Here is a 57,487-nt window from a genome sequence, read left to right as displayed (position 1 = left end):
CGGTGAGCCGGACATTTTCTGAAGGGGGCGAGGATGACACATGATCTGAAAAAGGCGCTGACCGGAATCTCGGGTATCCTCGTGACACCCTATGATGCGGAAGGGGAAATCGCCCCGGGCAAGCTTGCGCCGGTCATCGACCGGGCGCTCGAGGCCGGGGTGCATATCCCGGTCGTGAACGGCAATACCGGCGAATATTACGCGCTGACCAACGAAGAGGCCTGCACCATGGTGCGCGAAGTGGCCGGAATGGTCGACGGGCGCGCGCCGCTGCTGGCCGGGGTCGGTCGCGGCATACGCGATGCTTGTGCATTGGCGCGGGCCAGCGCCGATGCGGGCGCGGATGCGCTGATGATCCACCAGCCGCCGGACCCGTTCGTCTCGCCCCGTGGCACGGTGGATTACGTGCGTGCCGTGCGCGATGCTTCGGGCGGGCTGCCGATCATGCTGTATCTGCGCAATGACGCGATGGGGCCGGAGGGCATCGCGCGCCTCTGCGAGATTGAGGGAGTCATGGGCGTCAAATGGGCCACGCCCCACCCGCTGAACCTTGCCCGCGCCATCAGCGCCGCCCCTGATCATATCGTCTGGGTCGGCGGCTTGGCCGAGGTCTGGGCGCCGCCGCTTTATGCGGTGGGGGCGCGCGGCTTTACCTCGGGGTTGATCAATGTCTGGCCAGAGCGGTCGGTCGCGATTCACGCCGCCCTAGATGCGGGTGACTATGCACAGGCGAACCGGCTGATTGCTGGAATGCGTCTGTTCGAGGACATCCGCGCGGAAGAACACAACGGCACCAATGTCACCGGTGTCAAGGCCGCGCTGATGGCGATCGGGCAGGACTGCGGCGCGACACGGCCGCCCTCTGCCTGGCCTTTGACTGAACGGCAGCAGGCGGCGCTTGATCAATTCATAGCTGAAAACCGATTGGATCAGCTGAGCGAAGAGCCGGCATAAACCCAGCCGGGCGGGAGAAACCGGCCGCTGATTTCACAAGCGCAGCTTGCGCAATCAGGGGGCCTTGGGGCGAGCCATTGGCAGGCAAGGCGCGCAATTCGGGTCGGCCCGCCATCACCCTGGGCGACATTCCCACGCGTGAAGATTGAAACCAGGCGGGCACGTTTCGCGTCGCCGAAACTCCGCCGCGGGTGACCTTCGAGACCGGACCCAGAGGGCAAGCGCGGCGTCAGGGTTTTTCCGGCGTGAAGTACTCCGGAAAAGCCGCCTGCTTTTCCGACATCCGGTCAACCGTGCGCTGCAGGTGTTGGCGCAAGGCATCCATCGCGCGCGCCGCATCGCCTGCTTCGATGCCGTCGAGGATCTGGCTATGGCCCTGGATGACTTCCCTGTTGTTCAGAAGGCGCCCTGCGTCGTCGCTGTCTTCCAGGTTCAGGCGGCGCAGGCGTTCCAGATGGCCTGCATGGCTGCGCATGATGCGCTGGCTCTGAACATGACCCGCCGCGACAAACAGGGTCTGGTGAAACACTTCGTCGAGTTCCTGAAAGGTCAGCACGTCGCCGGGCTGATCCATGATGCTGCTTTGCAGGGCAACGATGCTGCGCAGACGAGTCAGCGCCTCGGCTGCGATTTCCTCGGCAAGGCGGCGCACCACCTCGGTTTCCAGCGCGATGCGCATGAACTGCGCCTCGCGGATGGCCGACATGTCGATGGGGGTGACCAATGTGCGGGACTGGGGGTAGATTTTGACCAGCCCCTCTTTGGCCAGCTGCTGCAGCGCGTCGCGCAAGGGGGTGAGGCTGACGCCATGGATTTCCGCGAGCTCGGCCCGCAAAAGTGGCGTGCCCGGCGGCAGGTCGAGCTTGACGATTTGATCGCGCAGCGTGTCATAGACCCCACGCCCGGTTGGGCCGCCTTCAAACAAGCCCAAACCTGCTCCGCCGCCGAGGATGCTTTTGGCAAAAGCCTGTGCACTCTGCGCTGCAGGCTTGTTCAATGAAGTCATGCGGGCTCTTCCATAGCTGTTAAATCTAATATATCAGTTGATCGCATCTGACCGAAGCGATTTTTTTGGCCCCCGAAAGAAAGCATCCGATGGGCAGCCAGACCATGCCAGAAGACAGGGAGGCAAGGGTGATGCTGCTGTCACCCACGGAGAGTGGCGTTGTCGCGACCCGTTCGGCGCAGCATCTCGGCGGTACGGCGCGCACATCGCGGAAGGCAAGGAGGCTGTGCGACGATAGGGACACCGCCGGCGGCCCGGTGTCGGCGGCGAACAGAGCCTCGAAGAACTGGGGCCAGCACGCATCGAACCTATCCTGGCCAATGCCTCGGGTGAGCAAAGCAATACCCGAGGCGTTTCGTCCCGGCGAAGAGAAATGGCACCCTGGCCCATCGGGGTCATGGGCTGAACTGGGTAAACGTCTGGAAGGACAGCGCAGATGAAACCGAACTATGTGAAACTGGTCGAAAACACGCCGCTGCCGCGCATTGCGCTGTGCCGCCAGGAATTCGCAGCCACCCAGATCGAGGTGCCGCAGGCCGCCGTGGCCGAGGCGATGAAAGCCGCCTGCGTGGACAAGGTGCGCCCCGGTATGTCCATCGCCATCACCGCCGGAAGCCGCGGGCTGGCCAACCTGCCGGAACTGCTGGCCGCGATTGTCCACGAGGTTCGCGAGCGCGGCGCGCATCCCTTCGTCGTTCCCGCCATGGGCAGCCACGGCGGTGCCACCGCCGAGGGGCAGACCGCATTGCTGGCCAAGCTGGGCGTGACTGAAGAAAGCCTCGGCTGCGAGATCCGTTCGTCGATGGATACGGACGAGATCGGCGTGCTCGACAATGGTCTGTCGGTGCGGATGGACCGTCATGCCAATTCCGCCGACGGCATCATCCTGTTCAACCGGATCAAACCGCATACGTCGTTCCGCGCACCCAATGAGAGCGGGCTGGCCAAGATGCTCTCAATTGGCCTGGGCAAGCAGTCGGGGGCCGAGACCTGCCATTCGCGGGGCATCGACAATGTCGGTACCTTCGTGGCCGAAATGGCGCGGATGAAGCTGGCGCGTTGCAAGGTGCTGTTCGGGATCGGCACGATCGAGAACGCCTATGACGGGCTGGCGCGGGTCGTGGCACTGGACAGCGAGGGCATGCTGGAGGCCGAAGCGCCGCTGTTGCAGGAGGCGATGCGCAACATGCCGCGCCTGCCGCTGGGGCCACTCGAGGCGCCGACCGCCTCGGGAGATCTCGACGTGTTGGTGGTCGATGAGATCGGCAAGGAATTTTCGGGTACCGGGATGGATCCGAACATCACCCATCGCTTCACCAGCGACAAGATGCAGGTGCACCTGCATATCGCGCGGCTGGTGGCGCTTGGCCTGTCGCCGCGCAGCAACGGCAATGGCAACGGCGCCGCGCGGGCGGATGTCATCACCCGGCGGTTGGAGGCGGATTTCGATCGCGAGGCGGTCTATGCCAATGCGATCACCTCGCAGGTGGTGAAACAGGCCAAGATCCCGATGGTCATGCCGTGTGACCGCACTGCGATTCAGACGGCGATCAAGACATGCGGAGCCGAGGATATCGCCAAGGTGCGTCTGCTGCGGATCCCGAACACGCTGAAGCTGGAATATATCTATGCCTCGGAGGCCATGCTGCCGGAACTGCGCGAGCGGCCGGGGCTGGAGGTGATTGGCGCGCTGCAAGAGATGCAGTTCAGCGCTGGACTTCTGCACAATCCATGGCCGGAGGTACATTGATGGGAGGGCAGGGACTGCACCTGCATCTCGACCCGGTCGGGGGCGCTGCGGGAGACATGTTCATCGCGGCGATGCTCGATGCCTTCCCCGATCTCGTCGAGCGCGCGCTGGCCGATGTGGCCGCGGTGCTGCCGGCAGAGGTGGGGCGGGCAGAACTGTCCGAACATATCGCCTCGGGCATCACCGCCCGACGGTTTGAACTGGTGCTGGCAGCCGAAGGCGCGGGATCGCGCCACGGGGCCGAGACCACCTACCGCGCGATGCGCGACCTTCTGGAGCGGGCGCCGCTGTTGGAGGGCACCGCCGCGGCGGCCTGTGCCATCCTGCACCGGATCGCCGAGGCCGAGGCACAAGTGCACGGCATTCCCATCGACCGGGTACATTTTCACGAGATTGCCGATTGGGACGCGCTGATGGATGTCACCGCCGCCGGGAGCATCTGCGCCGCGCTCAGCGGGGCAACATTCTCGCTCGCCCCCCTTCCGCTCGGGGGCGGGCTGGTCGATACGGCACATGGCAAAATGCCGGTGCCCGCACCCGCCACAGCGCTTATCCTGCAGGGCTTTGACTGGCATGACGACGGTGTGCCGGGCGAGCGCGTTACCCCCACCGGGGCCGCGATCCTCGCCCATGTCACCGGCGGTTGCCCGACGGTGAGCCGCCCGCCGGGGCGGCTGCGCGGCACCGGATCGGGGGCCGGGACTCGGGTGATGAAAGGGCTGCCCAATATCCTGCGCGTCAGCGTCTTCGACACCGATGAGGCGGGGTTTCATCAGGACAGCCTGGTCCAGCTGGCCTGCGACATCGACGATATGACGGGCGAGGAGCTTGGTGCGGCGGTTGACAGGCTGCGCGATCTGCCGGGGGTGGTCGATCTGCTGCTGCTGTCCGGGCAGGGGAAGAAATCCCGCCCGGTCACTCGGATGGAATTGCTGGTGCGGCCCGCGTCCGCAGACGCCATCGCCACGCGGCTGTTCGAGCTGACCTCGACGCTCGGGCTGAGGCGTGCGGTCGTGGACCGCCTGATCCTGCCGCGCGAAAGTGACATGGCTGGCGCGGTGCGGCGCAAGCGGGCGCAGCGGCCCGGCGGGCAGGAAACCATCAAGGCCGAAAGCGACGATCTGGCCGATGCCGAAACGCTGCACGAGCGGCGGATGCGGGCCCGTGCGGCAGAGACCTGACGCGTGGGCACTTTGGATATTCCTGCTTGCCCGCCACCCAGCCGCGTATGCCAACGGTTAAGTCCGTCGCGCCCACGAAGGCGAGCTTTGTGACCGTTTAGGCAATGTCGATGCCCGATACCGCACGGGGATTCAGAGCACCTTGCCCGGGTTCATCAGATCATCGGGGTCCAGGGTGGCCTTGATCTGGGCCATGAGTTCAAGCGCCACCGGATCCTTGTAGCGGCGCAGCTCGGCCCGCTTGAAGGTGCCGATCCCGTGTTCGGCCGAGAAGGACCCGCCCATCTCGTGTACGATGTCATGCACGATGCGATTAAATGCGCCGTACTCGGCGAGGAAGTCGGCATCCGCCATGTCCACCGGGCGCGTCAGGTTGAAATGCAGATTGCCGTCGCCGAAATGCCCGAAGGGACAGGGGCGCAGGCCGGGCATGTGATCCATACAGGCCTGGGTTGCGACCTTGATAAAATCTGCAACGCGGGACACCGGGACCGACACATCGTGCTTGATCGAGGCGCCCTCATGTTTCTGCGCTTCCGACAGGTTTTCGCGCAATGCCCAAAGCGCGTCTTTCTGCGCCTCGGATGCGCCGATCACGGCGTCGACAATCTGGTCGGCTTCAAAGGCCACTTCGAGTGCGCCTTCGAGCCGTGTGTCGAGGTCGGCCTGCGCGCCATTGCCGGTAAGTTCAATCAGGCAATAGGCCGGATGCGCTTCGCTCATCGGATCGCTGCAGCCCGGGGTGTGGTCGATCACCATTTCCAGGCCAAGCCGTTCGACATATTCGAAGGTCGAGAGCGTATCGGCGGTCTGGCTGCGCATCCTCGCGTAAAGCGCAAGCGCCGGGTCCGGGCCGGTACAGGCCACCAGCGCCGTGGCACGGGCGCTGGGTTTTGGAAAGAGTTTCAGAACCGCGGTGGTGATGATCCCCAGGGTGCCTTCGGCGCCGATGAAGAGGTTCTTGAGGTCAAATCCCGTGTTGTTCTTGCGCAGCCCGTTGAGGTCGTTCAGCACCCGGCCATCGGGCAGCACCGCTTCGATGCCGAGCACCAGATCACGGGCATTGCCATAGCGCAGCACCGCGGTGCCGCCTGCGTTTGTCGAGAGGTTGCCGCCGATCTGGCAAGAGCCCTCAGAGGCCAGTGACAGCGGGAAAAGGGCGTCAACCGCATCGGCGGCGGCTTGGATATTGGCAAGGATGCAGCCCGCTTCGACCGTGATCGTGGCATTGGTCGGATCGACCTGGCGGATGCGGTTCAGCCGGTCGGTGGTCAGGATGATCCCACCATCCGGCACACCGCCGCCCGCAAGGCCCGTGTTGCCGCCCTGCGGGGTGACCGGCATCTTGGCCGCCTTGCACAGGCGCAGGCAGGTGGCGACCTCTTCGGTGCTGCCGGGCCGCAGCAAGGCCAGCGCCGTGCCCTGCCGCAAGCCGCGATCCTCGACGAGCCGGGCGGCCATGTCCTGGGCCTCGGTCACGACATGGGCGGCACCGATGGCTTCGCGCAGGCTTGCCAGCAGGGCGGTGTGGTCCCGACCGTCCGCTTCGGGCGCGGTCGGCGGCGCGCTCAGAGTGGTCATCTCTTCAATCCTTCAACGCTGGCCGGCTTCGGCCTTTTTCCGAGCTGCCTCGCGCAGCTTGCTGATGGTGGTGCGAGTCGAGATTTGTTCGGGATCGGTCACCAGTTCGATCAAGGCCGGGCGGCCACTGTCGCGGGCGCGGGCAAAAGCATCGGCGAAATCGGCGGTCCTGGTGACCCGCTCGGCATGGGCACCAAGCCCCTCGGCCATCTTGACGAAATCCTGGTTCTGCAGCGTGGTGCCTGAAACCCGCTCGGGGTGGTCGCGTTCCTGATGCATGCGGATCGTGCCGTAGATGCCGTTGTTGAACAGCAGCACGATGGGACGTCCGCCATATTGTGCGGCGGTGGCCAGTTCGTTGCCGCTCATCATGAAACCGCCGTCGCCGACGAAAGACAGGGTCAGGCGGTCCGGCCGGGCAATCGATGCGGCAACGGCCGCCGGCACGGAATAGCCCATTGCGCCGCAGGTCGAGCCGATGATGCGGCCGGGCCGGCCAAACCGCAAAAACCGCTGCGCCCAGCCGGTGTGATTGCCGGCGTCCAGCGTCACCACGACATCATCGGGCAGTAGATCACGCAGCTGGGCAAGGGCCACGCCCATGTCGAGATCCCATTCGCCGCCATTGGGTGCTTCGGTATCGGCCAGGTAATCGGCGTGCAAAGTTTCGCACCAGCCGCCCCAGGCCTGCGCTCGGCCCAGATCGACGCCGTCCAACGCGGCGGCCACCGAGACAGGGGCCGCGGCGATGCCAAGATCCGGCGAATAGACGCGGCCGATCTCATCCGGGTCGGGATAGAGATGCACCAGACGTGTTGCCGGGTTGGGCGATTGGATGGTGGTATAGGTCTTGGTCGTCATTTCGCCCAAACGTGCGCCGATGACGAGCAGAAGGTCGGCCTCGCGTTGATGCGCATAGAGGCTGGGTGCGGTGGAGGTGCCGAAATCCCCGGCAAAGACCGGCGAGAGATTGTCGACGATGTCCTGACGGCGGAAGGAGGTCGCAACCGGGATCTGGTTCGTCTCGGCAAAGCGGGTGATGGCTGCGGCGCTTTCATCCGACCAGCCGGACCCGCCAAGCAGCATCAGGGGGCGCTCGGCCTGCACAAGCTGGGTTTTCAGCATGGCGAGATTTTCGGCCGAAAGCGCCGCATGGGTGGCACTGTAGGGCCGCGCGTCCGGGACCGAGACAACCTCGGTCAACATGTCCTCGGGCAGGCCGATCACCACCGGGCCGGGGCGGCCCGAAGTGGCCACGCGAAAGGCGCGGGCCATATATTCGGGCACGCGGGCCGGATCGTCGATCTGGGTGGCCCATTTGGCAATGGGGCCGAACATCGCGCGGTAATCGATTTCCTGAAAGGCTTCGCGATCGGTGGTTTCACGGGCGATCTGACCGACCAGCAGGATCATCGGCGTGCTGTCTTGTTGCGCGATATGCACGCCGATGGCCGCGTGGCAGGCGCCGGGGCCACGCGTGACCATGCAAATCCCCGGCTTGCCCGTCAGCTTGCCATAGGTCTCGGCCATATTGGCCGCCCCTGCCTCGTGCCGCGCGTTGACCAGCTTGAACCTGTCCTGCACGTCATGGAGCGCATCGAGCACCTCAAGATAGCTTTCACCAGGCACGCAATAGGCGGTGTCGGCACCGTGGATCAGCAGTTGATCCACGAGGATCTGTCCGCCCGTCCGCGCCTTGAGGGATACTTTTTGCAGCATGTTGAAAGTGCTCCGTTCCGATCGTTCAGATTATCAGAAATGTGTGGCAGGCTGGCTGTTCACATTGCGGTTCCTGGCCACCTGGAAGGCCAGGATGATCGCCGCGATGACCAGGCCCGAGGCGGTAAGCCGCAGATCGGGATAGATCAGCAGCAGCGAGGCGCCGAAGAGGACGACCGACAATGCGCTGGATAGCCTGCCAAAGTAGTAACGCTGGAGGGCGGCGGCCAGCAAAATCACCCCGATGGTGGCCTGCAGCAGCACAAGCGTCACTTGCATGGCCGAGCCCTGCATTAGGATCGCCGGTTCATAGACGAACATGAAAGGCACGATGAAGCCGGTGGCCCCGAGTTTCACGGCAGCCCAGCTTGCCGCGACGATCTTGGCTTGCGACAGGGTGTTGGCCGCATAGACCGCCATGGCCACGGGCGGGGTGATGGCCGAGAGGATCGCGAAGTAGAAGACGAAGAGATGCGCCGCTTCGACCTGCACGCCCAGTTTCACCAGCGCCGGCACCAGAAGGGCAACCTGCACGATATAAGCCGGTGTCGTCGGCATCCCCATGCCAAGGATGATGCCGGCGATCATCGACAGGAAGAGCGCGATAACCAGCGTGTCCTGCGCCGCTTCGATGACGAAGTTGGAGAAGGTCAGGCCGAGGCCGGTGATGTCGATCACGCCAACGACGATGCCCGCACAGGCACAGGCCGCGGCAATCGACAGCACATTGCGCGCGCCGCTTTCAAGCGCGTCGAGGATGTTGTCGATATTGACGTAGTGCCGCGTGGTCTTGCGCAAGGCGGCAACCGGCACGATCGAGATGATCCCGCAGAGCGCGGCGTAGGGCGCGGAATAGCCCATCATCAGCACACCGACAATGATCGCCAGCGGCAGGAACAGATGCCCGCGTTCCGTCAGCACCTGCTTGAGCGGCACCTGGTCTTCTTTCGGGACCGAGCCGATGCCCTTGCGCTTGGCTTCGAAATGCACCGCGGCAAAGAGGGCGACATAGAACAGAATGGCCGGGGCAAGCGCGTATTTCGCCACCGTCAGGTAGCCGACACCGAGGTATTCGGCCATGACAAAGGCCGCCGCACCCATGACCGGAGGCATGATCTGGCCACCGGTGGAGGCCACGGCTTCGACCGCGCCAGAGAAGGCGGGCTTGAAGCCCATGCGCTTCATCAGCGGGATGGAAAAGGTGCCGGTGGTCATCACATTGGCCACCGCCGAGCCGGACACAGAGCCGAAGAGGCCCGAGGTCACGCAGGCCACCTTGGCCGGGCCGCCGACCTGACGTCCGGTAAGCGCCACGGCGAAATCCATGAACAGCTGGCCGACGCCCATACGTTCGACGAGCGAGCCGAAGAGGATGAAGAGCACCATATAGGTGGCCGAGACCGCGATCGGGATGCCGAAGATGCCTTCGGGCGTCATGAACAGTTGTTCGAGGATCACCGAAGGGAGTGTGGAGGTGAAGGTCAGCCCGTAGGCCATGAAGAGAATCGCGGTGATGGGCAGCATCGGCCCGAGCATCCTGCGCGTCGCTTCGAGCAGCAGGACGACAAGGATGATCCCCACCACGATGTCGATCGGCAGCAGCGGGTCGACATAGAGAAACCGCTGCGTGATGTAGTCGAGATTGAGTGAAGGATAGAGCGCCGCACCCATGGCCACCAGACCGAGCACCACGTCGTACCAGCGCGGGACTTCATGGCGCAGGCCTTTGCGGTTTACGGTGATGAAGATCAGCAGCAGCGCCAGGGCGACGTGAACGCCGCGCATGATATAGGGGTTGGGCGGGCCGACGAAGGCGACGTAGAGATGCCAGACCGCCATGCCAATCAGGATCAGCCTTGCGATGCGGGTAATCAGGGGCATCTTGTCAAAAAAGATCGACAGTTGCATGGGGGTTCTCGCGTCTAGAGTGGGGGCAGCCATGCGCGCCGGATTGCAGCCGTCCGCGCCATGGAACTGGTGACTGTGGGCCGGGCGGAGCACATTCCCCGGCCGGCCCTTTGTTTGTCAGCGGTGGATTACATCCCCGAAACGCCGCGCTCGGCGTAGAACTCCTTTGCGGCAGGGTGGAACGGCACGCCGATGTCGGTGGCCATTTCCTCGACGGTCAGGTTCGCCATGGATTTGCTGATGGCGGCAAAGCTGTCGTTGTTGTCGGCAATCGCGGCGAGCGCGGATTTGACGATCTCGCCGTCAAAGTCGCAGGGTGCGACCAGATGCGTGTCATAGCTGATGGCATGGACGGTTTCGTCGAAGCCCGGATAGGCACCGGCCTTGACTTCACGACGCTGGAAGGCCGCATTCTTGTCCTTGAAGTATTTAAAGGTTTCCTCATCCACATCGATCAGGCGAATTTTGCGTGAGGAGGCCAGATCCATCACCGAACCCGTCGGCAGCGACGAGCCCAGCGTGAAGAAATCGGCCTGGCCGTCCTTCATCTGCGAGGCGGAGTCGGAATAGGAGGTGTTGGCCACGCTCGACAGGTCGTCGAATGTCATGCCGGCGGTGGAGAGCAGTTCACGGGTCAGGAATTCGCCCGTGTTGCCCAGCTGCTGCGTGGTCAGGCGCTTGCCCTTCATGTCGGCGACCGTCTCGATGCCGGAATCGGCCAGCGCGACGATCTGGAAATATTGCGGGTAGAGGATGCCAAGGTTGCACACATTTGTGGTGGCCTTGCGGAAGGGCTCCTTGCCGGACATGCTGTCCACGGTGGAGATCGAATTGGCAAAGGCGATGCCAAAGCGGCCCGCATCCACGCCCACCACGTTGGAGACGCCGGCGCCCGGCATCACGGTGATGTCCATGTCGGGGTTTTCACGCTCCATGATCGCCTTGATGGCCCCGCCCACCGGATACCAGGAGCCGCCCTGCTGGCCGGTGGCCATGACTATGTCTTGCGCCTGTGCGGCCATGCCGGTGGCGGTGAAAAGGATGGTGGCCGCCGCTGTCTGGCGAATCGTCTTGAAGATAAGTGACATTGAAACTCCTCCCGAGTTTTGACTGTGTGTCGGCAGAATCTGGATGGGTTCCGGGCCCTCCCTGACACCCGCTTGCCGTGATTTTGCAGACTGCGGTGGTTTCAATAGCCTGTCAATAATAAATACAAATTTGTGGAAAAATCGCGGTCCCTGTCATGTTGTATGCGGCTGAAAGCGGGGATTTTAGCGGAAAAGCGTCAGTATTGACAACTTGTCATACAGGAGTACCATTCGGCAAAAGGAAGTTGATACCATGACAGGAAATCTTCAGGCGCCAGCGCCGCTTGTCGACGGGGCGACGCTCAGCGACCAGGTGACCGAGGTCCTGCGGCAGAACGTTGTAAACGGTGTCTGGAGCGTCGGAGAGGTGCTGCCTTCCGAAAGCACGCTGGCGGGTTATTTCGATGTCAGCCGCACCGTGATCCGCGAAGCCGTAGCGCGGCTGAAGGCCGAAGGCATGTTGTCCAGCCGACAGGGGCGCGGGGCCTTCGTGGAAAGCAACCGGCCCCGTCAAGGCTTTGCGATTTCCGAACGCGATATGGAGAGCCAGCGCAAGCTGGAACAGATTCTCGAATTGCGCATGGGGCTGGAGATCGAGGCCGCGGCGATTGCCGCCGCCCGCGCCACGCCCGAGGCGCGGGAAGGCATCCAGCGCGCCGCGGACGCCTATGGCCGCGCCATCCGTGGCGCCGGCCCCGCTGTGGATACGGGGGTGAACGCCGATCTGGCTTTTCACCGTGCGGTCTGCGAGGCGACCGGGAACAGCTATTACCTGAGCCTGTTCAACTACCTAGGCGCCAGCCTGCGCGAGACCATGCTGGCCGGGCGGCTGCAGGCCATCAAGGTCGGCGGCGAAAGCCGGGATGCCGTGCAGGAACACCACGCCGTCGCCGCCGCCATCGCCAAGGGCGACGCCGAGAGCGCGCGGCAGCGGATGCGGGACCATTTGCAGATGTCGAGCGCGCGGCTGCTGGCGCGGTTCAAGATGAAAGATGGCCTGAGCGGATGAGCGTACCGGCGGCCCTCTACGCTGCGCTCGAGGCACCCGCGTCCTTGACCATTGCCCTGAGCGGTGGGATCGACAGCCTGACCCTGTCCGCCGCCGCGGCCGATGTGCGTGGCGCCGATAGGGTAACGCTTTGCCATGCTGTCTCTGCCGCTGTGCCCGCCGCCGCCACGGCGCGGGTCAAGGCGTTTTCGGCAGACCGGGGGCTGCATCTCGAACTGGTCGATGCGGGAGAATTCGCCGATCCGGCCTATCGCGCCAATCCGGTGAACCGCTGCTATTTCTGCAAGTCGAACCTCTATGGCACGCTTGCCCGCATGGGGCCGCTGGTGGCGGCGGGAACAAATACCGATGACCTGTCCGATTACCGACCCGGATTGCAGGCGGCAGCGGAACATGGGGTGCTGCATCCTTTCGTCGATGCGGAAATGTCCAAGGCGGATGTGCGGGTGCTGGCGCGTATGCTCGGGCTTGGCGATCTGGCGGAATTGCCCGCGGCGCCCTGTCTGGCCAGCCGGATCGAAACCGGTCTGCGGGTGGAACCTGCGGATCTGCAGGTGATCGACCGGGTCGAGATGATGCTCAGAGGGCTTTTGGGCAACGTGACCCTGCGCTGCCGCCTGCTGCGCGGCGGCTGGGCTGTTGAACTCGATCGGCTTGCGCTGGCCAGCCTTTCCGCGCAGAAGCGCGCGGAAATCGTGGCGCAGGTGCAGCGGTTCACCGCCGATGACCGGCCGATACGCCTGCGCGCCTATTCGAGAGGAAGTGCATTTGTCCATCAATGAGGCAGGCCCGGACAGGCATCCTGACGTGACCTTCGACCGGGGCCGAGGCCACCGGATCGGGATCGAGGAGGCGGTGCTCTGCGGGCAAAAGTCGGTCAGCCAGATCGCCGGTATTCTGGCGGATGCGCGGGACGAGGACCGCCGGCTTCTGCTGACGCGGCTGACGGCTGACCAATTTGCCGCATTGCCGGACGACCTGCGCCGATCGGTCGACTATTGCGCGGCATCCCGCACCGCCATTCTGGGCAAAATCGGACCTTTGTCCAAGAATCCGCGCATCGCCTTGGTCAGTGCCGGTACCTCTGATTATGTCCCGCTGGCCGAAGCGAAACGCACGCTGGCCTATGGCGGGATGGACGCAAGTGAAGTCTCGGATGTAGGCGTCGCAGGCCTCTGGCGCCTGCTCGCGCGCGAGCAATTGCTGCGCGAGATGGATGTGGTGATCGTCTTCGCGGGGATGGATGCGGCGCTGCCGTCGGTTGTTGCCGGGCTGGTTCCGGGGGTGGTTATTGGTGTGCCAACCTCGGTCGGTTATGGTGTTGCCCGCGGCGGGAGGGTCGCGCTCGATTCGATATTGGCCAGCTGTGCACCGGGTGTGACGGTGGTGAACATCGACAATGGCTATGGCGCGGCGACTTCGGCGTTGAGACTGGCCAATATGATGCGCCGCGCGAAATCGGGGGAGTAACCGGTGGATGCGCCAAAACTGAAGATCAAGAAGCGCCAGACGCTGGCCGATCAGCTCTACGGGCAGATCCTCGAGCAGATCGTCTCAAACAAGCTCGCCCAGAGCGAGAAGCTGCCCTCAGAAAACCAGATCGCCACCGCCTTCGGCGTGTCGCGGCCGGTTGTGCGCGAGGCCTTGCGCAAGCTGCAGGAAGACGGGCTGGTCGAGGCGCGTCGCGGGGTCGGGACCTTCGTGCGACGCCGCCCGTCGGAAAAGCTGATCGAATATGCCACGGCCGGTTCCGTCGCAGGCTTGATGCGCGCGGTAGAGGCGCGCATCACGGTCGAGCAGGCGACGGCCCGCATGGCCGCGTTGCGTGCAAATTCCAAGGACATCGCGCGGATCGAAGCGGCGCTGCAGGCGCTTGAGGATTCCATGCAGGCGCGCACGCCCTCCTTTGAAGCCGATTACCAGTTTCACCACGCCATCGCCATTGCCTCGGGCAACGACGTTTTCGTGCAAATGCTCGATTGCGCGCGCGATGCTATCGAACAGGGTATCGATGTGGCGCAAAAGCTGACTCGCGAGGGCACGCAGGCCCGGATCGACGTGGTGATCAGCGAACACCGGCAGATTTTGGAGGCGATCCGCGCGGGTGACGGCGAGGCCGCGGGTGTCGCGATGGCCTATCACTTGCTGCAGGCGAGGGCGCGCATCACTGACCACGCCGGCATTGCCTGACAGTCTGACTGGCCTTCCTTTGCCGCGCCCCCCGCACCACCTCTGACGCCGGAATGACCGCGCAAGGCCCTGACGGTTCGCTCGTCTCGGTGCGGCGGAAACAATTCGCGGATGCCGTTCACGACGGCGAATATCCCGGTGCTCACGACGTGATGGGCGCCGCCCCCGGAACCGGGCAGCGCCAAGGTCGGCCACCCGGCTCAGGCCACGGCGTTAGAGCAGGAAATCATAGCCGTAATTCTCGTCGACCTTGAAGAAGTTCTGATCATCAAGCGCGATCGACCCGCCGAAATCCAGGACTTCCTTGACCGCCCCGTTATAGACAAAGCCAAGCGTGCCGGCCTTGTTGTCCATCAACCAATACTCGGTGCGATAGGCATCGGGATTGGTCGCGAGTTCTTGGGTGAGTTCCTGTTGCGAATACACGACATCGAAAGGCTTGGTGCCATTGCCATCAACCGCCAGGCCGATCTTGTCGCGCTTGGCATTGAAATCGACCACGTTGCCCAGAGGAGCCGTCACGATTGGCTGTCCGCCAACGATAATCTTGTCGCGGCCGCCACCGGTCGTCACCGTATCGGTGTGAACGGTCCAAAGTGCGTGGTCCAGGACGATGGTGTCATTGCCCTTGCCCGCCTTGACCGTTTCACGGTGATAGCTGTCCATGATGATCCGGTCATTGCCGGCCCCGAGATTGATGACGGCACCGTCGACGGAACTGTGCATCACCACGGTATCGCCGCCGCCGCCGGTGTTGACAAAGATATGGTCGAGCGACCCGACATCCACCGTGAGCGTGTCATTGCCGCCGCGAAGATTAACCTTCAGCGTGTCGATATCACTGAGAAGAAGCACATCGCGGATCGCTACAATCTCCGCCGCGTTTTTTCCGAGAATCTTAAACGTATCTTCCGGGCCCGCGTAATTCCCCGTGAGCGTAAGATCGTAGTCGCGGAATTCGACGCTATTTAGTTTCATGCCAAAGCTGCTCAGCTTCAGCGTGGGCAGAGTGACCGATATCGAGTATTCGACGGTGTCCACCCCCCGGCCACCGACAAATGTGGTTCCAAGCGCCTGCGTTTCAAATGCTGCCGCTTCGATATCGATCTCGATACCGGTGAGCGTGTCATCCCCGCGCCCACCGACAAATCGATCCTCTTGGCTCATGCCGTAAAATTCGAACGTGTCGTTTCCAACCAGTCCCTTCAAGATGTCACCCTGGCGCGAAGTTGCACTGATTACGTCATCAAAACGGGTGCCAGAGATAATGGTCATATTAAGCCTTTCTACAAATCACAGGCCAGCCAAGCTGAGCCTTGCACTGTTAAACACACAAGAGGTCAGGATTGTCCCCCAATTCTCAAGACCTTGGATTGCTTGTTGGAGTCAAGACATCAATTGCTGTGGCAGTTATTCGCGCCGCGTTTGCCGGAGGCTTCAATTGCGGAGAATTGATCACCAGTTAATCGGCAAACGCATATTCCCCCGCGATGCGTGAACACCGCCACGTGGCTGGTTCTGGATAATGTTTGGCAACATGAAAACCGCTGCGGATCCTGTTGAGGACCTCGCAGATCGGCGCCCGCCCTGCCATTCACCAGTCCCGTTCGGAATCCAAGGTGTCGCGATAGTCGTTCCAGCCGGAATCGACCGAAGAGGGCAGGTCCAGCCATTCCCGCATGGCTCCGCCGGTGACCGGATCGCGGGAAGGGATCGGCAGGGACATGATCAGCTTCGCCGCCAGATAGCGCGACCTGGGGGTGAGGCTGTCATCGGGCAGGTTGTCCCACTCGCGCCCGTCGGGATAACCGCCAACCATCAGAACGTCGTCGGAATTGTCGGTCATCGCATGCGACACCCCCGCGGGCATGACAATGACATCGCCCGCATCTACTCGAACGCGGGTGCCCCCCATGCCAAAGATTTCGATCTCCATAAACCCCGCGGCGCAGCCCAGGCATTCATGCGTCGTTGAGTGAAAATGGCCGTAGGTATAAATGCCCGGATAGCTCCAGTTGTTCAGCCAGCCATGCTTCTGAAACAGTTGCCGAACGGCTTTCTCGCCGCCGCCGGGAACCGCGTTGCGATGGATCAGCAGCGGAAAACGGCTGTTCGGGATCATTCCGTTTGGCCCCGACTGATAGGTTTCAGGCGCGTTCGACATCTTGTTTCCTCCCATTGGCGTCGTTGTCGCATCTCGATGTGTTGTCCGACGGGCGCAGCCTGACCGATGCAAACTTATCTGTTAAGAAAAATGTGCTGACAGGTTCAGCTGGTCCGCCGCAAGCGGGTGCTGTTTCGTTCTATGATGTCATGCGCGACGTGAACCGGTGCCGAGGGGGGAGCGCCGTCGATCTGCGCAAGCAGTTCTTTCATGGCTAGTTGTCCGATTGTGCGGCGCGGCTGTCGGATCGTCGTCAGCGGCGGATTGGACCAGGCGGCGAAGGCGATATCATCCAGTCCGATCACCGAAATATCTCCGGGAACGGAAATGCCGCCACCGACCAGGGCGTTCATCGCGCCAATCGCCATTTCGTCATTGGCGCAGAACAGTGCATCGGGAAGGTCGCCCGTGGCCAACAAGGCGCGGGCGGCCTTGTAGCCGCTGGCAATGGTGAAGTCGCCGCCTCTGCTTGCCAACGCCGTGGCAAGTCCCGCCTCTTGCATGGCCTGCTGGTACCCTGCGGCGCGCTGGCTTGTCAGAATCGAGTTTGTCGGGCCGGTGAGATGCAGAATCTGCCGGTGACCCAGCCCGATCAGAAAGCGCGTCGCATCTGCGGCGGCGGCGGTGTTGTCGATCCCCACATGTGCAAAGGTCGCTTCCTCTTCACCGGACGCGGGAAGCTGTTCTGACACGGTGACAAGTTTCCAGTGCCGCCCCTTTGCGGCGGCGCCGGGCAAGAGCGCACCATGCAGAACCAGCGCACCGTCGGCACGCCCGGCGTCGAGCAGGTCGGACAGGCGCTGACCGGCGTTGCCGCCTCGGGGCACATCGGAAACCAGGACCGCAACACCACGTTCGCGGGCCAGGGTTTCTATTCCCGAGATGATTTCGGAAAAGAACGTATTGCCGAGATCCGGGACCGCCACCACAACAGCATCCGCCCGGCGGCGGCGCAGGGTCTGGGCGGCGGAATTCGCGATATAGCCCGTCTGCGAGACTGCGGCGGTCACCCGCGCCCGGGTTTCCGCCGACACGATGCCGGGGGCGCTCAGGCTGCGGCTGACCGTTGCGGTCGACACCCCGGCCATGCGGGCGACGTCGGCAATCGTGGCTTTCTTTTCGGGCGGTTTCATCGCGGGTGATCTTAGGGGCGCGCGCTGCAGAAGTCGAATGTAAACCTTTACACAGGGCGGTTCCTATGCTCATCTCAACCTAAGGCCGGGAAATCCGGCAGGGGGAGGAACCATGCGGCTCGGCATCAATCTGCTGTGCGCTTCCGGTCATGTCGGGCCGGAACAGTTTTCGCTGTTTGAGCTGGCGGAGGAGGCGGGGTTCGATCATATCGAACTGCCCATGCTGTCAGGAGGTCCGCAGGACTATGCCCGCGCCGCCGCGCGTCTGGACAAGGTCGGCCTAAGCCGGGGGTGCACGGCGATCACCCATCCGGACGCGGATCCGACCAGTGCTGATCCTGCCATTCGCGAGGCCGGGCGCGCGCATCTCGCCTGGATTCTGGACTGTGCCGAGGCGCTGGGGGCGGAGACCGTGGGCGGCCCTTTCCACGCGCCTATCGGGGAATTCAGCTGGGCCGGTCCGACCGAGGAGGAGTTGGCCCGCGGCGCAGAGGCGCATCACCAGATGGCGGAAGAGGCACAGCGCCGCGGCATGTTGCTTGCGCTGGAACCGCTGAACCGCTTCGAGACCCATTTCCTGAACACGGCCGAACAGGCACGCGCCTATGTGGAACGGGTCGATCATCCGGCCTTCGGTATCATGTACGACACCTTTCATGCGCATATCGAGGAAAAGGACCAACTGGCCGCGATCGCGCATCTGGGGGAGGCGATCCACGTACTGCATGTGTCGGAGAACGACCGCGGCGTGCCGGGAACCGGGCAGGTGGATTTTCCGGCGATCCTGCACGCGGTGAAGGCCACCGGGTTCGACGGGCCCGTTGTGGTCGAGGCCTTCGGGTCGGGTCTGCCCGATCTGGCCGCGGCGACCCGTGTTTGGCGGCCGCTCTTCCCGGATCTCGAGACGCTGTTTCGCGACGGTGCGCAGGCCATTCGCTCCGCCATGGAGCCGGCATGAGCAGCGCGATCATTGAATTGAGGGGCATCGAGAAAAGCTTTCCCGGTGTGCGCGCCCTCAAGACGGTGGATTTTATTTGCCGAACCGGCGAAGTGCATGCGCTGGTGGGCGAGAACGGCGCCGGAAAATCGACGCTGATGAAAATCCTCTCGGGTGTCTATCACGCGGATGCCGGCGAGATCCTCATGGGCGGGACTCCCAGCCGCTTTGCCACGCCGCTGGAGGCGCTGAACGCCGGCATCTGTGTCATTCACCAGGAATTGTCGCTGCTGCCCGACCGCTCGGTCGCGGAAAACATCTTTCTGGGGCGCGAGCCTGAGCGGCATGGGTTCCTCGATCGGCGCAGGATGGCCGCCGATACCGAGCGGGCGCTGCGGATTTTCGGCGAAATGCGCCGCTTCGGGCCTGACACGCGGGTGGGGGATCTGGCGATCTCGGAACAGCAGATGGTGGAAATCGCCAAGGCGCTGTCCCGCGCGGCCAAGGTCATCGTGATGGACGAGCCCACGGCCGCGCTGAACGACGCGGAATGCGCCATCCTCTTCGACCTGATCGACCGGTTGCGCGACGAGGGCCACGCCATCGTCTACATCAGCCACCGCATGCCCGAGATCCAGCGGCTGGCCGACCGGGTCACGGTGCTCAAGGACGGCGCGGTGACGGCGAGCTTCGATCACGTGCCGGCGGCCGACCGGATCGTGAATGCCATGGTGGGTCGGGACATCGAGCAATTCTACCCCGAGGCGGGCGAGCGGCGCGGCCCGGTGCGCCTGACGGTGCGGGGCGGCGGGAACGACCGGCTGCATGACATCGACCTCGACTTGCATGGCGGCGAAATCGTCGGGCTGGCGGGGGTGCAGGGGGCGGGGCGCGCCGCCCTGGCGATGGCGCTGTTCGGCGCAGAGCCGTTCCAGCAAGGCGAAGTGACGATCGATGGCACGGCGTTGCGGATGACCCGTCCGCGTGACGCGATCCAGGCGGGGATCGGATTGCTGCCGGGGGACCGGAAATCCGAAGGCCTGGCCTTGACCCAGTCGGTGCTCGACAACGGAATGCTGGGGCCGCGCGCCTTTTCGTCATTGGCCGGCCGGCCGGAACGGACCCCGCATGGCGATACCGCCGCGATGTCCCGGCGGTTCGACGCGCTGGATCTGCGCGCCGCGCATTACGGCATTCCCATCGGCGCGCTGTCGGGCGGCAACCAGCAGAAAGCCATCGTCGCGCGCTGGATGGCGCTGGCGCCACGGGTGTTCCTGTTCGTCGAGCCGACCCGTGGCATCGACGTGAACACCAAGGCCGCAATCTATGCCGAGATGCGCCGGATCGCCGACGAAGGCGCCGCGGTGCTGGTGGTGTCATCGGACCTGCCCGAGGTGCTGGGTCTTTCGGACCGGATTCTGGTGATGCAGGAAGGTCGGATCGTGGCCGAATTCGACCGGTCCGCGACCGAGGCGGCGGTGATGCGGGCCGCGACGCACGGGGCCCATGCGCAGGAAAGGGTCGCCTGATGCCGCGCCTGCGCCTGACCACCCTTGTCCCGCTTCTGCTGCTTGCGACGGCGCTGGCGGTCTATGCCGGTGTCGCCGTCGGGACCGGTCAGATGCAATATCTCAGCTTTGACAACATCCTGACCATCCTCGGGCGTTCCATCGCGCTGGGGATCACCGCCGTCGGGCAGACCTTCGCAATCCTGGTTGCCTCGATCGATCTGTCGGTGGCGAACCTGATTTCGGTTTCCGCGGTCCTGGCATCCTTTGTCATGGATGGCGACCCGTCGCGGATGTTGCCCGCCATCGCGCTGGTGCTGACCGTCGGAGTTCTGATCGGGCTGGTGAACGGGCTGGTCATAGCCAAGTTGCAGGTGAACCCGCTGATCGCCACGCTGGGCATGGCGTTGATCCTGCAGGGGCTGCTGTCGGCATCATTCAACAATTTTGCCGGCGCGGTGCCCGAGTCGTTCCAGAGCTTTGCCTATGGCACGGTTGCAGGACTGCCGGTCAGCTTGGTGTTTCTGCTGGCGCTGACCGTGCTCGCCTGGGTTTTCCTGCGCTTTACCCGGCCGGGGTCGAATTTCTACGCGGTGGGCGGGAATGAAGCCGCTGCCAAGCTTGCCGGCATTGCGACGGACCGGGTCAAGATCATGGCGCATGTCCTGTGTTCGACCTGCGCGGCGATCGCCGGCCTCTATCTGGCCAGCCGCCTGCGTTCCGGGGCACCCTGGATCGGCCGGGATGGTGTCTATGACCTGGAATCCATCGCTGTCGTGGTGATCGGGGGCACCGTGCTTGCGGGGGGGCGCGGCGGTGTCTGGGGCACACTTATGGGGGTGATGATCTTTTCGCTGATTGATGCCACTTTCAATCTCGCCGGTATCGACGCCTTTGCGAAACAGATCTTGCGCGGCGTCATAATTATCGCCGCCGTCGCCTTTTACGTGGCACGCAGCAAAAGGATCACGGCATGACCGACAAAGCCATCGATCCCGCGCGGCGCAACCGGCCCGGTCCCGGCGCTCTTTTGGGACGCGTCAATCCCGCGGTCTGGTTGCTGGCCGTGCTGCTGATCGCCATCGTCATCCTGTCGCCCGCCTTTCTGCAGCCGTTCGGCTATATGAATTTCCTGAAACGCGCGGCGCCAATCGCGATCCTGGCCGCCGGGCAGGTCTTCGTGCTGACCTCCGGAGGTTTCGATCTGAGCCAGGGCGCGCTGGTGACGCTGACGGTGATCGGCAGTTCGATCCTGTTGGGCGGCAACGCAGAGGCGGTCTGGCTGGTGATCCCGGCCATGCTGGCTGCCGGGGTTGTTGTGGGCGTGATCAACGGCGTGGTGGTGTCCTATCTGAAGGTGCCATCGATCATCGCCACCCTGGGCATGATGATTTCACTCGGCGGCATCGCTCTGACCTGGTCCGGCGGTGCGCCGCGCGGCTATCTGCCCGACAGCTATCGCTTTTTCGGGCGCTATATTCTCAAGGATGTCCCGCTGGTCACCATCCTGCCGATCGCGGTGATCGTTATGGTCATCATCTGTGCGCTGCTTTGGTGGGCGATGCATCGCACCAACTATGGCAAACTGTTGCACTCGGTTGGTGACAATCCGCGCGCCGCGCTTCTGGCCGGTGTGCCGGTGGCGCGGGTTCGGATCGCCGCCTTTGTCCTGTCATCGGTATCCGCGGTGATCGCAGGAATACTGCTGGGCGGGTTTGCGGGGGTCTCGACCGATGTCGGCCTCGGGCTGGAATTGCAATCGATCACCGCGGCGGTGTTGGGCGGCGCCCGCCTGCTGGGGGGATATGGCACGGTCGGCGGCGCCTTCACCGGGGCACTGGTTTTGCAGGCGCTGTTCACCTTGCTCAATTTCCTGGGCCTGCCGAAACCGCTGCGCGACGTGGTGCAGGGCCTGATCCTGATCACAGCTGTCGCCCTGGCCGCGTTTCGGCGGCGGCGCCACGGGATTGAATGAATACGACCCGCTTTTTGAGGAGGAGAAAGCCAATGGGAATTTTCAGAACGACAACCAGCGCAGTCGCGGTAATGGCCATGCTGGCCCTGCCGGCCGTGGCGCAAAACTTCGACGATCCCGAGGAGTTCGCCCGGCAGCAAGAGTTGCTGAACTCCGAACCGAACGGGCCAGAGCAGGAACCCTGGATGCAGTATTTCGGCGAGGAGATGGTGGATACCAGCGCCCATGCCGTTGATGGAGCCGGCACGGTCTGCTTTTCGAACGCCGGGGTCAACAACCCCTGGCGGGTGGTCGGCTGGACCACCATGCAGGCCGAGGTCGAGCGCCATCCGGACAAGATTGCCGATTTCATCGTCACCGACGCGGAAGGTTCGGATGACAAGCAGATCGCCGATATCGACGACTTGCTGGCAGGTGGGCAGTGCAATGTCCTGATCGTCTCGCCCAACACCACGGCGGCGCTGACACCCGCGGTGGAAAGGGCCTGCGAGCAGGTGCCGGTGATCGTCTTTGACCGCGGCGTGAACACCGATTGCCCGGTGACTTTCATCAAGCCGGTGGGCGGCTATGGTTTCGGGATCCAATCCGCCGAGTTCATCGCCGAAAACGCGCCGGAGAATGGCAAGGTTCTGATGCTGCGCATCCTGCCCGGTGTCGATGTTCTGGAAACCCGTCATTCCGCGGCGCGCCGGATCCTGGAAGAAGCAGGTTTGGAGATTGTCGGCGCCGAGTTCACCGATGGGGATCGTGCGAAGACAAAGTCGATCGTCGAAGATTACATCCAGCGCGAAGGGCAGCTTGACGCGGTTTGGATGGATGCAGGTGCCACTTCGGTTGCCGCGATCGAGGCCTTCGAGGATATGGGCATGCCGGTGCCCATCGTCACTGGCGAGGACCAGCAGGATTTCCTGCAGAAATGGCAGGAGTTGGGCATGAACACCATCGCGCCCACCTATCCCACCTATCAGTGGCGCAGCCCGATCATCGCCGCCGTCAAGATCATGAACGGCGAAGAGATCCCGGGCCCGTCCTGGAACCTGCCGCAACCCGCGATCACCAACGAGAACCTGTCCGAATACGTCAACCCGGACATGCCGCCGCTGCACTATGCCATGTGCGGTTGCGAGGGGATGGAGAACTATCCCGAGCGCTGGGGTGGCAAATAGGGCCTGAGACACGGCAGGTGCCCCGCCGCTAAAGGGCGGGGCGCATTTAACTCTGGGTGACCGCAGGGCTGCCATGTGCGGCTGGGGTCACATATTGGGTTCGCGGACCAAGCGCAGGATTGCTGGCGGCTTGGCCAGGGTCATCTTCGCGACAATGATGCTGTCATCATCCTAGAGGCGCCGGATGGCGGTCACCCCACGCGGTGGCAGTTGCCCGGATCCGGCGCCGGGGCGTTCTGGTGTCCGCGCCGGTTGTTTGCCTTCATCCCCGGAGAGCGTCCCACTGCCTGCCATGCCTTGGGGCAGAAACAGTTTTTAACCCGATGCAGGGGCGCCAAATCAGTGGTGGTCACATGGTTGCTTTGCTCGGTGCGTCCGGACAAGGCTGGCCCTGTCAGGGGCATCTAAAAATTAGATGAAGCCTCCCAATCTTTGCGTTTCCGGCCCTCGCACCGTTCGGATACCCACTAGGAAATGTCCGAGTAGGCAGGGAGGAGGCCACTCATGACGACAGCGGTTTTGCGCGTCGAGCGGTTGTGCAAGTCCTTTGGTGGCGTGCACGCGATCAGGGATCTCACCTTTGAAGTGCAGCCCGGAGAGGTGATGGGGCTGATCGGTCCCAACGGGTCCGGCAAGTCGACAACGGTGAATTCCCTTGCCGGGCTATTCCCGGTGACATCCGGTGAGATCCTGCTGGCCGGTGCGCATATCCAGCACCTGCCGGAACCCGAACGGGTGGAACTGGGCCTGGCACGCACCTTTCAGACCGCCAGCGTGTTTCCGGAGTTCACGGTGCGGCAGCAGATCACGCTGGGCTGCGAACCAACGCTCAAATCTCCGCCGCTGTCCTCGATTTTCGGCATTGGCCGGCACCAGGGCGAGGTCGAAGCGATCGAGGCCCGCGTGCAGGATCTGCTCGAGGTCACCGGGCTCGCCGCCGTTGCCGATGATGCGGTCGGCACCATTTCCTCGGCGCAGCAGCGCTTCCTGATGATTGCCACGGCGCTGGCGTCGGAACCGAAGATCGTTCTGCTTGACGAACCGGCGGCAGGACTTGTCTCGCACGAGCGCAAGACGCTGAGCGAGTTGATCAAATCCATCCGCGACCGGGGGATCGCCGTGCTGGTGATTGAACACCACATGGCCCTGATCATGGAGGTCTGCGACCGCATCGTCGTGCTCAATTTCGGCTCCAAGATCGCCGATGGCACACCGGCCGAGATCCGGAGCAGCCAGGCGGTGATCGACGCCTATCTGGGGGAATCCGTCTGATGCTGGAAGTACGCGGTTTGCGGGTCAGCTATGGCCCGATCGAGGTGGTGCATGGCATCGATTTGGATGTCAAGGAAGGCGAATGCGTGGCGTTGATCGGCGCCAACGGGGCCGGCAAGTCTTCGACGCTGAAGGCGATCTGTGGGTTGATCAAGGCGCGGGACGGGTCGATCCGCTTCGACGGACAGGACATCACCAACCAGGCGGGCCATGCCATCGTTCGGGCGGGGATCACCATGTGCCCCGAAGGCCGGCAGGTGTTCCCGCAGATGAACGTGGTGAAGAACCTGCGCATGGGCGCCTATGCCCGTACCGACGATGCCCAGGCCAGCGACCTCGAAGAGATGATGGACATGTTCCCGATCCTGCGACAGCGGGCCGGTCAGGCAGCGGGCACGCTGTCGGGCGGGGAACAGGAGATGCTGGCAATCGGCCGGGCGCTGATGGCGCGGCCAAAGCTCTGCATCTTTGATGAACCGTCGCTGGGCCTGGCGCCCAAGATCGTTGCCGAGGTCGGCGAGACCATCGAGCGGGTCAAGGGGATGGGTAAGACAATTCTGCTGGTGGAACAGAACTCGCTGATGGCGCTCCGGCTGGCCGACCGCGCCTATCTGTTCGAGGCCGGCGAAATCGTACTGGAGGGCACCGGGGAGGAGCTGCAATCCCACCCCGAGGTCGCCAAGGCCTACCTGGGCCACTGAAGCGGGCGGGACTTGGGAAAGCCCGTCGCGCGAATTCAACGGAGGAGGAAACCGACATGAGTCTCGGTACATTCAAGTTCACTACTGCCCTCGTGGCACTGGCCCTGGGCGCGACCGCGTCCCTGGCCAAGGACCGAACGCTGGACATCGGCGTCACCGATGCCCTGACCGGTGGTGCAGCCGTTTACGGACTGCCGCAGGCCAATGCGGTGCAGATGGCCGCCGAGGAGATCAACGCCGCCGGCGGCATCAAGGTGGGCGACGACGTCTACAAGCTCAACGTCATCGCCTATGACGACAAGGCCAATCCGACAGAAGCGTCGAATGCTGTGCGCAAGCTGATCGACCGCGACGGGGTCAAGTACATCCTTGGTTTCTGCTGTTCGGGTGCAACCGGGGCCGTCGCCTCGTTCATCTCGAACGAAGATGCGGTGATGCTGGTGGGCAACGCGGCCGAACGCTCGATCACCACGCAGGGAATCGAAAACCTGGTGCGGACGCGGCCGCCAGCGGACTATACCGGTGCGGCTGCCGGCAAGTTCGTGGCCGGCAAGGGCCACAAGCGGGTGGCCGTGCTGGGCGCGCTCGAAGTCGGGTTCTATGCCAGCTATGTCGACGCCTTCGAGGCGGAGCTGAACGCCGCCGGTGGCGAGATCATCACCAAGGAGCTTTTTGCGCTCAAGGACCGGGACATGACGCCCCAGTTGACCAAGATCCGCGGCATGGAGCCGGATGCGATCCTGGTGGTGGGCTATGTGGAACCGGCGGCCTTCGTATATCGCCAGGCGGTCGAGCTTGGCATCGACGTGCCGCGCTATGGGTTCACCAGCGGCAGCGAGGAACAGTTCCTGCGGGTTGCCACCTCGGAGCAGATGGAAGGTGTCTGGGACCTGCGCCCCACCGAACTTACCCTGTTGTCAGCAACCGAAAACGGCATCGCCTACCACGAGAACTATTCCGAGAAATTCGGCATCTCGCCCTCGCCAAGTTCGCCCTATGCCTATGACCAGACCTATGCGCTGAAAGATGCGCTGGAAGCCGCCGGAACGGTCGAGGACACCGAGGCCGTGGCCGCCGCACTGCGCGACCTGCCGGTGCCGGACGAAGTGGTGATGCAGTATCTGCCGGTCGACGGCAAGATGTTCGACAGCAACGGCCAGGCCTACACCTCGAACGGCGCCTTCCAGTGGCAGGACGGGCACTGGGTCTTTGTCGAGGATCTGCCGTCGGACGCCGCGGCCTACTCGGAATTCCTGAGCACGCTTGACTGAAGATGCGGCGCGGGTCGCCCGGTGGCGACCCGCCCGCTTTCGTAATCCGGCCCGCATGACGGCGGCCCTTCCGCCGATCGCCCGGTCTGTGCGCAACGAAAGCCTTAGAGATGATCGAAATCTTCCAGCAAATCGTTAACGGGGTCGCGATCGGAGGGGTCTATGTCCTGATCGCTCTGGGCCTGACCACCGTTTTCGGCATCCTGGGCATTGCCCATTTCGCACATGGATCGGTGTCCATGTTCGGCGGTTACCTGACCTACTTCCTGGTCGCATCGCAGGGGGTTCCGCTGTTCGGAGCCATCGCCATCGCCGTGATCACGGGCTTTGCCCTCGGCGTGGTGATCGAATTCCTGGCGTATCGGCCCGTGCGAAACGCCAACCATATCAACGCCTTCATCGTCGCCCTGGGCCTGACCATGATGGTCGAGGGCATCAACCTGCAGTTCTTCGGTGCCGAGCAAGTTGTGATTCCGACCAGCGCCAGCCGGGTCTTCAACATCGGCGGCGTGACGATCCCGGAACTGCGGCTCTATGTGATCCTGTCAGCTGCGATCCTGGTCGCTGCGATGGCCATCTTCGTCGAACGCACCAAGGCGGGGCAGGCGATCCGCGCGCTGGCCGAGAACCGCGATGCGGCGATCCTGATGGGGGTCAACGTCAACACCATCCCGTTGATTGTCTTCGGCATCTCGACGGCGCTCGGTGTAACGGCCGGTGTCATGGTGGGCTCGCTTTTCGCCATTGCGCCGGGCATCGGCGAGGGACTCGTCGTCAAGGGGTTTGCCGTGCTGATCCTGGGCGGGCTGGGCTCCTTCCCGGGTGCCATCATTGGCGGCGTCGTCCTGGGGATCACGGAATCGCTGGCCGCCGGGTTCATTTCGTCCGCCTACAAGGATGTCATCGCCTTTGTGGTGATGATCGCCGTGCTTCTGGTGCGCCCGCAGGGGCTGATGGGGAAAACGTCGTGAGCAAGTCTTCCAACTATATTTTCTATGCCGTGGCGCTGGCCTTCTTCATCGCGCTACCGCAGCTGATAACGGTCAAGTATTACCTGCATCTCAGCATTCTCGCGCTGGTTTGGGTGATCATGGCGCAGGGTCAGAACCTGATCCAGGGCTACACCGGCTATGTCTCGATCGTGCAGGCCGGGTTCATGGGGATTGGTGCCTATACCACCGCGCTCCTTGGGCTGAACTTTGATCTGCCGGTCTGGCTGACCATCCTGCTTGCGCCGCTGGTCACCGCCGTCTTCGCGCTGGCCACCGGATATCCGAGCCTGCGGGTCAAGGGCCACTACTTTGCCATCGTGACGCTGGCCTTCAACATGGTGATCTTCATCGTGCTGATGAACTTCTCGCATCTGACCAATGGCGAGGCCGGTCTTATGGGCATACCCAAGCCCGGCGGCGAAGGCGGGCTGATCGATTTCAGCGATCGGATGGTCTATTACTACTTCGTCCTGGCCGTCGCCGTGCTGATGGTCATCGTCGCCGCCCGCATCGTGCATTCGCGCATCGGCCAGATCCTCGTGGCGATCCGCCAAAACGAGGACCTCGTGGGCGCCATCGGCATTCCCACCTGGAAATACAAGCTCTTTGCCTTTGTCGTCAGCGCCATGTTCGCGGGCCTGGCCGGCGCGATCTATGCCCATTACCAAAGCTTCATCAATCCCGAGATCTTTGGGGTCGCCCAGTCGCTTGATGCCATCTTGGCGGTCATCATGGGCGGATCGGGAACGATCACTGGGCCGGTTATCGGCGCTTTCATCGTGGTCTTTCTGCCGGAATACCTTCGCTTTGCCGACAGCTTCCGGCTGATCATCTACGGGCTGGTGCTGGTGCTGGCGACGATCTTCATGCCGCGCGGGATCGTCGGTGTGGTGTCCGACCTCTGGGCAAAAGTCGCCGGGCGGGGCCGCGCATAATGTCGGGGTTGGCGCAGACCGATTGGCTAAGCCAGGTCGCGGCCTTCGCCACCCACCAGGTTGCCCCGGTTGCGGGCGCCTGGGGGCCGGCGGACCGGCCGGGGCGGGACCTGCTGCCCCCGGCTGCCCTGCTGGGCCTGACCGGGATCGAGCTGCCGGTGGCCGAGGGCGGGCTGGGCTTGCCCTTCGGGGCCAAGGCGAGGGCCTGCGAGGTGCTGGCAGCGGCGGATTTCGGTTTTGCCATGTCGGTGGTCAACACCCACAACGTGGCGGCCAAGCTGGCGTTGTGCGCTGCCTCTGAGGTGAAGGCCCGCTGGCTTCCCGACCTGCTGGACGGGCGCATCAGTGCCTGCACCGCCCTGACCGAACCCGGTGCCGGATCCGATTTCGCGGCGATCCGGATGACGGCGCGGCGCGATGGCGGCGACTGGATCCTCGATGGCGAAAAGACCTGGATCACCAATGCGCGTCATGCCGGCCTTGCCATCGTTTACGCCCAATGCGGCGAACTCGGTGACCGGGACGGTATCGGGGCCTTCGTGGTGGACCTGAAAGCCCCGGGCGCCGAGCGCTTCGCCCGGGAATCGGCCTTTTCGCAGGTTGGCACCGGGACGGGCGGCTTCCGGCTGAACCGGTATCGGCTGGACGAGTCGAACCTGCTGCTTGAGCCGGGGACGGCGTTTCGGTCGATCTTGTCCGAGATCAACGGCGCCCGGGTCTATGTTGCGGCGATGTGCTGTGGGATGGTGCAGGCGGCCTTGGAGGCCGCAACCGAATACGGTGCGGAACGGCAGAGCTTTGGCCGCCCGTTGGCCGGCCATCAGGCCTGGCGGTTGGATCTGGCGCGCTGCGCCACGCAGCTGGCGGCAGCGCGCGCGTTGGTGGCGCAGGCGATCGCGGCCATCGAAACCGACAGCGAGGCCCAGCTGCTGTCAGCACAGGCCAAGATCCATGCGGTGGATGTCGCCCAGGCGCAGCTGCCGGTGCTGCTTCATGCGATGGGCGCCGAGGGCCTGGCGCCCGAACGTCCGTTTGCCCGTCACCTTGCCGCCGCCCAGATCGCGGCGCTGACAGATGGCTCGACGGAAATGCTTCTCGAACGTGTCGCGCAGCTGACCCGGGCCGGGACGGTGCGCGCAACCCAATCAAACAGGCGGTGACCCATGCGTGTATTCCAGATTGAAGGCAACTGGAGCTTTGACAACCTGAAGCTGGCCGAACGACCGGAGCCCGAGCCGGGACCAGGGCAGGTGGTTGTCAGGATGAAGATGGCCGCGCTGAATGCACGGGATCTGATTGTACCCCTGCGGGGCTATGGCCGTGCCACGGGCGAGTTGCCCCTGATACCGGTCTCCGACGGCGTCGGCGAGGTGGTGGCAACCGGTTCCGGCGTGACCCGCGTGGCGATCGGCGACCGCGTCTGCCCGACCTATTTCCAGAACTGGACGGCGGGCGATCCCAGCCCCGACCGGTTTGCTTCGGCCCTGGGCGGGCCGCTGGACGGGGTGATGGCTGACCTGGTCTGCCTGTCGCAGGAAGGTGTTGTCCGAATTCCCGACTATCTGACCGATGCCGAGGCCGCGACGCTGCCTTGCGCGGCTCTGACCGCCTGGAGCGCCATTGCCACCCAAGGCAACACCCGCGCCGGCGATCGCATCCTGATCCAGGGCACTGGCGGCGTCGCGCTGTTCGCCCTGGCCTTCGCCAAGATTCACGGTGCCCATGTCACCGTCATTTCCTCCAGCGATGACAAGCTGGCCATGGTCCGCGGCATGGGCGCGGACGAGGTCATCAATTATCGCGAAACCGAGGATTGGGCGCGCGCCAGCCGGCAGATCACCGCGGATCGTGGCGGTTTCGACAACATTATCGAACTGGGGGGCGAAGCGACCCTGCCGCTGTCGCTGAGGGCGATCCGGCCGGGCGGCACGATTTCGATGATCGGGGTGTTGTCGGGGCTGAACCTGAATGCTTCGCTTGGGCCCATCGTTGCGCGGCAGGTGCGCCTGCAGGGCGTGACCGTCGGCCATCGCGACGGGTTCGAGGCGATGCTGGCCGCCATGCAGCAGCATGAAATCCACCCGGTCCTCGGCGAAACCTTCGCCTTCGAAGATCTGCTCCCCGCGCTCGATCATCTCAAGACTGGCGGACATATCGGCAAGACACTTATCGGATTCTGACCATGCTCAGCGAAACGCAACGCTATCACACGCGGTATCATGCCGAACGTGACCCAAACCGCTTGGCCTACCGGATGTGCGCCACCGGCGAAGAGGTGACCTTTGGCCAGCTCGAGGCCCGCGCCAACCAGGGCGCGCAGCTGTTCCGGAAGGCGGGGCTGCGGGCGGGCGATCACATCGTCATCCTCATGGACAACCGGCGCGAGTTCCTCGAAACCTGCTTTGCCGCCGACCGCGCGGGGCTGTATTACACCACCGTCAGCACGCATTTCACCTTCGAGGAAATCCACTACATCATCGGCGATTGCGGGGCGCAGGTGGTGATCGGGTCGGACCGGTTCGCGGAAACGCTTGCCCGGTTGCGCGCCGACCTGCCGCCGGAAATCACCGTTTACGCGGTCGGCGGTTCGGTGCCGGGCTGCGACAGCTGGCAGGACGCCCTGGCCGCTCAGCCCGAAACGCCCATCGTCGACGAGATCCAGGGCCTCGACATGCTGTACTCCTCCGGCACCACCGGCCGGCCCAAGGGGATCAAATGGCCGCTGACAGGAGAACCGGCGGGCAGCCGGTCGATGCTGATCGACCTGCTGGCCGGGCTGTTCGGCTACGATGCCGACACGCGTTACCTATGTCCGGCACCGCTCTATCATGCCGCCCCACTGCGGCATTCGATGGTCACGATCCGCATGGGCGGTGCGGCGTTCATCATGGACAGGTTCGATGCCATGGGCGCCTTGCGCCTGATCGAAGAGCATCGGATCACCCACAGCCAATGGGTGCCCACCATGTTCGTGCGCCTGCTCAAGCTGCCGCAGGCCGAGCGCGAGGCGTTCGACCTGTCGTCGATGACCATGGCGCTGCACGCTGCCGCCCCCTGTCCCGTCGATGTCAAGCATCAGATGATCGATTGGTGGGGGCCGATCATCCATGAATATTACGCCGGGACCGAAAACAACGGGTTCACCGCGCTGAACACGGCGGAATGGCTGACCCATGTGGGCTCGGTCGGCCAGGCCAAGCTGGGCGTGATTCACGTATGCGACGAGTCCGGGGCGGAACTTCCCGTGGGCGCCGAGGGCGAGATCTATTTCGAGAACGGTCACCAGTTCGAATATCACAACGATCCCGACAAGACCGCGCGCAGCCGCAATGCCATGGGCTGGACGACGCTGGGCGATATCGGGCGGCTGGATGACGAGGGCTATCTGTATCTGACCGACCGCAAGTCCTTCGTCATCATCTCGGGCGGGGTGAACATCTACCCGCAGGAGACCGAGGACGTGCTGCTGTCGCATCCGGCGGTCGAGGATGCGGCGGTGATCGGCGTGCCCAACGAGGAGTTCGGCGAGGAGGTGAAAGCGGTGGTGCAGCTGATGCCGGGCACCGCGCCCACGCCGGAACTGGCGGAGCAGATGGTGGCCTTCTGCCGGAGCAGGCTGTCGGCGATCAAGTGCCCGCGCAGCGTCGATTTCCGCGACAAGCTGCCACGCGAGGCCACCGGCAAGCTCTATAAGCGGCGGCTGCGGGACGAATACCGGGCCGCGGCGCAGAAACCGGCCGGGCAAGGCTGAGCGACCGGCGCGGCCGATCTTCTGCTCTTTCGAAACGGAGGCTCGAGATGATCCATCAAGTCCATTCCGGCCGGGACGGGCCTGTCGATCTCTTCGTCATTGGCGGCGGGATCAACGGCTGCGGCATCGCCAGGGACGCGGCGGGCCGGGGCCTTTCGGTGACCCTGGCCGAGAAGGGCGATCTGGCGGGGGCGACCTCCTCGGCCTCGACCAAGCTGTTCCACGGCGGCCTGCGCTACCTGGAATTCTTCGAATTCCGGCTGGTGCGCGAGGCCCTGCGCGAACGCGAGGTGCTGCTGCGGGCGATGCCGCATATCAGCCGGCCGATGCGCTTCGTGCTGCCCTGTCATCCCGAGATGCGCTTCGAGAGCGACACACCGACCTCGCGGCTGCTGGCGGCGATCATGCCGTGGATGCGGGGACGGCGGCCGGCCTGGCTGATCCGGCTGGGGCTGTTTCTCTATGACCATATGGGCGGGCGGCAGATCCTGCCGGGGACCGAACGGGTGGACCTGGCGCGGGATCCGGCAGGCCTGCCGCTGTCCGACGAATTCCGGGCCGCCTATGTCTATTCGGATTGCTGGGTTGATGACGCGCGGCTGGTCTCGCTGAACGCCCGCGATGCGCAAGAGCGCGGGGCGACGATCCTGACGGGCGCCCGGGTCGAGCGGGCCGAGCGCGGCGACGGCTGCTGGCATGTCGTGGTCCGGGATGTGGAAACCGGCGCCGTGAGTCACCACCGGGCCCGCATGCTGGTCAACGCGGCCGGGCCCTGGGTGGGAGAGGTCATCCGGGACGTGACCCATAGCGAAAGCCCGGCCGCCATACGGCTGGTGCGGGGCAGCCATATCGTGACCAATAGGCTGTTCGCCCATGACAAAGCCTATTTCCTGCAGGGCACCGACGGGCGGATCATCTTCGCGATCCCCTACGAGGAGGATTTTACCCTGATCGGCACCACCGATGCCGATCACGCCGATCCCGATACACCGCCGGTCTGCACCGAGGCGGAGCAGGAATATCTCTGCGCCTTCGCCGCGCGCTATTTCAAGGTGCCGGTGCGACCGGAGGATATCCTCTGGAGCTATTCCGGCGTGCGCCCGCTCTACAATGACGGGGCGGGTTCGGCCACGGCGGCGACGCGGGACTACGTCCTGAAGCTGGACGTCGCGGACGGGTTGCCGGCGCTGAACGTGTTCGGCGGCAAGATCACCACCTATCGCAAGCTGGCCGAAGCGGCGATGGCCAAGCTAGCGCCCTATTGCGCGGCGGCCAAAGGCCCGTGGACGGCAGGCGCCGCGTTGCCGGGCGGCGATTTTGCCGTGGCAGAGGTGGACCGGATGACGGCGGATTTGCGCCGCGATTACCCGTTCCTGGATGCCGCCTGGGCCCGGCGCCTGTTCCGCGCCTATGGCACCGAGGCGCGGGTGCTGCTGGGGCAGGCGCGCAGCGCCGCCGAGCTGGGCCGGGACTTTGGCGCCACGCTGAGCGAGCGCGAGGTCCGCTGGCTGATGGAACGGGAATTCGCACGCCGGGCCGAGGATGTCGCCTGGCGCCGCAGCAAGCTGGGGCTGCGGATGAGCGCCGAACAGATGGCCGCTCTGGACAGCTGGATGCAGGGTGCGGCCGGGGCCTCGGTTGCCGATCGGACGGGAGCCGCCGGATGACCTATGTTCTCGCCATCGACCAGGGCACCACCTCGACCCGCGCAATCCTGTTTGACGGGCAGATGCAGCCCGTGGCCTCGGCGCAGGAAGAATTCGCGCAGCATTACCCGGCCTCCGGCTGGGTCGAACACGAGCCGGACGACCTGTGGCAGACGATGCTGCGCACCGCGCGGACGGCGATCGCCAGGGCGGGTCTCAGGCCGGCCGAGATTGCCGCCCTCGGCATCACCAACCAGCGTGAGACCACCTTGGTCTGGGACCGCGCGACCGGCCGGCCGATCCATCGCGCCATCGTCTGGCAGGACCGCCGCACCGCCGACCTGTGCGAGGCGCTGAAGGGCCGGGGCTTCGAGGACATGGTGAGCGCGCGCACCGGGTTGTTGCTGGACCCCTATTTTTCGGGGACCAAGCTGGCCTGGCTGCTGGATCACGTCGAGGGCGCCCGGGCTCGGGCGCGCGCCGGTGAGTTGCTGTTCGGTACCGTCGATACCTGGCTGATCTGGAACCTCACCGGCGGCGCGGTCCATGCCACCGATGCAACCAATGCCGCGCGCACGCTGCTTTATGACATCCACGAGGGCCGGTGGTCGGAACCGATCTGCGAGATGCTGGGTATTCCGATGGCGATGTTGCCGACAGTGCGCGACAGCGCCGGCGACTTCGGCGTTGCGCGGCGCGATATTCTGGGTGCCGAGATCCCGATCCTGGGCGTGGCCGGCGACCAGCAGGCGGCCACGATCGGGCAGGCCTGTTTCCTGCCCGGCATGCTGAAATCGACCTATGGCACCGGCTGCTTTGCCCTCCTCAACACCGGAGCGACACCGGTTCGGTCGCGCAACCGGCTGCTGACGACGATTGCCTATCAGCTGGACGGCCGGCCCTGCTATGCGCTGGAAGGATCGATCTTCATCGCCGGTGCGGCGGTGCAATGGCTGCGCGACGGCCTTGGCGTTCTCGACAGCGCGGCCCAGAGCCAGCCGCTTGCGGAGCGTGCGGACGCGCAACAGGAGGTTGTGCTGGTGCCCGCCTTCACGGGGCTCGGCGCGCCGTACTGGCAGCCACAATGCCGGGGGGCGGTGTTCGGGCTGACCCGCAACACGGGTCCGGCGGAACTGGCCCGCGCCGCGCTGGAAAGCGTTGGCCTGCAGACACGGGACCTGCTGGAAGCAATGCACGCCGATTGGAGCCCCGCTGGCGATGACAGCGTGCTGCGCGTCGATGGGGGCCTCTCGGCCAACGACTGGGCCATGCAGTTCCTGTCCGACATCCTCGCAACCCGGGTCGACAGGCCGAAGATCCGGGAAACCACGGCGCTTGGCGCGGCATGGCTGGCCGGGATGAAGGCCGATCTCTATCCCGATATGCAGGGCTTTGCCGAACGCTGGGCACTGGACCGCGCCTTCGAGCCGGAAATGGCGGCGCAGGAAAGAAGCCGCAGATATGCCGGCTGGAAGCAGGCGGTACAGGCGACGCTGGCAATGGCCGATCCGTCCTGACCACCGCCTCGGGTGATCTGGTCACGCTGCGCCGGAGCCCAAGGCGGACCTGTGGGGGTCATGTTCGTCGCACTGGCGAAAGAACCATTCCAGGAACACCTGCGACGAATGGGACAGCGGCGTGTCTCTGGGCACGAGCAGGTGATAGGCGAAAGACGTGTCGAAATCGCGGCCGAACACATCCACCAGCACGCCGTCGTTGATTTCTCGGGTGACCAGCCATTTGGCAAACAGCGATACGCCCAGGCCATTGATTGTCGAACTGAGCTGGAAGTGCCGGTCTTCCAGCATCATCTGCGACTGAGCCCGCGACAGCGTCAGGCCATTGTTCGAGCACCATTCCTGCCACATGTTCTCGTCGTCGACATGCAGCAGGGTGCAACGGGCCAGGTCCGCAGGTTCCCGGATGCAATGTTCGGCCAGGTAATCCGGGTTGCAGACCACTACCATCTTCTCGGGCCACAGCCGCTTGGTCTCGAACCGTTTCCAACCCCCTCTGCCCCATTGGATTCCGAGATCGGCAAAGCCCTCGGGGTGATCGAGGTCGGCATAGGAATTGTTGTGGGTCTGCGCCGAGAGCTGGAGGCTCGGGTAGCGTTCCCAGAAATCGCCTAACCGGGATGACAGCCAGCGGCTGGCGAACATCGGCAGCAACGCGACCCTGACCGAGTCGACCATATCCCCGACCTTGGCCAGACCGGTCTGGATCAAGGTGAGCCCGCGTTCGGCATAGGAGGCAAGCACCGTACCTTCCTCGGTCAGGATCAGCCCGGTCGGTGTCCGCTCGAACAGGGGCACGCCGACTTCGTCTTCAAGCTTCTTGATGTGGTAGCTGACAGAACTCTGGCTGGTATTCAGGAACGCGGCAGCGCGGGTTGCATTGCCGAAACTGGCCACCGCGAGGAAGACCTGTACGGATTTGATGTTCTTGAGCTGTTCCAAATGCGGCCCTCGTGCATCCGCTGGCTTCAGGAGCCGATGCGCGGCAGTGTATCCCCGGTCGCCTGCCGGGTGGACCACCCGGTGCCAAGGCGCCCGATTTCTTCGGCAAGATCCGCGCAGAGCAGTTGCATCTGCACCGGATCGGTCCGGCGTTGCGCCTGGATCTTCAGCCCGAAGATGTAGGTCTGGATGCGTTGAGCCAGCCGAGAGGGATCGGCGTCGGGAGGCAGTTCTCCCCGGTCGCGCGCCCGCTGGAAGACCGTGGCCAACTGGTCTTCGACACGGGCCAGATGTTCGAGCACGACGGCGCGCAACTCCGTTTCCTGGGGAATCTCCAGCAGAGACTTGACCAGCATGCAGGCCGTCGAGGGGCGATCGCACGGGTCGAGCTCCGCCAGTCTTTCCAGATGGGCCTGCAAGGCGGCAAGCGGGGAGGGGGCGGAGGCGACCAATTGCCCAAGCTCATCCGCGATGCGATGGGAATACCGCTCCAGCGTGGCGCGGAACAGGGCTTCCTTGCTCTGGAACGCCGCATAGATCGATCCGGGTCGCATTTTCAACGCGTCCTCAAGATCTTTCAGCGAAGTCGCCTGGTACCCCTTGACCCAGAACAGGGTCATGGCGGCGTCCAGTGCGGCATCCCGATCATATGAAGCTGTGCGTGCCATGGCAGGAATATACCCATCCTGACGCCGGGCAGAAGAGGACGGCGTGCATTTTTCTTGAGCGGTTACTCAGAAAATACTTGAGCAGTTGCTCAACAATGGCTAGCAGCAGATTGGAAGATACCGAAAGCCGGCCGTGATGCCAGTTGGGTTCAGGGCCGTAAGCAACGAGTCATTATTCGAGGAGTCCAGAACATGGCGCAGTACATCCCACCGAAAGTCTGGACTTGGGACGCCGAAAACGGCGGCAACTGGGCCAACATAAACCGCCCGATTTCCGGCGCGACGCATGACGCGGAATTGCCCGTGGGGCGGCATCCGATCCAGCTTTATTCGATGGGCACGCCGAACGGGCAGAAGGTGACCATCATGCTCGAAGAGCTGCTGGCCATCGGAGAGAGCGGTGCCGAATACGACGCGCATCTGATCCGCATCGGCAAAGGAGATCAGTTCTCGTCGGGCTTCGTTGCCCTGAACCCGAATTCCAAGATCCCGGTCATGTTCGATCGCGACACCGGCAGCCGCGTTTTCGAAAGCGGGGCGATCCTGCTTTATCTGGCGGAGAAGTTCGGCGCCTTCCTTCCCGATGATCCGGCGCAACGGACCGAGGTGATGAACTGGGTTTTCTGGCTGCAGGGCTCGGCACCCTACCTTGGCGGCGGTTTCGGCCATTTCTATTTCTACGCGCCCGAGAAGTTCGAATACCCCATCAACCGCTTCACGATGGAAGTGAAGCGCCAGATGGACGTGCTGGATCGGACATTGGCCGAACGCCCGTACCTGGCAGGCCAGACTTATTCGATCGCGGACATGCTGACCTGGCCCTGGTACGGCAACCTTGCCCTGGGCAATGCCTACGACGCCGGAGAATTTCTGGATGTCGAAAGCTACACGCACCTGCGCCGCTGGGCGCAGAACATTCTGGCGCGGCCGGCTGTCCAGCGCGGCCGGATCGTCAATCGCACGTCCGGCCCGCTCCACGAGCAGCTGCGTGAACGCCACGACGCCTCGGATTTCGATCTGAGAACACAGGACAAGCTCGAACCTGCGAACTGATGAATTCACACCGAAACGGAGACACCATGCTGAAATTCTTCTACCACCCGACGCCGAACCCCATGAAGGTCGCGTTGTTCCTGGCCGAAACCGGAATGCCGTTCGAACTGGTCCCAGTGGACACGGCAAAGGGAGAGCAGCACACGCCCGAGTTCCGGGCCATCAATCCCAATGGCAAGGTCCCTGCCATCCTGGACGGAGATATCGCGGTTTTCGACAGCACGGCGATCCTGATCTACCTGTCGGAGAAGACCGGCCAATTCGGCGTGGCACCCGAGGAACGCGGTGCACTTCTGTCCTGGCTGATGTTTGTCGCGACCGGACTGGGCCCGTTCTCGGGTCAGTCGGTGCATTTCCACCACGTCGCCCCGGAAGACGTGCCTTATGCCAAGAACCGCTATATGCGCGAGATCGAAAGGCATTACCAGGTTCTGAACGACCATCTCAAGGGCCGTGAATTCGTGGTCGGAGATACCTATTCGATCGCGGACATGTCGGTCTGGGGTTGGGCCATCCGAGGCGAGCGTGTTCTCGGCGGTGACGGTCTGGCGCGTTTTCCCGAGGTCGCGCGCTGGTTCGAGAAGATCAATGCGCGTCCCGCCGTGGAAAAGGCGCACAAGATCGCCGAAGGCAAAACGTTCAAGACCCCCGGCGACGAAGCCTCGATGCGGGCGCTTTATCCCAGCAACTTCGCGCCGGCCTGATCTTCGGACTGCTGGCGCCGCCGATCCCCGTCGGCGCCAGAAACAGGGTTCCGTTGCCCTGGTGATGTGAAAAGCATCAAAGCGCCGCGCTCCGGCCGAGGGGCAGGAGCGCGGTTGCACCTATCCCTTGGCGGACCCGATGGTGCCGGCGGAAAAATACGACTGCATGGCCTTGTGCTCGCTTCCGACCGCGATGATCCGCGCGCCGCGACCGAACCAGCCTGCACATTCCGAGATGTCGGACACGAACATCATGGGAGCGACATTGTTGCGCATGCAGGCCTGAAAGGTCTCTTCCGTCGCGCTTTCGATGACTGGCGCGTTCAAAGGCAGCCCCTGGGAAACGGCCAGGTCCGCGCGCCCGACGAAACATGCATCCACGCCGGATGTCTGCGCGATTGCCGAGGCGTTTGCGACACCTTCCGCGCTTTCAATCTGTACCACGACCACCACGTCGTTTGCGCGCTCGATCAGGTCCGAAGCGGGGATTGTGCCGAAGCCGCCGGCGCGTGTGGTTCCGGCAAACCCGCGCCCACCCGGCCCATAGCGGGTTGCCTGAACGATAGCTTTGGCCTCGGCGGCGGTGTCGACCTGCGGCACGACGATGCCGGCTGCACCCATGTCGAGAACCTGTAATATCGCGGCCGGCGTCCCTTCCACCAATCGGACCAGAACCGGCAGATCCACCGCGCGGGAGGCGAGGATACATCTGTCGAGTTCGGCGGTGGAGAAAGGCGAGTGTTCGGTGTCGATCATGACGAAATCCAAATCCGTGCCCCCCAACACCTCGATCAGGCCGTAGTGGGGTGTCTTCAGCACGGTGCCGACCAGGCGATCTCCGGCGGCGATTCTGGACTTGAGCATTGTGGTAATTTCTCCTGGTGGCCCATGTCCGGGCCGGTCGTTATCCGCGCCCGATATAGGGCATTTTTGTTGCCATGACCGTCATGAACTGCACGTTCGCCTCAAGAGGAAGACGGGCCATATGCAAGACCGCCTCTGCGGCATGGTGCACGTCCATCGTCGGTGGCGGGGCCTCGCCATTCTCGATCGAGCGCGTGATGATGCCGTCGAGCAGGTCGGTCCTGGCGTTGCCGATATCGATCTGTCCGCAGGCGATGTCAAACGGGCGGCCATCGAGGCTGATGGATTTGGTCAGCCCGGTGATGGCATGTTTGGTCGTGGTGTAGCAGGCCGACCCTTCGCGCGGGGCATGGGCCGAGATTGAACCATTGTTGATGATCCGCCCGCCTTGCGGCGCCTGGTGCCGCATGCGCGCAAAGGCGGCGCGGGCAGTGAGGAACATGCCGGTCAGGTTTACAGAAACCGATTGCTCCCAATGCTCGAGGCGGATTTCGTCCAGCGCCGCCGCCGGTGCAAAGATGCCCGCGTTGTTGAACACGGCATCAAGGTGGCCGGCGCGGTCGGCGAAATCGTTGACGGCTGCGGCGATCTCGTCCGGGCGCGTCACGTTTGCGGCCAGCACCACGGCTTTTGCATGGCCGGCGGCGACCGCTTCGAGCTTGTCCAGACTGCGGGCGAGCAGTCCGACGGTCCAGCCTTGCTCAAGGAACAGATCTGCGGTCGCCCGCCCAATGCCCGAGCTGGCCCCGGTGATCAGGATAGTGCCTGCCAATTTGTGATCCTCCCGCTGCAGGGCGTCTATTGCCTTGCCTCACGCCAGCATACTTGGCGCTGTCGGGTGATTTTCGGCAAAGACTGAACGGTTCAGCCTGATATGCGCCGGATCCCGCCAATCTTTCGGCCGATCGCGCTGGGTTTCGGCCCGCGGACCGGAGACAGGACCGCTCAGGCGATCCGCGCCGCCGTGTGCTTGACCCGTCTGATCGGGATCGAGGATTCCAGCGAGGCGACGCCCGGCAGTTTGGTCAGGCGGCGGGTGAGGAAGTGCTCGAATTCCTCGAGATCGCGCACCGCGACGCGCAGCAGGTAATCGAAACTGCCGGTCATGAGCCAGCAATCCACCACTTCCGGGCAGCGCCCGACCTCTCGCTCGAAGGCGACGAGGCGGTCATCGATCTGGCGGTCAAGCCGTACTGAAATGAACACGCTGAAGGCGAAGCCGAGTTTTGTCTCGTCAATCTCGGCGCCGTAGCCGGTGATGTAGCCCTCGGTTTCGAGCTTGCGAATACGGCGGGCGCAGGGGGAAGGGGACAGGCCGATCCGTTCGGCCAGTTCCTGGTGAGAAAGCCGCCCCTCGGCCTGAAGCTCCCGCAGAATCTTGTGGTCCAGACTATCCATGATAGGCCTCTGATGCGGCGATTTCCGCTACCATTTCCTAAATCTGCGCCTGATACCACCACAAATGAAGAAATATTGGGTAATGTTCGATGCTTTTCTCGGTTTGCGACGGTGTATTCAAGAAGAAACGGGAGACTTTCGATGACCGACGACACATCGCACCTTCGCACGATCGAGCAGCGGCTTCTGTGGCTGTCGCATTGGATGATCCACAATGCCAACCATGTCCGGCCAAAGACGGACGACATCAAGGTCGGAGGACATCAGGCGTCCTCGGCTTCGATGGTGTCGATGATGACGGCGCTGTATTTCTCAGCCCTGCGCCCTGAAGACCGGGTGGCGGTGAAACCTCATGCCTCGCCGGTGTTTCATGCCATGCAGTATCTCATGGGGCATATCCCGCGCGAGAAGATGGAGAATTTTCGCGGCTTCGGAGGTGTGCAGTCCTATCCTTCGCGCACCAAGGACGTCGATGATGTCGATTTTTCCACCGGCTCGGTCGGGCTTGGTGTCGCGGTGACGTCGTTTGCGTCGATGGTGCAGGACTATATCCGGGCGAAACCATGGGGCGCGGAGGTGAAACCGGGCCGGATGATCGCGCTGATGGGCGATGCCGAGCTGGATGAAGGCAATATCTATGAATGTCTCCAAGAGGGCTGGAAACACGATCTGCGCAACGTGTGGTGGGTGATCGACTATAACCGGCAATCGCTCGACGGTGTGATCCGCGAGGGGCTGTGGCAGCGCATCGAGAAGATCTTCGACGCCTTCGGTTGGGACGTGGTGCGGGTCAAGTACGGGCGCCTTCAGCGCGCCGCCTTCGAGGAGCCGGGTGGCAAGGCGCTGCGCGACTGGATCGACGCCTGTCCAAACCCGGAATATTCCGCGCTGACCTACATGGGCGGGGCCGTGTGGCGGCAACGCCTTCTGGATGATCTGGGGGACCAGGGAGAGGTGAGCGCGCTCATCGATCGGCGCAGCGATGACGAGCTGGCCGAACTGATGGAGAATCTCGGTGGAAACTGCGTGGACACCATGGCCGAGACCTTTGCCGCGGTGCGGCACGACCGGCCAACCTGTTTCCTGGCCTATACGATCAAGGGCTGGGGCACCCCGATCGCGGGGCACAAGGACAACCACGGCGGATTGATGACCAAGGCGCAGATGGCCGACTGGCAGGCGCATATGGGCGTGCCGGAAGGCCAGGAATGGGAGCCGATGGCAGGGGTCGCGGACCCTGCGGCTCTGCGCGAATTCCTTGCGCGGGTTCCGTTCTTTGCCGAACATCCCCGGCGGTATTCGGATGCGCAGGTCGCCGTGCCCAATATCGAGATTGCGACGGACCGGGAGATTTCGACCCAGACCGCCTTTGGCAAGATTCTGGACAAGATCGCGCGCCAGGACAGCGCTCTGGCAGAGCGGATCGTAACCTCTTCGCCCGACGTGACCGGAACGACGAGCCTGGGCCCCTGGGTGAACCGGCGCAAGCTATTCGCCCGCGAAGCGATCGCCGATACGTTTAAGACGCACAGCATCCCCTCGACCGCGAAATGGGAATTCGCGCCGGACGGTCAGCATGTTGAACTGGGGATCGCCGAAATGAACCTGTTCCTGCTGCTCGCGGCGCAGGGGCTGTCGCACAGCCTCTGGGGCAAACGTCTGCTTCCCATCGGCACGGTTTACGATCCCTTCGTGCACCGGGGGCTCGATGCGCTGAACTATGCCTGTTACCAGGACGCACGCTTTATGATCGTCGGCACGCCCTCGGGCGCGACACTGGCGCCCGAGGGCGGGGCGCACCAGTCGGTCGGCACGCCGCTGACCGGCCTGGCGCAGGACGGTCTGGCGGCGTTCGAGCCGGCCTTTGCCGACGAACTGGCGGTGATCATGGAATGGGCCTTCGACTATATGCAGCGCGACGGCGATGGCGATCCGGACGAACGCACCTGGCTTCGGGATGAAACCGGGGGCGCGGTCTATCTCCGCCTGTCGACCAAGCCACTGGAACAGCCTGCGAAACGGGTCGATGACTCCTTCCGGCAGGGCGCCATCGATGGTGCCTACTGGTTGCGCAAACCAGGACCGAATTGCAGCGTCGTAATTGCCTATCAGGGCGCGGTTGCCGACGAGGCGATCGCCGCCGCCGGGATGATCGGCGAATACCGGCGCGATGTCGGTGTGCTCGCGGTCACCTCGGCCGACCGGCTCAACGCCGGTTGGACCGCAGCCCAGCGAGAGCGCAAGCGCGGCAATCCCGCCGCCCGGTCGCACGTCGAATGCCTGCTGCGACAGCTTCCGCCGCATTGCCATCTGGTCACGGTGATCGACGGCCACCCGGCGACACTGTCCTGGCTGGGCGCGGTCGGCGGGCATCGCACCAGCCCGCTGGGGGTCGAGCACTTCGGCCAGACCGGCACGATCGGCGATCTCTACCGCCACTATGGGATTGACGCGGCCTCGATCGCGGCGACGGTGGACGCGATGACCGACGGCGCAAACATCAGGCTCGCCGCGGCCGAGTAGGCCCGGCGCCGCAAGCGCCCGGGCCGCGGCAGGGCGGCCGGTTCTGCGGGGTGGCAGGTGCTGGGGCCCGCGGACCGGATCCGGGGGCATACAATCAATCGCGACGGGAGGAGACAGCGCAGTGATCGAGAAATTGCCCAATCTAACAATCGCCGATCCGGTGGGGCGGAACCGGCCGACATCCGATCAGATCGCCGCCTTTGCCGATACACCCACCGGCTTCGTCGCCGATGCCATGGACGGAGTTGGGGCGCTTGATTACCGCATTAAGCCCGTCCCGGGCACGCCTGACCGTTTTCATGGCCCCGCGCTGACCTGCTGGGTCGGACCGGCCGACATCCTCGGACTGCTGGCCAGCCTCGGCAAGGCCGAGCCCGGCGATGTGATCATGGCAGCAACCGAGGCGTGGACCGGTTGTGCGGTGCTGGGCGACCGGGTGGCCAGGATGGCGCAAATCGCTGGCGCCACGGCGATCGTCACTGACGGGCTGGTACGCGACCGGGCGGGCATTCGCGAGGTGGGGCTGCCGGTCTTTGCCGCCGGGGCTCATCCCAATTCGCCGCATTCGCACGGGCCAGGCAGCGTTGGACTGCCCATTCTGCTTGGGGGGGTGCCGGTGTCGACCGGCGATATCGTGGTTGGCGACGAGGATGGCGTTGTCGTCGTGCCCTTTGCCCGGATCGGCGAAGTCATCGCGCGTCTTGAAATCGTTCGGGAACTGGAACGCAAGCGCGACGATGACCTGTCGCGCCAGCGCAAATTGCCGGACCGGATCCAGGCGCTCATCGCCGAAGCTGAACTGAAAGGCGTCTGATCCCGCTGGCCCGGGCCGCAGAGTCTGGCCGTGCCCGCGCCATTTCGTTCGATAATCGAACGCGCTTACTAGAAGTTTGACAGCGGGTGTATGCGTGTCTCAAATCTGTCGACACGAGGGTCCTTTGGCCGTCGTGAATCGGAGGAACAAAGCGGTCGGCTCGGGAGGACGAGGCGCCGCAATTCGACAAACAATCAGTTGAGCTCGGGCAGATGGCCGGGCCGATTTCAGGCGAGACCGGGCGCGGTTTCGAACCGGATCGGTCTGTCTGGTCGATGGCCGGCAACGTAGAGGAAGACAGACCATGAAAGATCCAGCCACCTATCGTTCCGCGCGCTGGTACGCCTCGAACGAGATGCGCTCCTCGAACCATCGTTCGCGCTTCATGCAGATGGGCTACAGCCGGGAAGACTGGCATGGGCGCCCGGTCATCGCGATCATCAACACCTGGTCGGACATCAACCAGTGCCATTCCCATTTCAAGCACCGCGTCGAAGACGTGAAACGCGGTGTGTTTCAGGCCGGTGGCTTTCCTTTGGAACTGCCCGCGATCTCGCTGTCGGAGCCGATCGTGAAACCGACGACGATGCTCTACCGCAACCTTCTGGCGATCGAGACCGAGGAGCTGCTGCGCTCGCATCCCATCGATGGCGCGGTGCTGATGGGCGGGTGCGACAAGACCACCCCGGCGCTGATCATGGGGGCAACCTCGATGGGGCTGCCCTTTGTCTTTCTGCCAGCCGGGCCGATGCTGCGGGGCAATTACCGCGGCGAGCCTCTGGGGTCGGGAACGTCGTTCTGGAAGTACTGGGACGAGAAGCGCGCCGGCAATATCAGCGAGGAGGAATGGCAGGGGGTCGAGGCCGGCGTGGCGCGCTCCTATGGCCATTGCATGACGATGGGCACGGCCTCCACCATGGGCTCGATCGCAGAAGCGCTGGGTCTGACCCTGCCCAATGCCATCTCCATCCCGGCGGCCGATGCCAACCACATCCGGATGTCCGCGGCCTGTGGGCGGCGCATCGTCGAGATGGTGCGCGAGGATCTGACGCCCGACAAGATCCTGACCGCCGATGCCGTCTCCAACGCTGTCGTGGTCGCGATGGCGACCGGCTGTTCGACCAATGCGATCATCCATCTGATCGCCATGGCCCGGCGCGCCGGCGTCGAGCTGACGATGGACGATCTTGACAAGGCGGGGCGTGAAATCCCGGTGATCGCCAACATCATGCCGTCGGGAAAGAAATACATGATGGAGGACTTTTACTATGCCGGGGGGCTTCGGGCATTGATGAGCCGCATCACCGATCACCTCAAGCTCGATGCGCTGACTGTGTCTGGCAAGACGATGGGAGAGACGCTGGAAGGTGCCGAAGTGTTCAACGACGATGTGATCCGCAGCGTCGACACCGCGATCTATCCCGAAGGTTCGCTGGCCGTGTTGCGAGGGAACCTTGCGCCCGACGGATGTGTCATCAAGCCCGCCGCAATGGAGGAACGGCTGATGGTGCACGAAGGTCCGGCGCTGGTGTTCGACAGCTATCCGGAAATGCGCGCTTCGGTCTATGACGAGGATCTCGACGTGACCGCGGATCACGTGATGATCTTCCGCGGCGCGGGTCCGATCGGGGCGCCGGGCATGCCGGAATGGGGCATGCTGCCGATCCCCACCAAGCTGGTAAAGCAGGGTGTCCGCGACATGGTGAGGATTTCCGATGCCCGGATGTCGGGGACATCCTATGGCGCCTGTATCCTGCACGTGGCGCCCGAGGCGGCCATCGGCGGGCCGCTGGCGCTGGTAAAAACCGGGGACCGCATCCGCATCGACGTGCCCAATCGCAAGATCGAGATGCTGGTTTCCGACGCGGAACTGGAAAGGCGGCGCGCGGAATGGACACCGCCCGAGCCGAAGGCAACCCGGGGATACGACTGGATGTATGCGCAACACATCCAGCAGGCCGACAAGGGCTGTGACTTCGATTACCTGCAAACCGACTTCGGGCGCACCGCGCCGGAGCCGGAAATCTACTGACATCACCGGCGACAGAGCTTCGGCGCGCGCGGGACTCCTGAGGAAGTCCTGTCCCGTGCCGTGGCTCGGCCAAAGCCAACCCTTTCAATCGGGCACCGATGTGCCCGGCATCAGCGGAGGAGCCAAGACGATGAAATTGAAGACTTTCCTGGCGGGACTGGTCGCGACCATGATCGCCATTCCGGTGACAGCCGAAACAACGCTGCGGATCCAGACGGCGCAGAATTCCGGCGATTTCGTGCTGACCCGGCTGAACAAGATATGGGTGCCGAAGCTGAGCGCGATGAGCGGCGGCGCGCTAAGTGTCGAGCTGTTGCCCATCGGCGCGGTGGTGCCGCACCGGGAGACGCCGCAGGCGGTGTCGGCCGGCATTCTCGACGGCGAGTTCACCGTGTCGAACTATTTCGCTGGGACCGATCCAGCCTTTGCGATGTTCGGCGATCTGATCGCCGCCTACGATACGCCGGACCAGGCCCAGACCTTCTGCCGCAATCACCAAGGCCGCGACATCCTGCAATCGCTCTACGACAAGCATTTCGGGTCGAACCTGCATGTGGTCGGTTGCGGACCTTATTCGCGTGAAGCGCTCGTCGTGGCCAAGCCGATTCCGACCCTGGCCGACATGAAGGGGGTCAAGGTGCGCGCACCCGAGGGCTTGGCGGCCGAGATCTTCCGCGAGGTCGGAGCGACGCCCGTCTCGATCCCGTTCAGCGAAGTCTATACCGCACTGGAAACCGGACTGGTTGACGCGGCGGACGCCAGCGCCCTGGTCAACAACGAACAGCTCGGCTTCCACAAGATCGCGCCTTACCCGATCTACCCGGGCATCCACTCGCAGGCGATGGCGCATTTTGCCATGAACAAGTCGAAGTGGGAGAGCCTGAGCGAGCAGGAGCGGAGCATTCTGGAGGTGTGGTACAACGCGGCCTATGACGATCTGCGCCGAGCCGCCGATCTCGAGGACCGGGCCACCGCGGCCGACCTTGCGACCCGTGAAGGCGTGCAGGTGATCGACTGGTCGGCGGCCGACCGCCAGGCGTTCCGCGCGGCCGCCCGCAATGTGTGGGAGCGCGTGTCTCAACAGAGCGACGACGCCGCGATGGTATGGGCCGCCCAGCAGGATTACCTCCACAAGGCGGGCCTTCTGGACAACTGATCCTCAATCGCCGGGGCGGCTGACGCCCCGGCAAACTTCCCGGGTGTCAAAACATGAAGATCAGCCGCATCATCTCTCGCATGAGCCTGGCCATCGGCTATGCCTGCGCCCCCTTTTATTTCGTGGCCCTCCTGATCGCAGTACGCGAAGTGATCATGCGTTATTTTTTCAATGCCCCGTCGGACTGGGCCTTCGAAGTAACGCTGACCCTGTGCGCGATCGCCTGGGTGTTCTCCGTCGGCTATGTCGGGCAACAGAACCGGCATATCGCAATCACATTCGTGCGCGACTTCAGTCCGGCCCCGCGCCAGCGATGGCTGGACGTGGTCACGTTGACGCTGACCCTCATCGCTTTCATTGCCTTGGCCTACGCCACGTTCGGCCCGGGCCTTCACGCGTTGAAATCCGTTGAGCGGACCGGAAGCGCCTTTAATCCGCCCATGCCCGCGATCCTCAAGCCGGCGCTCTTTCTGGGGGCCTGCCTCGGAGCGCTGCAAAGCCTCGCCAACCTCATAGACACGCTGCGCAAAGACGAGACCCGGAAATGAGTATTGCAATCGTCACCCTTCTGATCGTCGGGGCGTTGTTGGTCCTGATGCTGCTGGGCACGCCGCTCGGTGTCGCGACCCTGCTGGTTTCAGTCGCCACATCCCTGATCTATTTCGGTGTGCCGGGTCTGTTCCTCATCTCCTCCAACGTTTTTCACGTTCTGGAAAACTACTCGTTGGTGGCGGTGCCACTGTTCGTTTTTATGGCGGGCATTCTGGAACGATCGGGGATCGCCGAGGATCTGTTCGACGCGATGGCGACATTGGGCGGCAACTTTCCCGGTTCTCTCGGGATCCAGACCTGCGTCGTCGCGGTGTTCCTGGCCGCGATGAGCGGGATCATGGGCGGCGAAATCGTGATGCTCGGCATGATCGCCCTGCCGCAGATGTTCCGGCTCGGATATGATCGCAAGATGTCGATCGGCATCATCTGCGCGGCGGGGGCGCTTGCAACGCTTATTCCCCCGAGCATCGTCATGATCATCTACGGCGTGACGGCGAATGTCTCGATATCCGACCTGTTCGTTGCGGGGATCGGGCCCGGGCTTCTGCTGGCGGGCATCTATATGATCTACATTTATACCCGTTGCCGCATCAATCCGGCCATGGCCCCGGCTGTCGTGCACGACGCGGCCGACACGGCGCCGCGCGGCCGGGCGATGCGCAAGCTGATCGCGCCGTTCTTCGTCATCGGCAGCGTGATGGGCACGATCTACTCGGGCATTGCCTCGGTGACCGAAGCGGCGGCCATCGGCGCCTGCGCGGCAGCGGTTGTCGCGGCGATGCGCAAGCGCCTGAGCTATCGCATGGTGCGGGACGTGTTCCGCCAGACCGTGCTGACTGTGGGGTCGGTGATCTGGCTGGTGCTGGGCGCGGTCAGCCTTGTTGGCATCTATAACATCATCGGCGGCAGCCGGTTCCTGCAGGGCATCCTGACCGGTCTCGACTGGCACCCGATCCTCATCATCATGCTGATGATGGCGATCGTCTTCCTGCTTGGCACCTTTATGGAGTGGATTGCCATCGTGTTCATCACCGTGCCGATCTTTGCCCCGGTGGTGGCCAGCTTCGGTTATGATCCGGTATGGTTTGGTGTGCTCTTCGCGATGAACATCCAGATTTACTATCTGTCTCCGCCGTTCGGACCGGCCTGCTTTTTCCTCAAAAGCGTCGCTCCCCCTGACGTGACGTTGCAGGAGATCTTTGCCTCGGTCTGGCCCTTTGTCCTGATGCAGATCGGCGGATTGCTTCTGGTCCTGTTTATCCCGCAGATTGCAACCACCTTGCCGGAGCTCCTTTTGAAATGACGCCTGATCCACAGCCCGACGAAGATCTCGGCCCGCGCGCTGGCCTGCTGGCCGACATCGCAGGCTACGCAGCGGTTGCCTTGGTGATCTTCCTGATGTTTGCCTTTTCCGGCGCATTGCGGTGAAGCCGGGGCGTTCCGTGTCCGAACCTGTCGTTTCATCGATTCCGGCGGATATCCTTGGCAGCGACAATCCCAAAGACTATTCGCTGACCCTGGCCAAGGGGTTGGCGATCCTCGAGTTGTTTTCGGAGGATGTAAAAGCCGTCACCCTGCAAGGCGTGGCCGATCACCTGTCGACAAGCCGTGCCACCGCGCGGCGGCTGATCATGACCCTGGAAATTGCCGGCTATGTCGAGAAGGGTCGGGACGGCTATACCCTGAGTTCCAAGTGCCTGGCGATTTCCCGGGCCTATCTGGGGATAAACAGCGTCCTGTCGATCCTGGGGGACATGGTGCGCGACCTGGCGGCCCGCCTGGAATGCCCGTGTTCCCTGGTCTCGCTCGACCGGAGCGATGTGATGTTCCTGTGCCGCGACCCCTCGCGCCGGGTCTATGCATCGCGATTGGCGCTTGGAGATCGCCTGCCGGCGCATGCCTCTGCCGGCGGCAAGCTGTTGCTGGCCAATCTTGCAGACGATGCGCTTCGGGCCTGGTTCGGCACTGTCACCGCGGCACCGCTGGCATCGCGTACCATCCAGTCCTACCCGGCCTTGCTGGCCGAGATTCGAAAGATCCGCAAACTGGGCTACGCCGTCACGGAGAGCGAGCTTGAAGAAGGGGTTCTGTCGCTTGCGGTTCCGGTCCGGGACAACAAGGGAACGACCACGATGGCACTCATCACCTCCAGCATGACGACACGGACATCATTGGCCGGGCTTATCGAGGCCAATCTTGAAACCATGAAAGCGGCTGCCGAGGACATGTCGCAGGCCTTTGGCGACTTCCTGCGCCACAACGCCTGACATTGATCCCAAGCTGATCCTCACCCATGGGGGGTGCGGGCGGCCCCGCGCAAGGCGCGATGTGCCGCGCTTGTGCGCGCCGAGGCGGGCAATCCTGGCCTAGAGGCTTTGCCTGACCCGGTCCCAGGTCCGCTTTAGATGTGTCGACATGGCCTCGCCCAGCCTTTGGCCATCGCGTTCTTTCAGGGCCTTAACCATTTCCTCGTGATCGGCCACCGCCCCGGCCCAGAAATCGGGCTTTTCGTTGCTGATATAGCGGATGCGCTTCAGCCGCGCCTGGATGTTGGCCTGCACCTCTTGCAGCGTTTCGTTTTTCGACAGTTCGGCCAGGCGGGAATGGAATTCCTGGTTCAGCTTGTAATAGGGCATGCGATCGCGGGCGCGATAGCACTCCATCATCCTTTCATGCACATCGACAAGCGCATCGATCTCTTCGGCGCTGGCCCGTTCGCAGGCCAACTCGCCAGCAAGCTTTTCGAGATTGGCAAGCACTTCCAGCATCGAGAAGACATCTTCCGGGGTCAGCTTGCGCACGATGCTGCCCTTAGATGGCCGCACGATCACCAGCCCCTCTGCGGCGAGGGTGCGCAGCGCTTCGCGAAAGGGGGTGCGCGACACGCCCAGTTCCTCGATCAGATGCGCCTCGTCGATCCGACTGCCCGGTTCCAGCGTGCCTTCGATAATCAGGTCACGAATCCGGCCGGCGACCTGGTCGTGTAGCGAGCGGTTGGTGATGGCAATGGAGGCTCCCATCGCTAAACCTCTGTTTTTATTTCATGTATTTTAACGCGTTTGCGCTGACGCAGAATATATACAAACAGCTTGCTCGTCCATACTTTATGCATGTATACATAATTCATTGCGCGGATATGCAAAATGCAGACCGCCCGGGAGAGGAGATTTTCAATGACAACCCTAAGAAATGGCGTGTCCGCCGGCCTGTTGGTCTGCGCGATGTCGGTGGCATCGGCGCCGGTGCTGGCTGACACCTACATCGTCGCGGTCGGTGCCGCGTCGAACAGCCTTCAGGGCCGCAGCGCCGCCAAGTTCGCCGAGGATCTGCAAGCCGAACTGGGCGATGCGCATACCGTCGAATTCTATGCCGACGGGCAGCTGGGCGATGAAAAGGAGCTGATGCAAAAGCTGCGGCTGGGCACGGTTCAGTTCACTTTGATCTCGTCGATCATGACCAACGTGGCGCCGGAATTCGCGCTGTTCGACATGCCGTTCCTGGTGCAGGACCGCACGCATCTGAAGGCGATCGATGCCGAGATCGTGCAGAACGAACTGGCGCCGAAAGCCGAAGAGGCCGGTCTCAAGGTGCTGTCGACCTGGGAAAACGGGTTCCGTCAGATCACCAACAACACCCGCCCGATCAACACACCGGAGGATCTGAAGGGGCTGAAGATCCGTACGCCGTCGTCGGAATGGCGGGTGTCGATGTTCAAGGAATGGGGTGCCAACCCGACTCCGATGTCCTTCTCGGAGGTGTTCGTCGCGTTGCAGACCGGCACCATGGACGGCCAGGAAAACCCGCTGACCAATATCACCGGCGCAAATTTCCAGGAAGTGCAGAAATATCTCAGCCTGACCGGCCACGTGTATTCCCCGACCTACCTGACCGCCGGGCTGGGCACGTGGAACGACCTGCCTGACGATGTGAAGGGTGCGGTCACAACCGTTGCCGCCTCGGTACAGGACTGGTCGCTGGCCCAGGGCGAAGCCGCCGACAATGACCTGGTCGACAAGGTCAAAGCCGCCGGGATGGAGATCAACCAGGCCGACAAGCAGGCCTTCATCGCGGCTTCGGCCCCGGTTTATGCCGCCTTTGCAAGCCAGATCGAGGGCGGTGACGCCCTGGTCAGCCGCGCGCAGGCGCTGGCCGACTGATCCGCAGGTCTTGGGCCGGCCGGGTTTTCCGGCCGGCCTTCTTCTGAATCGAAGGAATTAACGCGATGGTCGCGAAAATCGAAACCGCGCTTTTGTGGTTGATCGAGACGATCTGCCTTGCGCTGCTGATCGCGCTGGCGCTGGCGGTGATCTATTCGACGACGATGCGCTATCTTGGCGCGTCCCCGTCCTGGTACGATGAGATCGCCAGCGTTCTGTTGGCCTGGCTGACCTATTTCGGCGCCACATATGCGCTGTTTCTGCGTCACCACATGAGTTTTGGCGGCATCGTGACCGCGTTGCCCAGACGGGCCGCAATCGCGCTGGCGCTGTTTTCTGAATTCCTGGTGGTCGGCTTTTTTGCCGTTGTCGCCTGGTACGGCAACGCGGTGCTGGCCGTGGCGAAATGGGACTCGCTGCTCAGCATTCGCTGGATGACGCTGGACATCGTGCAGTCGGTGATCCCGATCACCGCCGTGCTGATGATCATCGGCACCTTCCTGACCATGCCGCGCGCGCTGAGAAACGCCGCCGCCGGGATCGATACCGACCACGCCGAAATCGAACAGGCCATCGCCGAGGCCGAGCGCGAAAACGCCCAGGCGTCTGAAAAGGACGACACCAAATGATCCTGCTGTTCACCACAGTTGCGCTGATCGCGCTGATCCTGATCAACGTGCCGATTGCCGTTGCCATTGGCATCGTCGCGCTTGGCGGGCTGGTCCTGACTCCGGGCGGCGCCACGCTGTATGACATGGCCATCGCGCTGTATTCCGGGGCAACCTCCTTCCCGCTGATCGCCATCCCGCTGTTCATCCTGGCGGGCAACCTGATGAACACCTCGGGCATCTCGGTCCGGCTGATCAACTTCGTCACCGCGCTGATCGGGTTTGTCCGCGGCGGTCTGGGAATGGTCAATATCGGGGTTTCGATGGTCTTTGCCGAGATCTCGGGCTCTGCCGTGGCCGATGTTGCCGCCACCGGTACGGTGCTGATCCCCGAGATGAAGAAACGCGGCTATTCCCGCACGCTGGCCGCGGCGATCACCTCGTCCTCGGCCTCGCTGGCCATCATCATTCCACCTTCGATCCCGATGATCCTGTACGGGGCTATCGCCGAAACCTCGGTGCTGAAACTCTTCGTGGCAGGGGTGGTGCCGGGGGTGATGGGCGGCGCGCTGCTGATGGCAGTCACTTATGTCCTCGCGCTGCGCTATGACCTGCCGCGCGCTGAAGGTTTTGACCTGTGCCACGTCTGGAAGTCGTTCAAAGAGGCGATCTGGGCGCTGGCCATGCCGGTGATCATTCTGGGCGGTATCTTTTCCGGGATCGTCACCGCCACCGAAGGCGCCGGGCTTGCGGTGCTGGCGGCGCTGGTCATCGGGCTGTTCATCTATCGTGACCTCGACGTGTCGCGCCTGCGCCGGGTGATGCTGGAAGGCATCAGCCAGACCGGCGTCGTGATGCTGCTGGTGGCAACTTCGGCGGCACTGGGTCTGTTCCTGACCCAGGCGCAGGTGCCGCAGCAGCTGGCGCAGCAGATCACCGAGCTGACGACCAATCCGCTGATCGTGCTGGCGCTGCTGAACCTGCTGCTGCTGGTGCTGGGCATGTTCCTGCACGGCGCGGCGGCGATCATTCTGGTGGTGCCGGTGGTGATGCCGCTGGTCAATGCCGTCGGGATCGACCCGATCCATTTCGGGATCATGGTGACGCTGAACCTGGCCATCGGCCAGCAGACGCCGCCGGTGGCCTCGGTGCTGATCACCTCCTGTTCCATCGCAAAGGCGGGAATCTGGGAAACCTCGCGCGCGAACCTGCCGTTCATCGGCGTGCTTGCCTTCATCCTCTTGCTGGTCACCTACGTGCCGCAGGTATCTCTCGCTCTTACGGGGTACATTCAATGACCGATCCGAAACCACGCATCGCCATCATTCCCGGCGACCCGTCCGGGATCGGGCCGGAACTGATCGCCAAGCTGCTGCACGAAGAGGGCGTGACCGAGGCCGCCGACATCCTGCTGATCGGCGACGACCATGTCTGGCAGCAGGGCGCCGACCAGGCCGGATTGCCCATCGCGCTGTCGCAGATCGATGAAGCCGCCATCGACAGCCAGACCGGGCTGGCCTGGCTGCCGATGCAGACGATCGAGCCCGACGCGGTGAAGATCGCCGAAGTCACCCAGGCCGGCGGCACCTGCAGCCTGCGCTGTCTGGACAAGGCGCTGGACCTGGCGATGGCCGACAAGGTCGACGGTGTGCTGTTCGGGCCGTTCAACAAGGCGGCGCTGACCAGCGCCGGCCTGAACGCCGAGGACGAACACCGCTATATGGCGCGCTATATCGGCTTCGACGGGTATCACAGCGAGATCAACGTGCTGGACGATCTGATGACCACCCGCGTCACCAGCCATATCGGCCTGCGCGACGTGGCCGAACGGATCACCCCCGAGGCGGTGGAACAGGCTATTGGCCTGGCCGAAGATACCTGCCGCCGCGCCGGAAAACAGCGGCCGCACATCGCCGTTGCCGCGCTCAACCCCCATGCGGGGGACAATGGCAAGTTCGGGCGCGAGGAAATCGACATTCTGCAACCGGTGATCGACGCGGCGCAGGCCAGCCAGAAACATGTCACCGGGCCCTGGCCCTCGGACACCGTGTTCCTGAAGGCCAAACAGGGCGAGGTCGACGCCATCGTCACCATGTATCACGACCAGGGCCAGATCGCGATCAAGCTGATGGGCTTCGACCGCGGCGTAACCGTGGCCGGCGGGCTGCCGGTGCCGGTGACCACGCCGGCCCACGGCACCGCCTTCGACATCGCCGGCCAGAACAAGGCCAATGTCGGCGCGACGCTCCAGGCCTTCAATCTTCTCGTCCGCATGGCACGCAACCACCGTGCCAGCCGCGCAGCCGCCTGACTAAGGAAACTCACATGACCAAGATCAAATCCGTGCGCACCCGTGTCTGGAACTGGACCGGGCCCACCGTGCCGCCCACCGGCAATTTCTGCACCAATGCCAGCGACGCGCTGTGGATGAAGGGCGATGCCATGGCCTCGTTCCGGTTCCATCAGTGGCTGACCTGCGAGGTCGAGACCGAGGACGGCACCATCGGCATCGGCAATGCCGCACTGGCCCCGACGGTGGTGAAACAGGCCATCGACGACTGGTACGCGCCGCTGGTGGTGGGCGAGGATCCGTTCGACTATGCCTATCTGTGGGAAAAGATGTACCGCCGCACCCATGCCTGGGGCCGCAAGGGCATCGGCATGACGGCGATTTCGGCCATCGACATCGCCATCTGGGACCTGATGGGCAAGCTGACCGGCAAGCCGGTGTTCAAGCTGCTGGGCGGGCGCACCAAGGAAAAGATCCCGGTCTATTACTCCAAGCTTTATGCCGGCCCGGTGGAGAGCATGCAGGCCGAGGCCGAGGAGGCGATGAAACACGGTTATACCGGCTTCAAGTCACGCTTCGGCTATGGGCCCAAGGACGGCATGGCGGGGATGCGCGAGAACCTGAAACGGGTCGAGGCGCTGCGCGAGGTGATCGGCTATGACAACGATCTCATGCTGGAATGCTACATGGGCTGGAATCTCGATTACGCCAAGCGGATGCTGCCCAAGCTGGCCAAGTATGAACCGCGCTGGCTGGAAGAGCCGGTGATCGCCGATGATGTCGCGGGTTATGCCGAGCTGAACGCGATGAACATCGTGCCGATCTCGGGCGGCGAGCATGAATTCTCGGTGATCGGCTGTGCCGAGCTGATCAACCGCAAGGCGGTCAGCGTGCTGCAATACGACACCAACCGGGTCGGCGGCATCACCGCGGCGCAGAAGATCAACGCCATTGCCGAGGCGGCGCAGATCCCGGTGATCCCCCATGCCGGGCAGATGCACAACTATCACCTGACCATGGCCAACACCAACTGCCCGATCAGCGAATATTTCCCGGTCTTCGATGTCGAGGTCGGCAACGAGCTGTTCTATTACATCTTCGAGGGCGACCCCGAGGCGGTGGACGGCTTCCTGCAGCTGGACGACGACAAACCGGGCCTGGGCATCACCATCTCCGACAAGCACCTCGCCAATTTCGAGATCGTCGAATGACCCGTTATTCCGGAATCTGGCCCGTCGCCCCGACGCCGTTTCATGATGACGGCACGCTGGACCTGGACGGGATGAAACGGGTGCTGGACTGCCTGATCGATCAGGGCGCCGACGGCATCTGCATTTTGGCGAATTTTTCCGAGCAGTTCCTGCTGTCCGACGCGGAACGCGAGGTGCTGACGCGGCTATGCCTGGAGCATGTCGCCGGCCGGGTGCCGGTGATCGTGACGATCAGCCATTTCGCCACCCCGATCGCGGTCGAGCGGGCACGTTTTGCCAAGTCGCTGGGCGCCGGCATGGTGATGATGATGCCGCCCTATCACGGCGCCCTGCTGAAGGGCACGGCCGAGCAGACCTTTGAGCAGTTCCGCGCGGTGGGCGAGGTCGGCATCCCGATCATGGTGCAGGATGCGCCGCTTTCCGGTGTCGACCTGCCGGTCTCGCTGCTGGTGCGGATGGCGCGCGAGATCGAAGAGGTGCGCTTGTTCAAGATCGAATGCCCGAAAGCCGCCAACAAGCTGCGCGCGCTGATCGCCGAGGGCGGCGACGCCATCGAAGGGCCGTTCGACGGCGAGGAGGGGATCACCCTGCTGGCGGATCTCGATGCCGGCGCCACCGGCTCGATGACCAGCGGGATGATCGTTGACCAGATCAAGCCGGTGATCGAAAAACACCATGCCGGTGATATCGCCGGCGCCACCGCCGCGTATGGCCGCGTCGCCATGGCGATCAACCACGAGAATCGGCAATGCGGCTGGCAGTCCTGCAAGGCCGCGATGGTCGAGGGCGGGGTGATCCGGTCCGAGTTCTGCCGCCACCCGATCCCGCCGCTGCATCCGACGATCCGCCAGCGGATGATCGACCTGCTGCAGCCGCTCGATCCGCTGGTTCTGAAATGGGGCCGCTAGGCCACACCAAGACTGGAGACGACATGACATTCACCCCCCATGGCAAGCACCTGATCGCCGGCGACTGGGTCGCGGGCGAAGCCACCTTTCCCTCGGAGCCGGCGGAGGGCCCGGCGCATGACTTTGCCGTCGGCACGCCGGCGATGGTCGACCGCGCCTGCGCGGCGGCCGAGGCGGCGTTCTGGCGCTATGGTTACAGCCCGCGCGCGGTGCGGGCCGAGTTCCTCGACGCCATCGCCGAAGAGATCGAGGC

53 protein-coding genes and 1 pseudogene (1 of these 54 cut by a window edge) are annotated in these 57,487 nt (G+C 63.6%); 40 read left to right on the top strand and 14 right to left on the bottom strand.

The window, feature by feature from the left end:
• Positions 1-22: the final stretch of an L-arabinonate dehydratase gene (araD, locus tag CVM52_RS04190; RefSeq protein WP_100161348.1), read on the top strand. 1,721 nt of this gene lie to the left of the window's left edge; the window shows 22 of its 1,743 coding nt (coding positions 1,722-1,743); its start codon lies beyond the left edge, outside the window; its stop codon occupies positions 20-22.
• An 11-nt stretch (positions 23-33) separates the two neighbouring features.
• Positions 34-954, top strand: coding sequence for a dihydrodipicolinate synthase family protein (locus CVM52_RS04185; RefSeq protein ID WP_100161347.1), 921 nt, complete (start codon positions 34-36; stop codon positions 952-954).
• Between the two features lie 229 nt (positions 955-1,183).
• Here the strand turns inward: CVM52_RS04185 and CVM52_RS04180 are convergent, their stop codons facing one another.
• Complete coding sequence (locus CVM52_RS04180; RefSeq protein WP_100161346.1) at positions 1,184-1,960, bottom strand: GntR family transcriptional regulator; 777 nt, start codon at positions 1,958-1,960, stop codon at positions 1,184-1,186.
• Positions 1,961-2,396: 436 nt separating this feature from the next.
• Between CVM52_RS04180 and CVM52_RS04170 the strand changes: the two genes are divergently transcribed.
• Together CVM52_RS04170 and larC are read left to right on the top strand one after the other, a co-directional pair.
• Positions 2,397-3,710 carry a nickel pincer cofactor-dependent isomerase, group 22 gene (locus CVM52_RS04170; protein WP_100161344.1) on the top strand — a complete coding sequence of 438 codons (1,314 nt, stop codon included), beginning with the start codon at positions 2,397-2,399 and terminating at the stop codon, positions 3,708-3,710.
• Positions 3,710-4,891, top strand: a complete 1,182-nt coding sequence (gene larC, locus CVM52_RS04165; protein WP_100161343.1) for a nickel pincer cofactor biosynthesis protein LarC — start codon at positions 3,710-3,712, stop codon at positions 4,889-4,891. Before CVM52_RS04170 ends, larC begins: the two co-directional genes overlap by 1 nt.
• Positions 4,892-5,023: 132 nt before the next feature.
• On the opposite strand, the gene CVM52_RS04160 is transcribed toward larC, so the two are convergent.
• The 4 genes from CVM52_RS04160 to CVM52_RS04145 all read right to left on the bottom strand — a co-directional run bounded on the left by CVM52_RS04160 (position 5,024) and on the right by CVM52_RS04145 (position 11,187).
• Positions 5,024-6,472: an FAD-binding oxidoreductase gene (locus tag CVM52_RS04160; protein ID WP_100161342.1), complete on the bottom strand. Its 1,449-nt coding sequence runs from the start codon at positions 6,470-6,472 to the stop codon at positions 5,024-5,026.
• Positions 6,473-6,484: 12 nt separating this feature from the next.
• A complete protein-coding gene (locus tag CVM52_RS04155) occupies positions 6,485-8,191 on the bottom strand; it encodes a thiamine pyrophosphate-binding protein (protein ID WP_100161341.1) in 1,707 nt (568 codons plus the stop codon).
• A gap of 33 nt (positions 8,192-8,224) precedes the next feature.
• Positions 8,225-10,099 carry a TRAP transporter permease gene (locus CVM52_RS04150; RefSeq protein WP_100161340.1) on the bottom strand — a complete coding sequence of 625 codons (1,875 nt, stop codon included), beginning with the start codon at positions 10,097-10,099 and terminating at the stop codon, positions 8,225-8,227.
• Positions 10,100-10,227: 128 nt separating this feature from the next.
• Positions 10,228-11,187 (bottom strand): TAXI family TRAP transporter solute-binding subunit, encoded by a 960-nt coding sequence (locus CVM52_RS04145; RefSeq protein WP_240620858.1) that lies wholly within the window; start codon positions 11,185-11,187, stop codon positions 10,228-10,230.
• A gap of 253 nt (positions 11,188-11,440) precedes the next feature.
• Here CVM52_RS04145 and CVM52_RS04140 point away from each other — a divergent pair, with 253 nt between their 5' ends.
• Genes CVM52_RS04140 through CVM52_RS04125 form a run of 4 tightly spaced genes read left to right on the top strand, consistent with a single transcriptional unit; the run spans position 11,441 to position 14,386 of the window.
• Positions 11,441-12,196, top strand: a complete 756-nt coding sequence (locus CVM52_RS04140) for a FadR/GntR family transcriptional regulator (RefSeq protein WP_100161339.1) — start codon at positions 11,441-11,443, stop codon at positions 12,194-12,196.
• Between the two features lie 44 nt (positions 12,197-12,240).
• Positions 12,241-12,978 (top strand): ATP-dependent sacrificial sulfur transferase LarE, encoded by a 738-nt coding sequence (larE, locus tag CVM52_RS04135; RefSeq protein WP_240620857.1) that lies wholly within the window; start codon positions 12,241-12,243, stop codon positions 12,976-12,978.
• Positions 12,920-13,666, top strand: a complete 747-nt coding sequence (larB, locus tag CVM52_RS04130) for a nickel pincer cofactor biosynthesis protein LarB (RefSeq protein WP_100161337.1) — start codon at positions 12,920-12,922, stop codon at positions 13,664-13,666. The genes larE and larB overlap by 59 nt, the downstream gene beginning before the upstream one ends.
• A 3-nt stretch (positions 13,667-13,669) precedes the next feature.
• Positions 13,670-14,386, top strand: coding sequence for a FadR/GntR family transcriptional regulator (locus CVM52_RS04125; RefSeq protein ID WP_100161336.1), 717 nt, complete (start codon positions 13,670-13,672; stop codon positions 14,384-14,386).
• A gap of 213 nt (positions 14,387-14,599) precedes the next feature.
• On the opposite strand, the gene CVM52_RS04120 is transcribed toward CVM52_RS04125, so the two are convergent.
• The 3 genes from CVM52_RS04120 to CVM52_RS04110 all read right to left on the bottom strand — a co-directional run bounded on the left by CVM52_RS04120 (position 14,600) and on the right by CVM52_RS04110 (position 17,683).
• Positions 14,600-15,661, bottom strand: coding sequence for a hypothetical protein (locus tag CVM52_RS04120; protein WP_100161335.1), 1,062 nt, complete (start codon positions 15,659-15,661; stop codon positions 14,600-14,602).
• A 319-nt stretch (positions 15,662-15,980) separates the two neighbouring features.
• Positions 15,981-16,550 (bottom strand): hypothetical protein, encoded by a 570-nt coding sequence (locus tag CVM52_RS04115; RefSeq protein ID WP_100161382.1) that lies wholly within the window; start codon positions 16,548-16,550, stop codon positions 15,981-15,983.
• 104 nt (positions 16,551-16,654) lie between these two features.
• On the bottom strand, positions 16,655-17,683 hold the full coding sequence (locus tag CVM52_RS04110; protein WP_100161334.1) for a LacI family DNA-binding transcriptional regulator: 1,029 nt from the start codon (positions 17,681-17,683) through the stop codon (positions 16,655-16,657).
• A gap of 112 nt (positions 17,684-17,795) precedes the next feature.
• Between CVM52_RS04110 and CVM52_RS04105 the strand changes: the two genes are divergently transcribed.
• The 15 genes from CVM52_RS04105 to glpK all read left to right on the top strand — a co-directional run bounded on the left by CVM52_RS04105 (position 17,796) and on the right by glpK (position 35,354).
• Positions 17,796-18,641, top strand: a complete 846-nt coding sequence (locus CVM52_RS04105; RefSeq protein WP_100161333.1) for a sugar phosphate isomerase/epimerase family protein — start codon at positions 17,796-17,798, stop codon at positions 18,639-18,641.
• Entirely contained in the window at positions 18,638-20,149 is a 1,512-nt protein-coding gene (locus CVM52_RS04100) for a sugar ABC transporter ATP-binding protein (RefSeq protein ID WP_100161332.1), read from the top strand. The genes CVM52_RS04105 and CVM52_RS04100 overlap by 4 nt, the downstream gene beginning before the upstream one ends.
• The gene (locus CVM52_RS04095) at positions 20,149-21,105 is read left to right on the top strand and encodes an ABC transporter permease (protein WP_100161331.1); all 957 of its coding nucleotides are present in this window, start codon (positions 20,149-20,151) and stop codon (positions 21,103-21,105) included. Before CVM52_RS04100 ends, CVM52_RS04095 begins: the two co-directional genes overlap by 1 nt.
• Positions 21,102-22,103 carry an ABC transporter permease gene (locus CVM52_RS04090; RefSeq protein WP_100161330.1) on the top strand — a complete coding sequence of 334 codons (1,002 nt, stop codon included), beginning with the start codon at positions 21,102-21,104 and terminating at the stop codon, positions 22,101-22,103. The genes CVM52_RS04095 and CVM52_RS04090 overlap by 4 nt, the downstream gene beginning before the upstream one ends.
• Positions 22,104-22,135: 32 nt before the next feature.
• Positions 22,136-23,269, top strand: coding sequence for an ABC transporter substrate-binding protein (locus CVM52_RS04085; RefSeq protein ID WP_205964873.1), 1,134 nt, complete (start codon positions 22,136-22,138; stop codon positions 23,267-23,269).
• 504 nt (positions 23,270-23,773) lie between these two features.
• Complete coding sequence (locus CVM52_RS04080; RefSeq protein ID WP_100161328.1) at positions 23,774-24,541, top strand: ABC transporter ATP-binding protein; 768 nt, start codon at positions 23,774-23,776, stop codon at positions 24,539-24,541.
• Positions 24,541-25,242, top strand: a complete 702-nt coding sequence (locus tag CVM52_RS04075; RefSeq protein WP_100161327.1) for an ABC transporter ATP-binding protein — start codon at positions 24,541-24,543, stop codon at positions 25,240-25,242. Before CVM52_RS04080 ends, CVM52_RS04075 begins: the two co-directional genes overlap by 1 nt.
• A gap of 56 nt (positions 25,243-25,298) precedes the next feature.
• Positions 25,299-26,513, top strand: coding sequence for an ABC transporter substrate-binding protein (locus CVM52_RS04070; RefSeq protein WP_100161326.1), 1,215 nt, complete (start codon positions 25,299-25,301; stop codon positions 26,511-26,513).
• Positions 26,514-26,623: 110 nt separating this feature from the next.
• Entirely contained in the window at positions 26,624-27,484 is an 861-nt protein-coding gene (locus CVM52_RS04065) for a branched-chain amino acid ABC transporter permease (RefSeq protein WP_100161325.1), read from the top strand.
• Positions 27,481-28,440: a branched-chain amino acid ABC transporter permease gene (locus CVM52_RS04060; protein ID WP_100161324.1), complete on the top strand. Its 960-nt coding sequence runs from the start codon at positions 27,481-27,483 to the stop codon at positions 28,438-28,440. The genes CVM52_RS04065 and CVM52_RS04060 overlap by 4 nt, the downstream gene beginning before the upstream one ends.
• A complete protein-coding gene (locus CVM52_RS04055; RefSeq protein WP_240620855.1) occupies positions 28,440-29,600 on the top strand; it encodes an acyl-CoA dehydrogenase family protein in 1,161 nt (386 codons plus the stop codon). Before CVM52_RS04060 ends, CVM52_RS04055 begins: the two co-directional genes overlap by 1 nt.
• Positions 29,601-29,603: 3 nt before the next feature.
• Positions 29,604-30,620 carry a zinc-dependent alcohol dehydrogenase family protein gene (locus CVM52_RS04050; protein WP_100161323.1) on the top strand — a complete coding sequence of 339 codons (1,017 nt, stop codon included), beginning with the start codon at positions 29,604-29,606 and terminating at the stop codon, positions 30,618-30,620.
• Positions 30,621-30,622: 2 nt separating this feature from the next.
• Positions 30,623-32,191 carry an acyl-CoA synthetase gene (locus CVM52_RS04045; RefSeq protein ID WP_100161322.1) on the top strand — a complete coding sequence of 523 codons (1,569 nt, stop codon included), beginning with the start codon at positions 30,623-30,625 and terminating at the stop codon, positions 32,189-32,191.
• 47 nt (positions 32,192-32,238) lie between these two features.
• Complete coding sequence (gene glpD, locus CVM52_RS04040; protein WP_100161321.1) at positions 32,239-33,858, top strand: glycerol-3-phosphate dehydrogenase; 1,620 nt, start codon at positions 32,239-32,241, stop codon at positions 33,856-33,858.
• A complete protein-coding gene (gene glpK / locus CVM52_RS04035) occupies positions 33,855-35,354 on the top strand; it encodes a glycerol kinase GlpK (protein ID WP_100161320.1) in 1,500 nt (499 codons plus the stop codon). The genes glpD and glpK overlap by 4 nt, the downstream gene beginning before the upstream one ends.
• Before the next feature lie 21 nt (positions 35,355-35,375).
• Here the strand turns inward: glpK and CVM52_RS04030 are convergent, their stop codons facing one another.
• A complete protein-coding gene (locus tag CVM52_RS04030; RefSeq protein WP_100161319.1) occupies positions 35,376-36,296 on the bottom strand; it encodes a LysR family transcriptional regulator in 921 nt (306 codons plus the stop codon).
• Between the two features lie 26 nt (positions 36,297-36,322).
• Positions 36,323-36,916 carry a TetR/AcrR family transcriptional regulator gene (locus tag CVM52_RS04025; RefSeq protein WP_240620854.1) on the bottom strand — a complete coding sequence of 198 codons (594 nt, stop codon included), beginning with the start codon at positions 36,914-36,916 and terminating at the stop codon, positions 36,323-36,325.
• Between the two features lie 240 nt (positions 36,917-37,156).
• Here CVM52_RS04025 and yghU point away from each other — a divergent pair, with 240 nt between their 5' ends.
• Both yghU and CVM52_RS04015 read left to right on the top strand, forming a co-directional pair.
• Positions 37,157-38,017: a glutathione-dependent disulfide-bond oxidoreductase gene (gene yghU / locus CVM52_RS04020; protein WP_100161317.1), complete on the top strand. Its 861-nt coding sequence runs from the start codon at positions 37,157-37,159 to the stop codon at positions 38,015-38,017.
• A 26-nt stretch (positions 38,018-38,043) separates the two neighbouring features.
• Positions 38,044-38,721 carry a glutathione S-transferase family protein gene (locus tag CVM52_RS04015; protein WP_100161316.1) on the top strand — a complete coding sequence of 226 codons (678 nt, stop codon included), beginning with the start codon at positions 38,044-38,046 and terminating at the stop codon, positions 38,719-38,721.
• Between the two features lie 120 nt (positions 38,722-38,841).
• On the opposite strand, the gene CVM52_RS04010 is transcribed toward CVM52_RS04015, so the two are convergent.
• From CVM52_RS04010 to CVM52_RS04000, 3 genes are all read right to left on the bottom strand, one after another.
• The gene (locus CVM52_RS04010; RefSeq protein WP_100161315.1) at positions 38,842-39,585 is read right to left on the bottom strand and encodes an HpcH/HpaI aldolase family protein; all 744 of its coding nucleotides are present in this window, start codon (positions 39,583-39,585) and stop codon (positions 38,842-38,844) included.
• 40 nt (positions 39,586-39,625) lie between these two features.
• On the bottom strand, positions 39,626-40,357 hold the full coding sequence (locus tag CVM52_RS04005; protein ID WP_100161314.1) for an SDR family oxidoreductase: 732 nt from the start codon (positions 40,355-40,357) through the stop codon (positions 39,626-39,628).
• 173 nt (positions 40,358-40,530) lie between these two features.
• Positions 40,531-40,983 carry an Lrp/AsnC family transcriptional regulator gene (locus CVM52_RS04000; RefSeq protein ID WP_100161313.1) on the bottom strand — a complete coding sequence of 151 codons (453 nt, stop codon included), beginning with the start codon at positions 40,981-40,983 and terminating at the stop codon, positions 40,531-40,533.
• Positions 40,984-41,124: 141 nt separating this feature from the next.
• Here CVM52_RS04000 and CVM52_RS03995 point away from each other — a divergent pair, with 141 nt between their 5' ends.
• The 8 genes from CVM52_RS03995 (at position 41,125) to CVM52_RS03965 (ending at position 50,327) form a co-directional block, all read left to right on the top strand.
• Positions 41,125-43,506, top strand: coding sequence for a thiamine pyrophosphate-binding protein (locus CVM52_RS03995; RefSeq protein WP_100161312.1), 2,382 nt, complete (start codon positions 41,125-41,127; stop codon positions 43,504-43,506).
• Between the two features lie 121 nt (positions 43,507-43,627).
• A complete protein-coding gene (locus CVM52_RS03990) occupies positions 43,628-44,320 on the top strand; it encodes an RraA family protein (protein WP_100161311.1) in 693 nt (230 codons plus the stop codon).
• A gap of 304 nt (positions 44,321-44,624) precedes the next feature.
• Positions 44,625-46,352: an L-arabinonate dehydratase gene (araD, locus tag CVM52_RS03985; protein WP_100161310.1), complete on the top strand. Its 1,728-nt coding sequence runs from the start codon at positions 44,625-44,627 to the stop codon at positions 46,350-46,352.
• A 55-nt stretch (positions 46,353-46,407) separates the two neighbouring features.
• Complete coding sequence (locus CVM52_RS03980) at positions 46,408-47,508, top strand: TRAP transporter substrate-binding protein (protein WP_172720901.1); 1,101 nt, start codon at positions 46,408-46,410, stop codon at positions 47,506-47,508.
• A gap of 53 nt (positions 47,509-47,561) precedes the next feature.
• Positions 47,562-48,056: a TRAP transporter small permease subunit gene (locus CVM52_RS03975; RefSeq protein WP_100161308.1), complete on the top strand. Its 495-nt coding sequence runs from the start codon at positions 47,562-47,564 to the stop codon at positions 48,054-48,056.
• On the top strand, positions 48,053-49,363 hold the full coding sequence (locus CVM52_RS03970) for a TRAP transporter large permease (protein ID WP_100161307.1): 1,311 nt from the start codon (positions 48,053-48,055) through the stop codon (positions 49,361-49,363). The genes CVM52_RS03975 and CVM52_RS03970 overlap by 4 nt, the downstream gene beginning before the upstream one ends.
• Entirely contained in the window at positions 49,360-49,488 is a 129-nt protein-coding gene (locus tag CVM52_RS27945; RefSeq protein ID WP_276308628.1) for a hypothetical protein, read from the top strand. The genes CVM52_RS03970 and CVM52_RS27945 overlap by 4 nt, the downstream gene beginning before the upstream one ends.
• Positions 49,489-49,502: 14 nt before the next feature.
• On the top strand, positions 49,503-50,327 hold the full coding sequence (locus CVM52_RS03965; RefSeq protein ID WP_133119780.1) for an IclR family transcriptional regulator: 825 nt from the start codon (positions 49,503-49,505) through the stop codon (positions 50,325-50,327).
• Between the two features lie 99 nt (positions 50,328-50,426).
• On the opposite strand, the gene CVM52_RS03960 is transcribed toward CVM52_RS03965, so the two are convergent.
• On the bottom strand, positions 50,427-51,080 hold the full coding sequence (locus CVM52_RS03960) for a GntR family transcriptional regulator (RefSeq protein ID WP_100161305.1): 654 nt from the start codon (positions 51,078-51,080) through the stop codon (positions 50,427-50,429).
• Positions 51,081-51,233: 153 nt separating this feature from the next.
• Between CVM52_RS03960 and CVM52_RS03955 the strand changes: the two genes are divergently transcribed.
• The 7 genes and pseudogenes from CVM52_RS03955 to CVM52_RS03925 all read left to right on the top strand — a co-directional run.
• Positions 51,234-52,217 (top strand): TRAP transporter substrate-binding protein, encoded by a 984-nt coding sequence (locus CVM52_RS03955; protein WP_100161304.1) that lies wholly within the window; start codon positions 51,234-51,236, stop codon positions 52,215-52,217.
• A gap of 65 nt (positions 52,218-52,282) precedes the next feature.
• Positions 52,283-52,846, top strand: a complete 564-nt coding sequence (locus CVM52_RS03950) for a TRAP transporter small permease (RefSeq protein ID WP_100161303.1) — start codon at positions 52,283-52,285, stop codon at positions 52,844-52,846.
• Positions 52,843-54,123 (top strand): TRAP transporter large permease, encoded by a 1,281-nt coding sequence (locus tag CVM52_RS03945; RefSeq protein WP_100161302.1) that lies wholly within the window; start codon positions 52,843-52,845, stop codon positions 54,121-54,123. Before CVM52_RS03950 ends, CVM52_RS03945 begins: the two co-directional genes overlap by 4 nt.
• Positions 54,120-55,136, top strand: coding sequence for a 4-hydroxythreonine-4-phosphate dehydrogenase PdxA (locus tag CVM52_RS03940; RefSeq protein ID WP_100161301.1), 1,017 nt, complete (start codon positions 54,120-54,122; stop codon positions 55,134-55,136). The genes CVM52_RS03945 and CVM52_RS03940 overlap by 4 nt, the downstream gene beginning before the upstream one ends.
• Before the next feature lie 14 nt (positions 55,137-55,150).
• Complete coding sequence (locus CVM52_RS03935) at positions 55,151-56,326, top strand: L-rhamnonate dehydratase (protein ID WP_100161300.1); 1,176 nt, start codon at positions 55,151-55,153, stop codon at positions 56,324-56,326.
• Positions 56,323-57,234 (top strand): dihydrodipicolinate synthase family protein, encoded by a 912-nt coding sequence (locus CVM52_RS03930; protein WP_100161299.1) that lies wholly within the window; start codon positions 56,323-56,325, stop codon positions 57,232-57,234. The genes CVM52_RS03935 and CVM52_RS03930 overlap by 4 nt, the downstream gene beginning before the upstream one ends.
• 23 nt (positions 57,235-57,257) lie before the next feature.
• Positions 57,258-57,487, top strand: a pseudogene (locus CVM52_RS03925) (aldehyde dehydrogenase (NADP(+))); the annotation flags it as partial.

Source organism: Pseudooceanicola lipolyticus (assembly GCF_002786325.1).
GTDB classification, from domain to species: Bacteria; Pseudomonadota; Alphaproteobacteria; order Rhodobacterales; family Rhodobacteraceae; genus Pseudooceanicola_C; species Pseudooceanicola_C lipolyticus.
The sequence above is the reverse complement of the archived record's forward strand: the minus strand, read 5'-3'. Positions and strand labels throughout refer to the sequence as shown.

Coding starts and splice junctions, on each gene's coding strand:
- CVM52_RS04185 (WP_100161347.1), top strand. CDS start 34: ATGACACATGATCTGAAAAAGGCGCTGACCGGAATCTCGGGTATCCTC.
- CVM52_RS04180 (WP_100161346.1), bottom strand. CDS start 1,960: ATGACTTCATTGAACAAGCCTGCAGCGCAGAGTGCACAGGCTTTTGCC.
- CVM52_RS04170 (WP_100161344.1), top strand. CDS start 2,397: ATGAAACCGAACTATGTGAAACTGGTCGAAAACACGCCGCTGCCGCGC.
- larC (WP_100161343.1), top strand. CDS start 3,710: ATGGGAGGGCAGGGACTGCACCTGCATCTCGACCCGGTCGGGGGCGCT.
- CVM52_RS04160 (WP_100161342.1), bottom strand. CDS start 6,472: ATGACCACTCTGAGCGCGCCGCCGACCGCGCCCGAAGCGGACGGTCGG.
- CVM52_RS04155 (WP_100161341.1), bottom strand. CDS start 8,191: ATGCTGCAAAAAGTATCCCTCAAGGCGCGGACGGGCGGACAGATCCTC.
- CVM52_RS04150 (WP_100161340.1), bottom strand. CDS start 10,099: ATGCAACTGTCGATCTTTTTTGACAAGATGCCCCTGATTACCCGCATC.
- CVM52_RS04145 (WP_240620858.1), bottom strand. CDS start 11,187: ATGTCACTTATCTTCAAGACGATTCGCCAGACAGCGGCGGCCACCATC.
- CVM52_RS04140 (WP_100161339.1), top strand. CDS start 11,441: ATGACAGGAAATCTTCAGGCGCCAGCGCCGCTTGTCGACGGGGCGACG.
- larB (WP_100161337.1), top strand. CDS start 12,920: ATGACCGGCCGATACGCCTGCGCGCCTATTCGAGAGGAAGTGCATTTG.
- CVM52_RS04120 (WP_100161335.1), bottom strand. CDS start 15,661: ATGACCATTATCTCTGGCACCCGTTTTGATGACGTAATCAGTGCAACT.
- CVM52_RS04115 (WP_100161382.1), bottom strand. CDS start 16,550: ATGTCGAACGCGCCTGAAACCTATCAGTCGGGGCCAAACGGAATGATC.
- CVM52_RS04110 (WP_100161334.1), bottom strand. CDS start 17,683: ATGAAACCGCCCGAAAAGAAAGCCACGATTGCCGACGTCGCCCGCATG.
- CVM52_RS04105 (WP_100161333.1), top strand. CDS start 17,796: ATGCGGCTCGGCATCAATCTGCTGTGCGCTTCCGGTCATGTCGGGCCG.
- CVM52_RS04100 (WP_100161332.1), top strand. CDS start 18,638: ATGAGCAGCGCGATCATTGAATTGAGGGGCATCGAGAAAAGCTTTCCC.
- CVM52_RS04095 (WP_100161331.1), top strand. CDS start 20,149: ATGCCGCGCCTGCGCCTGACCACCCTTGTCCCGCTTCTGCTGCTTGCG.
- CVM52_RS04090 (WP_100161330.1), top strand. CDS start 21,102: ATGACCGACAAAGCCATCGATCCCGCGCGGCGCAACCGGCCCGGTCCC.
- CVM52_RS04085 (WP_205964873.1), top strand. CDS start 22,136: ATGGGAATTTTCAGAACGACAACCAGCGCAGTCGCGGTAATGGCCATG.
- CVM52_RS04080 (WP_100161328.1), top strand. CDS start 23,774: ATGACGACAGCGGTTTTGCGCGTCGAGCGGTTGTGCAAGTCCTTTGGT.
- CVM52_RS04075 (WP_100161327.1), top strand. CDS start 24,541: ATGCTGGAAGTACGCGGTTTGCGGGTCAGCTATGGCCCGATCGAGGTG.
- CVM52_RS04070 (WP_100161326.1), top strand. CDS start 25,299: ATGAGTCTCGGTACATTCAAGTTCACTACTGCCCTCGTGGCACTGGCC.
- CVM52_RS04065 (WP_100161325.1), top strand. CDS start 26,624: ATGATCGAAATCTTCCAGCAAATCGTTAACGGGGTCGCGATCGGAGGG.
- CVM52_RS04055 (WP_240620855.1), top strand. CDS start 28,440: ATGTCGGGGTTGGCGCAGACCGATTGGCTAAGCCAGGTCGCGGCCTTC.
- CVM52_RS04050 (WP_100161323.1), top strand. CDS start 29,604: ATGCGTGTATTCCAGATTGAAGGCAACTGGAGCTTTGACAACCTGAAG.
- CVM52_RS04045 (WP_100161322.1), top strand. CDS start 30,623: ATGCTCAGCGAAACGCAACGCTATCACACGCGGTATCATGCCGAACGT.
- glpD (WP_100161321.1), top strand. CDS start 32,239: ATGATCCATCAAGTCCATTCCGGCCGGGACGGGCCTGTCGATCTCTTC.
- glpK (WP_100161320.1), top strand. CDS start 33,855: ATGACCTATGTTCTCGCCATCGACCAGGGCACCACCTCGACCCGCGCA.
- CVM52_RS04025 (WP_240620854.1), bottom strand. CDS start 36,916: ATGACCCTGTTCTGGGTCAAGGGGTACCAGGCGACTTCGCTGAAAGAT.
- yghU (WP_100161317.1), top strand. CDS start 37,157: ATGGCGCAGTACATCCCACCGAAAGTCTGGACTTGGGACGCCGAAAAC.
- CVM52_RS04015 (WP_100161316.1), top strand. CDS start 38,044: ATGCTGAAATTCTTCTACCACCCGACGCCGAACCCCATGAAGGTCGCG.
- CVM52_RS04010 (WP_100161315.1), bottom strand. CDS start 39,585: ATGCTCAAGTCCAGAATCGCCGCCGGAGATCGCCTGGTCGGCACCGTG.
- CVM52_RS04000 (WP_100161313.1), bottom strand. CDS start 40,983: ATGGATAGTCTGGACCACAAGATTCTGCGGGAGCTTCAGGCCGAGGGG.
- CVM52_RS03995 (WP_100161312.1), top strand. CDS start 41,125: ATGACCGACGACACATCGCACCTTCGCACGATCGAGCAGCGGCTTCTG.
- araD (WP_100161310.1), top strand. CDS start 44,625: ATGAAAGATCCAGCCACCTATCGTTCCGCGCGCTGGTACGCCTCGAAC.
- CVM52_RS03975 (WP_100161308.1), top strand. CDS start 47,562: ATGAAGATCAGCCGCATCATCTCTCGCATGAGCCTGGCCATCGGCTAT.
- CVM52_RS03970 (WP_100161307.1), top strand. CDS start 48,053: ATGAGTATTGCAATCGTCACCCTTCTGATCGTCGGGGCGTTGTTGGTC.
- CVM52_RS27945 (WP_276308628.1), top strand. CDS start 49,360: ATGACGCCTGATCCACAGCCCGACGAAGATCTCGGCCCGCGCGCTGGC.
- CVM52_RS03960 (WP_100161305.1), bottom strand. CDS start 51,080: ATGGGAGCCTCCATTGCCATCACCAACCGCTCGCTACACGACCAGGTC.
- CVM52_RS03955 (WP_100161304.1), top strand. CDS start 51,234: ATGACAACCCTAAGAAATGGCGTGTCCGCCGGCCTGTTGGTCTGCGCG.
- CVM52_RS03950 (WP_100161303.1), top strand. CDS start 52,283: ATGGTCGCGAAAATCGAAACCGCGCTTTTGTGGTTGATCGAGACGATC.
- CVM52_RS03945 (WP_100161302.1), top strand. CDS start 52,843: ATGATCCTGCTGTTCACCACAGTTGCGCTGATCGCGCTGATCCTGATC.
- CVM52_RS03940 (WP_100161301.1), top strand. CDS start 54,120: ATGACCGATCCGAAACCACGCATCGCCATCATTCCCGGCGACCCGTCC.
- CVM52_RS03935 (WP_100161300.1), top strand. CDS start 55,151: ATGACCAAGATCAAATCCGTGCGCACCCGTGTCTGGAACTGGACCGGG.
- CVM52_RS03930 (WP_100161299.1), top strand. CDS start 56,323: ATGACCCGTTATTCCGGAATCTGGCCCGTCGCCCCGACGCCGTTTCAT.